Source organism: Rhabdobacter roseus (genome assembly GCF_014202275.1).
In the GTDB taxonomy this organism is placed as follows: domain Bacteria; phylum Bacteroidota; class Bacteroidia; order Cytophagales; family Spirosomataceae; genus Rhabdobacter; species Rhabdobacter roseus.
Map to the genome: position 1 here is coordinate 460038 of NZ_JACHGF010000002.1, position 57671 is coordinate 517708.

47 protein-coding genes (2 of these 47 cut by a window edge) are annotated in these 57671 nt (G+C 54.0%); 31 read left to right on the top strand and 16 right to left on the bottom strand.

Annotated elements, in window-relative coordinates:
• On the bottom strand, positions 1-344 hold the beginning of the coding sequence (locus HNQ92_RS06965; RefSeq protein ID WP_184172554.1) for a sodium-translocating pyrophosphatase. It extends 2284 nt beyond the left edge of the window; only the first 344 of its 2628 coding nucleotides appear in the window; its start codon is at positions 342-344; the stop codon falls past the left edge of the window.
• A 210-nt stretch (positions 345-554) separates the two neighbouring features.
• Here HNQ92_RS06965 and HNQ92_RS06970 point away from each other — a divergent pair, with 210 nt between their 5' ends.
• The 3 genes from HNQ92_RS06970 to HNQ92_RS06980 all read left to right on the top strand — a co-directional run bounded on the left by HNQ92_RS06970 (position 555) and on the right by HNQ92_RS06980 (position 8211).
• On the top strand, positions 555-3044 hold the full coding sequence (locus HNQ92_RS06970) for a PIG-L family deacetylase (RefSeq protein ID WP_184172556.1): 2490 nt from the start codon (positions 555-557) through the stop codon (positions 3042-3044).
• A gap of 97 nt (positions 3045-3141) precedes the next feature.
• Complete coding sequence (locus HNQ92_RS06975) at positions 3142-6915, top strand: hydantoinase B/oxoprolinase family protein (RefSeq protein WP_184172558.1); 3774 nt, start codon at positions 3142-3144, stop codon at positions 6913-6915.
• A gap of 111 nt (positions 6916-7026) precedes the next feature.
• The gene (locus tag HNQ92_RS06980; protein WP_184172560.1) at positions 7027-8211 is read left to right on the top strand and encodes an Nramp family divalent metal transporter; all 1185 of its coding nucleotides are present in this window, start codon (positions 7027-7029) and stop codon (positions 8209-8211) included.
• Positions 8212-8287: 76 nt separating this feature from the next.
• On the opposite strand, the gene HNQ92_RS06985 is transcribed toward HNQ92_RS06980, so the two are convergent.
• Together HNQ92_RS06985 and HNQ92_RS06990 are read right to left on the bottom strand one after the other, a co-directional pair.
• Entirely contained in the window at positions 8288-10297 is a 2010-nt protein-coding gene (locus HNQ92_RS06985; RefSeq protein ID WP_246439734.1) for a TonB-dependent receptor, read from the bottom strand.
• A gap of 628 nt (positions 10298-10925) precedes the next feature.
• A complete protein-coding gene (locus HNQ92_RS06990) occupies positions 10926-13196 on the bottom strand; it encodes an aconitate hydratase (RefSeq protein WP_184172564.1) in 2271 nt (756 codons plus the stop codon).
• 362 nt (positions 13197-13558) lie between these two features.
• Between HNQ92_RS06990 and topA the strand changes: the two genes are divergently transcribed.
• From topA to HNQ92_RS07030, 8 genes are all read left to right on the top strand, one after another.
• On the top strand, positions 13559-15907 hold the full coding sequence (gene topA / locus HNQ92_RS06995; protein WP_184172565.1) for a type I DNA topoisomerase: 2349 nt from the start codon (positions 13559-13561) through the stop codon (positions 15905-15907).
• Positions 15908-15967: 60 nt separating this feature from the next.
• Positions 15968-16654, top strand: coding sequence for an SIR2 family NAD-dependent protein deacylase (locus HNQ92_RS07000; protein WP_184173745.1), 687 nt, complete (start codon positions 15968-15970; stop codon positions 16652-16654).
• A complete protein-coding gene (locus tag HNQ92_RS07005; RefSeq protein WP_184172569.1) occupies positions 16651-17466 on the top strand; it encodes an aldo/keto reductase in 816 nt (271 codons plus the stop codon). Before HNQ92_RS07000 ends, HNQ92_RS07005 begins: the two co-directional genes overlap by 4 nt.
• A 70-nt stretch (positions 17467-17536) precedes the next feature.
• Positions 17537-18418, top strand: a complete 882-nt coding sequence (locus HNQ92_RS07010; protein ID WP_184172572.1) for a bifunctional 5,10-methylenetetrahydrofolate dehydrogenase/5,10-methenyltetrahydrofolate cyclohydrolase — start codon at positions 17537-17539, stop codon at positions 18416-18418.
• 320 nt (positions 18419-18738) lie between these two features.
• Entirely contained in the window at positions 18739-19746 is a 1008-nt protein-coding gene (locus tag HNQ92_RS07015) for a hypothetical protein (RefSeq protein ID WP_184172573.1), read from the top strand.
• Positions 19747-19812: 66 nt separating this feature from the next.
• Positions 19813-20193, top strand: coding sequence for a nuclear transport factor 2 family protein (locus HNQ92_RS07020; RefSeq protein WP_184172575.1), 381 nt, complete (start codon positions 19813-19815; stop codon positions 20191-20193).
• A 133-nt stretch (positions 20194-20326) separates the two neighbouring features.
• The gene (locus HNQ92_RS07025) at positions 20327-20680 is read left to right on the top strand and encodes a YciI family protein (RefSeq protein ID WP_184172577.1); all 354 of its coding nucleotides are present in this window, start codon (positions 20327-20329) and stop codon (positions 20678-20680) included.
• A gap of 44 nt (positions 20681-20724) precedes the next feature.
• On the top strand, positions 20725-21951 hold the full coding sequence (locus HNQ92_RS07030; protein WP_184172578.1) for an RNA polymerase sigma factor: 1227 nt from the start codon (positions 20725-20727) through the stop codon (positions 21949-21951).
• A gap of 14 nt (positions 21952-21965) precedes the next feature.
• On the opposite strand, the gene HNQ92_RS07035 is transcribed toward HNQ92_RS07030, so the two are convergent.
• The gene (locus HNQ92_RS07035; RefSeq protein ID WP_184172580.1) at positions 21966-23105 is read right to left on the bottom strand and encodes a BamA/TamA family outer membrane protein; all 1140 of its coding nucleotides are present in this window, start codon (positions 23103-23105) and stop codon (positions 21966-21968) included.
• A 156-nt stretch (positions 23106-23261) separates the two neighbouring features.
• On the opposite strand from HNQ92_RS07035, the gene HNQ92_RS07040 reads away from it, so the two are divergent.
• The 5 genes from HNQ92_RS07040 (at position 23262) to HNQ92_RS07060 (ending at position 27424) form a co-directional block, all read left to right on the top strand.
• Positions 23262-24314 (top strand): methyltransferase, encoded by a 1053-nt coding sequence (locus HNQ92_RS07040; RefSeq protein WP_184172585.1) that lies wholly within the window; start codon positions 23262-23264, stop codon positions 24312-24314.
• Between the two features lie 116 nt (positions 24315-24430).
• Positions 24431-25321, top strand: coding sequence for a sugar phosphate isomerase/epimerase family protein (locus HNQ92_RS07045; protein WP_184172587.1), 891 nt, complete (start codon positions 24431-24433; stop codon positions 25319-25321).
• Positions 25322-25517: 196 nt separating this feature from the next.
• On the top strand, positions 25518-25922 hold the full coding sequence (locus HNQ92_RS07050) for an acyl-CoA thioesterase (protein WP_246439735.1): 405 nt from the start codon (positions 25518-25520) through the stop codon (positions 25920-25922).
• A 109-nt stretch (positions 25923-26031) separates the two neighbouring features.
• Positions 26032-26913 carry a helix-turn-helix domain-containing protein gene (locus HNQ92_RS07055; protein WP_184172589.1) on the top strand — a complete coding sequence of 294 codons (882 nt, stop codon included), beginning with the start codon at positions 26032-26034 and terminating at the stop codon, positions 26911-26913.
• Between the two features lie 85 nt (positions 26914-26998).
• A complete protein-coding gene (locus HNQ92_RS07060) occupies positions 26999-27424 on the top strand; it encodes a DUF983 domain-containing protein (protein ID WP_184172591.1) in 426 nt (141 codons plus the stop codon).
• Between the two features lie 40 nt (positions 27425-27464).
• On the opposite strand, the gene HNQ92_RS07065 is transcribed toward HNQ92_RS07060, so the two are convergent.
• Positions 27465-28961, bottom strand: a complete 1497-nt coding sequence (locus tag HNQ92_RS07065) for an aldehyde dehydrogenase family protein (RefSeq protein WP_343062978.1) — start codon at positions 28959-28961, stop codon at positions 27465-27467.
• Between the two features lie 79 nt (positions 28962-29040).
• Here HNQ92_RS07065 and HNQ92_RS07070 point away from each other — a divergent pair, with 79 nt between their 5' ends.
• The gene (locus HNQ92_RS07070) at positions 29041-30039 is read left to right on the top strand and encodes a helix-turn-helix transcriptional regulator (RefSeq protein ID WP_184172596.1); all 999 of its coding nucleotides are present in this window, start codon (positions 29041-29043) and stop codon (positions 30037-30039) included.
• Between the two features lie 40 nt (positions 30040-30079).
• On the opposite strand, the gene HNQ92_RS07075 is transcribed toward HNQ92_RS07070, so the two are convergent.
• The 3 genes from HNQ92_RS07075 to HNQ92_RS07085 form a co-directional block, all read right to left on the bottom strand.
• Positions 30080-30844 (bottom strand): hypothetical protein, encoded by a 765-nt coding sequence (locus HNQ92_RS07075; RefSeq protein ID WP_184172598.1) that lies wholly within the window; start codon positions 30842-30844, stop codon positions 30080-30082.
• Positions 30845-30923: 79 nt separating this feature from the next.
• The gene (locus HNQ92_RS07080; RefSeq protein ID WP_184172600.1) at positions 30924-31700 is read right to left on the bottom strand and encodes a CPBP family glutamic-type intramembrane protease; all 777 of its coding nucleotides are present in this window, start codon (positions 31698-31700) and stop codon (positions 30924-30926) included.
• Positions 31701-31752: 52 nt separating this feature from the next.
• Positions 31753-32829, bottom strand: coding sequence for an AMP-binding protein (locus HNQ92_RS07085; RefSeq protein WP_184172602.1), 1077 nt, complete (start codon positions 32827-32829; stop codon positions 31753-31755).
• A 308-nt stretch (positions 32830-33137) separates the two neighbouring features.
• Between HNQ92_RS07085 and HNQ92_RS07090 the strand changes: the two genes are divergently transcribed.
• The 12 genes from HNQ92_RS07090 to HNQ92_RS07145 all read left to right on the top strand — a co-directional run bounded on the left by HNQ92_RS07090 (position 33138) and on the right by HNQ92_RS07145 (position 44729).
• Complete coding sequence (locus tag HNQ92_RS07090; protein WP_184172604.1) at positions 33138-33578, top strand: DUF2452 domain-containing protein; 441 nt, start codon at positions 33138-33140, stop codon at positions 33576-33578.
• A gap of 84 nt (positions 33579-33662) precedes the next feature.
• Positions 33663-34073, top strand: a complete 411-nt coding sequence (locus HNQ92_RS07095; RefSeq protein WP_184172606.1) for an EVE domain-containing protein — start codon at positions 33663-33665, stop codon at positions 34071-34073.
• Positions 34074-34101: 28 nt separating this feature from the next.
• Complete coding sequence (locus HNQ92_RS07100; RefSeq protein WP_246439736.1) at positions 34102-35658, top strand: hypothetical protein; 1557 nt, start codon at positions 34102-34104, stop codon at positions 35656-35658.
• A 5-nt stretch (positions 35659-35663) separates the two neighbouring features.
• On the top strand, positions 35664-36551 hold the full coding sequence (locus tag HNQ92_RS07105) for a class I SAM-dependent methyltransferase (RefSeq protein ID WP_184172611.1): 888 nt from the start codon (positions 35664-35666) through the stop codon (positions 36549-36551).
• Between the two features lie 209 nt (positions 36552-36760).
• Positions 36761-37849 (top strand): tetratricopeptide repeat protein, encoded by a 1089-nt coding sequence (locus HNQ92_RS07110; protein WP_184172613.1) that lies wholly within the window; start codon positions 36761-36763, stop codon positions 37847-37849.
• Between the two features lie 42 nt (positions 37850-37891).
• Positions 37892-39835: a threonine--tRNA ligase gene (gene thrS / locus HNQ92_RS07115; protein WP_184172615.1), complete on the top strand. Its 1944-nt coding sequence runs from the start codon at positions 37892-37894 to the stop codon at positions 39833-39835.
• A 115-nt stretch (positions 39836-39950) separates the two neighbouring features.
• Positions 39951-40505 carry a translation initiation factor IF-3 gene (infC, locus tag HNQ92_RS07120; RefSeq protein ID WP_184172617.1) on the top strand — a complete coding sequence of 185 codons (555 nt, stop codon included), beginning with the start codon at positions 39951-39953 and terminating at the stop codon, positions 40503-40505.
• A gap of 161 nt (positions 40506-40666) precedes the next feature.
• Positions 40667-40861 (top strand): 50S ribosomal protein L35, encoded by a 195-nt coding sequence (gene rpmI / locus HNQ92_RS07125; protein WP_184172619.1) that lies wholly within the window; start codon positions 40667-40669, stop codon positions 40859-40861.
• A gap of 107 nt (positions 40862-40968) precedes the next feature.
• A complete protein-coding gene (gene rplT / locus HNQ92_RS07130) occupies positions 40969-41313 on the top strand; it encodes a 50S ribosomal protein L20 (protein ID WP_184172621.1) in 345 nt (114 codons plus the stop codon).
• 315 nt (positions 41314-41628) lie between these two features.
• The gene (gene dnaK, locus HNQ92_RS07135; RefSeq protein WP_184172623.1) at positions 41629-43542 is read left to right on the top strand and encodes a molecular chaperone DnaK; all 1914 of its coding nucleotides are present in this window, start codon (positions 41629-41631) and stop codon (positions 43540-43542) included.
• 168 nt (positions 43543-43710) lie between these two features.
• Positions 43711-43926, top strand: a complete 216-nt coding sequence (locus tag HNQ92_RS07140) for a hypothetical protein (protein ID WP_184172625.1) — start codon at positions 43711-43713, stop codon at positions 43924-43926.
• Complete coding sequence (locus tag HNQ92_RS07145; RefSeq protein ID WP_184172627.1) at positions 43923-44729, top strand: glucose 1-dehydrogenase; 807 nt, start codon at positions 43923-43925, stop codon at positions 44727-44729. Before HNQ92_RS07140 ends, HNQ92_RS07145 begins: the two co-directional genes overlap by 4 nt.
• A gap of 168 nt (positions 44730-44897) precedes the next feature.
• On the opposite strand, the gene HNQ92_RS07150 is transcribed toward HNQ92_RS07145, so the two are convergent.
• Positions 44898-45590 (bottom strand): YiaD family glycine zipper/OmpA-like lipoprotein, encoded by a 693-nt coding sequence (locus HNQ92_RS07150; RefSeq protein ID WP_184172629.1) that lies wholly within the window; start codon positions 45588-45590, stop codon positions 44898-44900.
• A 78-nt stretch (positions 45591-45668) separates the two neighbouring features.
• A complete protein-coding gene (locus HNQ92_RS07155) occupies positions 45669-46346 on the bottom strand; it encodes a porin family protein (protein WP_184172631.1) in 678 nt (225 codons plus the stop codon).
• A 322-nt stretch (positions 46347-46668) separates the two neighbouring features.
• On the opposite strand from HNQ92_RS07155, the gene HNQ92_RS07160 reads away from it, so the two are divergent.
• Entirely contained in the window at positions 46669-47529 is an 861-nt protein-coding gene (locus HNQ92_RS07160; RefSeq protein WP_184172633.1) for a hypothetical protein, read from the top strand.
• 6 nt (positions 47530-47535) lie between these two features.
• Here HNQ92_RS07160 and HNQ92_RS07165 read toward each other — a convergent pair whose 3' ends face one another.
• The 6 genes from HNQ92_RS07165 to pgmB form a co-directional block, all read right to left on the bottom strand.
• Complete coding sequence (locus HNQ92_RS07165) at positions 47536-49707, bottom strand: tetratricopeptide repeat protein (protein WP_246439739.1); 2172 nt, start codon at positions 49705-49707, stop codon at positions 47536-47538.
• Between the two features lie 319 nt (positions 49708-50026).
• Positions 50027-50860 carry a serine/threonine-protein kinase gene (locus HNQ92_RS07170; RefSeq protein ID WP_184172637.1) on the bottom strand — a complete coding sequence of 278 codons (834 nt, stop codon included), beginning with the start codon at positions 50858-50860 and terminating at the stop codon, positions 50027-50029.
• A gap of 67 nt (positions 50861-50927) precedes the next feature.
• On the bottom strand, positions 50928-52691 hold the full coding sequence (locus tag HNQ92_RS07175) for an ABC transporter ATP-binding protein (RefSeq protein WP_246439772.1): 1764 nt from the start codon (positions 52689-52691) through the stop codon (positions 50928-50930).
• 29 nt (positions 52692-52720) lie between these two features.
• Positions 52721-54058, bottom strand: a complete 1338-nt coding sequence (locus tag HNQ92_RS07180) for a hypothetical protein (RefSeq protein WP_184172641.1) — start codon at positions 54056-54058, stop codon at positions 52721-52723.
• Positions 54059-54242: 184 nt separating this feature from the next.
• Complete coding sequence (locus tag HNQ92_RS07185) at positions 54243-56567, bottom strand: family 65 glycosyl hydrolase domain-containing protein (RefSeq protein ID WP_184172643.1); 2325 nt, start codon at positions 56565-56567, stop codon at positions 54243-54245.
• Positions 56568-56591: 24 nt separating this feature from the next.
• A complete protein-coding gene (pgmB, locus tag HNQ92_RS07190) occupies positions 56592-57251 on the bottom strand; it encodes a beta-phosphoglucomutase (RefSeq protein WP_184172645.1) in 660 nt (219 codons plus the stop codon).
• 266 nt (positions 57252-57517) lie between these two features.
• Between pgmB and HNQ92_RS07195 the strand changes: the two genes are divergently transcribed.
• A protein-coding gene (locus HNQ92_RS07195; protein WP_184172647.1) for an alpha-amylase family protein crosses the window boundary here: on the top strand, positions 57518-57671 show its start. It continues 1592 nt past the right edge of the window; only the first 154 of its 1746 coding nucleotides appear in the window; the start codon lies at positions 57518-57520; its stop codon lies off the right edge, out of view.

Below are 57671 nucleotides of genomic sequence, written 5' to 3' on the forward strand. Positions count from 1 at the left end.
GCCTGCGTCGTCCGGACGTTGGACTTGGTGGCGATGTTCATGCCAATGTAGCCCGCAAAGGCCGATATGAAGGCCCCGATCAGAAAGGCAACGCCAATGAACCAGCTCGAATTCTCGACCAGGGTGCCGGAAAAGCCCAGCAGTATACTTACGATGATACCAAATACTATCAGGACGCGCCATTCGGCTTTCAGAAAGGCCAGTGCTCCTTCCGCAATGGCATTGGCGATTTCCTGCATACCGGGGTCACCGGCGTCCTGCTTCACTACCCAGCCGCGTTTAAAAAACATGACCAGCAGGCCGACAAGCCCCAAAACTGGTACCAAATACGTAATAGTACTCATGCGCAAAATGATTTGGTTAATGGTTCTGAAAAAATCGTGTAAATATAGAAGTTGGCCCCCCATAAAAAAAATGAACCCGGCTCTCAGATTGGTTATTTTATATAGTTTTTAGGAAAATATCGAGAAATAAAGGGGGCCGTATTGCAACTTTACCCGCTATATCAGTAGTTTAGACCTTGATACGTACCAACCCACTCGCTTCCCTTCCTTATGCGTCCTACGTTTACCTATATACTTTTCCTGATCCTCCTTGGAGGCGGGCCTCACTCAGGAGTCCGGGCGCAAACGCCTTCCCCGAGTTCCAGTGCTATTTTCCAGCAGTTTAAAAAGCTGGATGTGCTGGGCTCGGTACTTTACCTGGCCGCCCACCCCGACGACGAGAACACCCTGATGCTCGCCTACCTGGCGCAAGACCGCCTGGCCCGCACGGCCTACCTTTCGCTGACCCGCGGCGACGGAGGGCAAAACCTCATCGGCTCCGAGCAGGGCTACAAAATTGGGCTGATTCGTACCCAGGAGCTACTGGCCGCCCGTCGCATCGACGGCGCTCAGCAGTTTTTTTCCCGTGCCTACGACTTTGGTTTTTCCAAAACCCGCGACGAAACGCTGGATTTCTGGGGGAAAGAGAAAGTACTCGGTGACGTAGTTTGGCTGATTCGCAAGTACCAACCCGACGTGATGATCACCCGTTTCCCGCCCGACGAACGCGCCGGCCACGGGCACCATCAGGCCTCGGCCTACTTGGCCGAAGAGGCTTTTCGGCTGGCCGCTGACCCCAGCGCCTACCCGGAGCAGTTGAAGGAGGTAAAAACGTGGAAAACAAAACGGGTGGTGTGGAACGGCTACTCGCGCGGATTTGCCAACCAGCCGCCCGACGAAGAAGGCAAGCCTTATATCTCCGTGCAGATCGGTGGCTACAATCCGCTGCTGGGCCAGTCATATACCGAAATAGCGGCCCGGAGCCGCAGTCAGCACAAAAGCCAGGGTTTTGGGGCTTCGCCCATCCGGGATCTGCGCACCGACTACCTCATCCATAAAGACGGCGAACCCGCCCAAAAAGACCTTTTCGACGGCGTGGATGTGAGCTGGAACCGCGTCAAGGGTAGTCAGGAAGTAGCCCGGCTCGTGAAGCAGGCCATTCAGGGGTTTTCGGTGGAAAATCCGGCCGCTTCGGTACCTACGCTGGTGAAAATACACCAGGCCCTGGCCAAGCTCGACCAGGGAAATACGTACGTCCAGGCCAAAAAGGAAGAAGTGCAGCAACTCATTCAGCAGTGCCTGGGGTTGTGGTTTGAATCCAATCCGGCGGATTTCGCCGTGGTACCGGGCGAACGGATTATGCTAAGTACCAATGTCGTCAACCGCGCTAAGTACCCCGTGAAGCTCGTGAGCATGAAGTGGACCGGCCGGACCTCCGATAGTACCTTGAACCTGACGCTGGAACCCTTCAAAGGCTACAACTACCTCACCACGGTACCTGTACCTGCCCAGCTGGACAACAGCCAACCGTACTGGCTCAAAAAGCCCTTGGATAAAGGGATATTCCAGATTGACAACCAGCGGGACGTAGGCTACCCCGAAAACCGCCCGCCTACCTTTACCGAATTCACTTTTGAGGTCGACGGTCAGCGCTTTACGTATTCCAAACCCTGGATCTATAAATTTTCGGACCCGGTGGAGGGAGAAATGTATCAGCCTTTTGAACTAAGACCACCCGTAACGACCACCCTCAACGAGCCGGTTTATATCTTCACCGGTCCGGAGCCCCAAAGCGTAGAAGTACTGGTGCAAGCCCACAAAAGTAACGTAAAAGGTACTTTGCGGCTGGAGGTACCCCCTTCCTGGAAAGTCACGCCCGCCAGCATTGAGTTCAACGTGGATGAAAAGTACCTGGAGCCCAGTTTTACCTTTACGGTACAACCACCCGCCCAGGCCGGGGAAGGTACCTTACGCGCCGTGGTTGACGTAAACGGCCAGGCCTATACGCAGTCGCTCCGCAGCATCAAGTACCCCCACATTCCGGTACAATCCGTTTTTCCCGCTTCGGAAGCGAAGGTAGCCCGGCTGGACGTAAAAAATAAGGCGCAACGGGTGGGGTACATTGCCGGAGCGGGTGACGAAGTACCTGCCGCGCTCCGCCAGATGGGCAGCCAGGTCACGTTCCTGAACGAAGCGCAGCTCAGTGGCGACTTGAGCCACTACGACGCCATCGTGGTGGGTGTACGCGCCTACAATACCGAAGATCGCCTGGCGGTATACCAGCAAAAGCTGCTGAGCTACGTGGAAAAAGGGGGTACTTTGGTGGTTCAGTACGCCACCGCTTCTGGCCTGAAAGTACCCCAGATCGGTCCTTACCCGCTGTCGATCGGCCGCGATCGGGTGACGGAAGAGGACGCCGACATGCAGTTTCTGAAGCCCGAACACCCGCTCCTCAACTACCCCAATAAAATTACCCGCCAGGATTTCGAAGGTTGGGTTCAGGAGCGTGGCTTGTACTTTGCCACCAAGTGGGATCCACGCTACCAAACCATCCTGGCCAGCCACGACCAGGGCGAGCCGCCGCTGGAGGGTAGTTTGTTGTATGCGTCTTACGGCAAAGGGCACTATATGTACACGGGGCTTTCGTTCTTTCGCGAACTACCCGCGGGCGTCACGGGAGCTTACCGGCTTTTTGCTAACCTGATTTCGGTAGGGAAGTAATCCGGGCTGCTTTTAAAGGTACTTTTCAAGTAGAAGTTGTTTATGTTTTTAATCAGCTTCGTAGTAATAAATTCCTCCTCCTTAAAGTAGCTACTGCGTGTCTGAAACCCCTCGCTGGAAAATATGGATCGATACGGGTGGTACCTTTACCGACTGTCTGGGCATTGACCCCCAGGGCCAAACGCACCGGGCCAAAGTACTGAGCTCGGGCTACCTGAAAGGACGTCTGGTGCGAAAAATCGATTCCTTTGTGTTCGAATTTGACGCGCCCTGGGCGTATCCGAGCCGTTTGCTGGAAGGGTACTGGCTGTTGGCCCCTGAATCGGGTCAAAGATCAAAATTGCTCTCTATCAATTATTTACAAAAAACATTAATCCTAGAAGATAATCTAACACCGTTAACTAACACCGATTTTGTCCTAACCCGTCACGAAGAAGCCCCCGTACTGGCCACCCGGCTGGTAACCCAAACGGCCCTGGGTGATCGCTTTCCCGAGCTAGACATGCGCCTGGGTACTACTAAGGGAACCAACGCCCTGCTGGAACGAAAAGGAGCCAAAACCTTGCTCGTGGCTACCAAAGGGTTTGGGGATGTGCTGCGCATCGGTACCCAGCAGCGGCCTCACCTTTTTCAGCTCGCTATCCCCGAGCCTACGCTGCTGTACGACTCCGTATTGGAAATAGACCAGCGGGTAGCCGCCGACGGCACCGTGCTCAAAGCCATTGGGGACGCGCAACTTCAGGAAGTACGGGCTTATTGTCAGAAACACGGTTTTGAATCGGTGGCCGTGTCGCTGCTCAACGCCTACCAAAACCCCGAGCCCGAACATCAAATCGCCAACTACCTGCGCCGGGCGGGCGTTAGGTACCTTTCACCCGCCACGCAGCTCTCAGCGAGTATTCACTACCTGCGCCGTACCCAGACGGCCGTCGTGAACGCCTACCTGGCCCCCGTGCTGGATTCGTACCTGACCAATATCCGATCGGTCCTGGGCGATGCTTCCATTCAAGTGATGACGAGCGCCGGTGGGTTGGTGGGCCTCGAGGCCTTTAACGCCAAAGACAGCCTACTGAGCGGCCCGGCGGGGGGACTGGTGGCCGCCACCCACCTGGCCAAACGCCTGGGGTATGAGCGGGTACTTACCTTCGACATGGGCGGTACCAGCACCGACGCCGCCCGCATTCAGGGACGGGCCGATCTAAGGTACCTGACCCAGATCGAAGGACTGGAAATCCACAATCCTACGCTGGACATCGAAACAGTAGCCGCCGGAGGTGGGTCCATCTGCTGGTTCGATGGCTTTGCCCTGCGCGTGGGTCCCGAAAGTGCCGGGGCTCAGCCGGGCCCGGCCTGTTACGGGGCGGGCGGCCCTCTTACCCTGACGGATGTGAATTTGCTCATGGGTAAGCTGGATACCGCCCGCTTTGGCATACCCATCCAGTATGCCGCCGCCGCGGAGGCGCTGGGGGTACTTAGGGAACAAATCCGCTCCCGGACGGGCCAGTCCCTGCCGGAACAAGAAATACTGACCGGCCTGGAACGGATCGCCAACGAAAAAATGGCCGAAGCGATTCGTCGTATTTCGGTGGCCCGGGGCGTAGACCCCAAAGAGTACGCCCTACTCACCTTCGGGGGCGCGGGCGGCCTGCACGGCTGCCAACTGGCCGACCTGCTCGGCATCACCACCGTGCTGGTCCCTTACGACGCCGGTCTGCTCAGCGCCTACGGCATGGGCCAGGCCCGGATCAGCCGGATCGTCTCCCGGCAGGTATTTAGGCGCTGGCCAGAAGTAGTAGACCAGGTACCTTTCTTCTTGGAAGAACTCCATCAAGAAGCGCTGGCAGCCCTCAGGCAAGAGGGTATTCAGGAAGTAGAGCCCGGCTTTTGCTCCTTGTTTATGCGCTACGCGGGGCAGGAAAGCAGCCTGGAGGTACCTTACGAAGCCGGGCAGAGCCTCGCTCGGTTTGAAGAACTATACCAGACGCAGTTTGGGTACCTTCCGGCGGGGCGGGTGGTAGAGCTGGAAAGTATCCGGCTTATGGTTCGGGAAAAAAGCCCAGCGGAAGTACCTCTTCCCACCGTTCAGACGAAAATCCCGGCCAGTCCCGTTCGGCAGCTGGTTTCGCCCTATTTTCCGGAAGAAAAAGTACACGTGTTTGATTGGGACCAACTCCCAGCGGGAAGTACCCTGGCGGGGCCCGCCAGCTTGCTCAATTCCACCTCGACCACCTACGTACCCGCGGGCTGGGCACTGACGATCCAGGAGGAGGGCCACGCCATCCTAACCCGCGCCCAGGCCCCACTTGCCCGTCCCGCGGCGCAGGCCGAGGAGATTGAACTGGAACTATTTACCAATCGCTTTGCGTCCATTGCCCTGGAAATGGGGGCGCAATTGCAACGAACGGCCTTCTCGGTGAACGTCAAGGAGCGGCTGGATTTTTCCTGCGCTTTGTTGGACGCCGAAGGGGAGCTGCTGGTGAACGCTCCCCACATTCCGGTGCATCTGGGTAGTTTGGGAATTTGCGCGCGGCTGGTGCGGGACTACATTCGGCTGGGGCCGGGTGATGTGGTCATTACCAATCACCCCAAGTACGGCGGCTCGCACCTGCCGGACGTCACGCTGCTGGCGGGGGTATTTACCCAAGCCAACGCGTGTGTAGGCTACGTGATCAACCGCGCCCACCACGCCGAAATAGGCGGCACCAAGCCCGGTTCCATGCCCCCCGACGCCCTACACCTGCACGAGGAAGGCGTTGTGATTTTGCCTCAATACCTGGTGAAAGCCGGAGAAGTACAATGGGAAACCCTGCGCGCGCTCTTCACCCAGGCACCCTACCCCACCCGTACCTACGCCGAAAACGAGGCCGACATCATTGCCGCGCTGTCTTCGCTGCGTAGCGGCCAGCGGCTCTTGCTCAAGCTCGTGGCAGAGCAGGGGGTCGAAAAAGTAGCCTTTTACATGCAACGCCTCAAGGAGAACGCTTACGAGCAATTGCGCCAGGCGCTGCTCCCTTACTTAGGCCCCAAACTACGCGCCGTAGAGTACCTCGACGACGGCCACCGCATTGCCCTACAGGTGACGGTGACTGAGCAAAAGCTCCATATTGATTTTCAGGGTACTTCGCACGTTCATCCCAAAAACCTGAACGCCAATATCTCCATTCTGTACAGCGCTTTGCTGTACGTACTTCGCTTGTTGGTCAATAAAGACATTCCGCTGAACGAAGGTCTCCTCCGCAACCTCGAGCTGAGCCTCCCGCCCGACTCGTTCCTGCACCCCCTGTTTGACGATGATCCCCAAAAATGCCCCGCCGTGGTGGGTGGCAATACGGAGGTGAGCCAGCGACTGGTGGACACGCTCCTCAAAGCCTTTGGACTGGCGGCCTGCAGCCAGGGTACCATGAATAACCTGCTGTTTGGCAACGCCCACTTTGGCTACTACGAAACCATCGGCGGCGGCGCGGGCGCGGGCCCCGGCTTCCACGGGCGGTCGGGAGTGCACCAGCACATGACCAACACCCGCATCACCGACCCGGAGGAGCTGGAACGCCGCTACCCGGTGCGTTTGGTGCGCTTCGGGATTCGGGCCAGTTCGGGTGGCGCGGGCAAGTGGCGGGGCGGCGATGGCATCGTGCGGGAACTGGAGTTCCTGGAAGAGCTCGAGATTACGTTTATTGGCCAACACAACAACTTTTCGCCCTACGGGCTGGCTTGTGGCGCACCGGGCCTCTCGTCTCAGGCCCTGATCATCCGTCGGGATGGCCGCAGCGAGCTTTGTCCGGGCATGTGTAGTAGTTGGGTCCAACCCGGCGACCGGCTACTCATCCAAACCCCCGGTGGAGGCGGTTACGGCGAACCGGAGAGCCAATAGCCGAGGGCGAAGTGGGTGGAAGGAATGAGGAAAGCCCACTTACTTCAATTTTTGTTCGAAAGTACCCATTGAGTTTATTTTTAAAGTACCCCTGAATTTTAAAAGTACCCTATGAAGTACCTTTCCTTCCGCCAGGGGCTCTCGGGCGTGCTGTTCTGGTCCATTATTTCGGCGGCCTTTATCGGGCCGGGCACGGTTACGACCTGCGGGCTGGCGGGAGCGACCTACGGTACTTCGCTCCTGTGGGCGTTGGTATTTTCCATTGGGGCCACGATGGTACTTCAGGAAGCCGCCGCGCGCCTCACCATCGCGACCGGTCAAAATCTGGGCGAAATCATTTCGCTCCGGCTGGGAGCCCGGGGTCGGGGCGTCAACCGTGCCCTGGCGGTGGGCGTGGTTCTGGGGTGCGCCGCCTACGAAGCCGGTAATATCCTGGGGGCGGTGGCGGGCATCCGGCTGCTGTTGGATCTGCCCGGCTGGGTACTTACGATCCTGATCAGTACGGCCGCTTATTTTTTTCTTTCCATTCAATCCGTCTCGGTACTTTCAAGGGTACTTGGAGTGGTCGTTTTTGGCATGGGAGCGGCCTTTATTTGGGTAGGTACCTCCGCCCTGGAGCCGGAGCGGTGGGGAGAGGTAGTTTGGCACAGCCTGGTACCCAGCTTCCCGGCCGGAGCCGCGGTGCTGATCACCGGACTAGTGGGTACTACGGTGGTGCCTTACAACTTATTTCTGGCGTCGGGCATTGGCAAAGGACAAAGCGTAGCCGAGATGCGGCAGGGCATTATCCTGGCCGTCCTGATCGGCGGGATTATTTCCGTGTGTATTTTGCTGGGGGGTACTTTGGTTCAGGGTACCTTCAGCTACCAGAATGCGGCCGAGGTACTTTCCGTCCGGCTGGGTACTTACGGACGAAGCCTGTACGCGATCGGTTTGCTGGGAGCGGGCTTCACTTCGGTAGTCACGGCCCCCTTTGCCGCCGCCCTGACCACCCGCTCGCTGCTGGGCTTTGACCAGGCGCAGTCCCGCCGGGTGTGGCAGGGGGTACTTTTAATGGGTTTTTTCTTCGGCTTGCTGGACACGCGCCCCATTCCCATCATCATTGCAGCCCAGGCCGCTAACGGCCTCCTGCTGCCGTTCATTACCTGGCAAATCATCCGTGCCACCAGCGATGCCAGGATTCTGCCGCTGCATCGCAACACCCGGCTTCAGAAGTTCCTGCTGGGACTTATCTTTCTGGTAACGGCCCTGCTCGGGGCCAGCAGCCTCCTCAGCGCCTTCAAGAGCCTGCTTTAAACCCTTGATGCCTCGGGGAAGGGAGTGTGTCTAAAGGGTACTTCCTCACAAAGTACCCTATGTACCAAGCTTGCTGCTAGTCTCCCCAACGCCAGCCTAACTTCACACCTACCCAGCCGTTAGACTTGGGGGCGGCGTTGTAGTAGCGGTTTCCGAACGCATTCAGGTCGAAGCCCAGGCTGTAAATATCCGCCCGGACCCACTCTTTGGACGCCGCTACTTCGGTGTAGAGGTGGTCGCCCCAGCCTTTTCTCCAGGTAGCTCTCAGGAAGAATTGGTGGTAAGGGGTACTTTCTACGCTATTGGCGTCATTGAGATAAAAGGAACCACCCTGTTGGTAGGTAGCAAAAACCGAGAGACCGTAACGCAGCAGGGCATCCACGCCGGTGGTGTGTATCAGGCGGGGAATCCCTGGCAGGTACTTCCCGTCCAGATTGGCATCGCCTTGCTGAAAATCTTGGTAGGTGTAGCGAGTATAAGTACCCGTGTGCCACAGCCGCAGCAGTGCTACGGGTCCGGTGCTTTTGAGCAAATCGTAGTCGGCCCGCCATTCGACGCCGTTCTGCTGGGTTTTACCGGCGTTAATGAAGTACTCTGCCCCGTTGTCCTGCGTACGCCGCACGATGGCCTGCCGCAGGCCGAAGTTATACAGGTTGACCTCGGCTGAAAAGCGGTTTCCAAATTTCCGTAGGCCCAGCTCGCGGTTAATTCCGCGCTCGGCGTTCAGGTCGCGCCGAAACCCACCCGCCGAAGGCCGTACTTCCTGCAAGGTAGGGGGCGAAAATCCGTCGCTCAGCGAGGCCGTCACGGCCCAGGTACTTCCCAGCCGTTGGTTAATCGCCACGCGCGGCATGAACAGCCCGTCGAAGCGGCTGCTCTCCTGTAGGTAGGGCGCCGGAATGAAGCCTTCGTAGCCGTAGCGCAACGTGTTGTAGCTTAGGCCCGCAGTGGCCGTCAGGCGGCTGGGTAGCGTCACTTCCCACTGGCTAAATACCGACAGGGAAGCGGTACGGATGTCCTCGGCCGTCTGCGGATCTCCCGGTACGCCCCGCAGGTTGTCGTAGTTGCGCTGGGCCGAACGCCCGTACTGCCACTCAAAGCCACTCGTCCAGAGGGACTCCACGCGTCCGAGCTGACTTTGGTACTGCCACACATTGCGCCCCCCGATGCCCTGCTCGTCGCGTTTTTCGTAGTTGCTGATAAACGGATTGGCAAAATCGTTGGTCGTGAGGTACAGCGAAACGGTTTGGTTCCAACGCGCCGACAGCGGCAGATCGTAGCTTCCGCCCAACAGCGCGTAGCGGGTGTAGATGCCCGCCCCCTGCTCGCCGCTGCCGGGTAGCGTGGCCGTAGGCTGGCGCGACAACCGCGGATTGGTTTGGTACTGGGCGAGCGTAATCCCACCCGGCGTTTGGTAGTGCAGGTCCGAGTACAGGCCCAGCAGCGAGAGGGTACCTTTTTCGCCGAGCTGGTGCGACGAGCTAAACATCAGGGCGTCGCGGCCCATGGCGCTGTGCTCGCGGTAGCCTGCTTGCTCCTGATGCCCGTACCGTACGGTAAAAGTACCTGCCTTGAGTTCTGTGTTCCAGCTTCGGAATCCGTACTGGCCCACGCCCACACTTTGTTCCAGCGCGTAGGCCGGTGCCGGTTGATCGGCCGGGCGATCGTACATCAGCACCACTCCACCAGTACCGGCACCGTAAAGGCTACTAGCCGGACCTTTGATGATTTCCATGCGTTGTACGGCCGCAAAGTCCAGTGAATTTAGCGGTGTGTTGCCGCTGGCGTCGGTGTAGGGAATGCCGTTCCAATAAAACTTTACGTTGCGCACACCAAAGGGAGACCGGATGAGGCTGCCGCGTACCGAGAAGCGATAGCTACCGGGCGAGCGCTCTTCCATCCGGACGCCCGGCACCGCGTTGACGGCATTCACAAAAGTACTGGGTGCGTAGCGTTCGAGTAGGCGGGGCGACACCAGCCCGACGGTGGCGGGGGTTTCCAGCAAGGTACGCCTGGATTCGAAGGCCCGAACCGTTACTTCTTCGAGCTGACGGGTACGCAGGCTGTCCAAATCCTGGGCAACCATTGGTAAAGAAATACCCACCCAAAGCAAAGAGGTGCGAGAAAAATCGTGGAAAAAAGCGAGCATAATGGTCAGGTCAGAAAACGGAAAATGGGGTTAGGACTTCAAAAAAGCACCTCCATTTCTCAAAAGACATACTTTTCCTATATAATACCAAATTGCTGGGCCACTACCTGCGGCTTAATGGAACAGCTTTTATACTTTTACACAATAAAATATTCCATAAAGTAAGTTAACGCTTTGAAATTCAAAATTTAGTGTTAACTTTATGGCCCGTTTCTGATTTTTTTAATTTTTTGTCAGAAACGGCACCCAAATTTCTTATCAAATGTGTCACCCCGGGCACAAAGGGTATAGGCGTATACCATACAATATTCTTATACCTACCTCTTATTACTTCACTCTCAGCACAGTTACCCCTTTTTTATTAAAGCGTTACTTCAATAGAAAAACCCTCTTTTTGGTGGGCGTTTTCCTTCTTGAAAGATGATAGCCGGGATACCACAAAAAAATATTATAATATATTTTAAAGCTATCCTGCAAGGGCCTTTTCGGGCCGGATATCGCTAACAAAAAATGGCTTCCCCGATTAAGGGAAGCCATTTTTTATGTTGAAATTATTAGAACTTTATTAGTTAGTCTCGATCGATCGGCGAATGATGTTTAGGGCCGATCCCGCCTTGAACCATTCGATCTGCTGCTCGTTGTAGGTATGGTTCACCTGAAACGAATCCGTAGTGCCATCGGCATGGTGCAGCACGATAGTCAACGGCTCACCGGGCGCAAACTGCTGCAGCCCCGTGATATCGATCGTATCGTCTTCATGAATCAGATCGTAGTCCGACGGGTTCATGAACGTCAAGGCGAGCATCCCCTGCTTTTTGAGGTTGGTTTCGTGAATCCGGGCAAAGGACTTAACCAGAATAGCCCGAACGCCCAGGAAGCGGGGTTCCATGGCTGCGTGCTCCCGCGAAGAGCCTTCGCCGTAGTTTTCGTCACCGACTACGATGGACCCGATGCCCTGGGCCTTGTAGACTCGCTGCGTGGCGGGTACTTCGCCGTACTCTCCGATGAGTTGGTTCTTGACCGTGTTGCTCTTATCGTTGAAGTAGTTGATGGCACCAATGAGCAGGTTGTTCGAAATGTTGTCCAGGTGTCCGCGGTATTTCAGCCAGGGGCCCGCCATCGAAATGTGGTCGGTGGTACATTTGCCTTTAGCCTTAATCAATAATTTAAGACCAGTGATGTCGGTACCTTCCCAGGCTTTAAAAGGTTCGAGTAGTTGCAGCCGATCCGAGTTGGGGTCCACCAGCACTTCCACCAGGCTGCCATCTTCGGCGGGTGCCTGATAACCGGCGTCCTCGACATCAAATCCCTGTGGCGGTAGCTCGATGCCCTGCGGTTCGTCCAGCATTACCTCCATACCTACTTCGTTGGTGATGGTATCGGTCACAGGGTTAAAGGTTAGATCACCCGCAATGGCAAAGGCAGTGACGATTTCGGGCGAAGCCACAAACGCGTGGGTACTTGAGTTGCCATCGTTCCGCTTGGCAAAGTTCCGGTTAAAGGACGTAATGATGGAGTTGGCCCGGCTGGGATCATCCATGTGACGCGCCCATTGCCCGATACACGGACCACAGGCGTTGGCCAACACGACACCACCGATCTCTTCAAAAGTAGCCAGGATTCCGTCGCGCTCGGCCGTGTACCGTACCAGCTCCGAACCCGGCGTGATGGTATACTCGGCTTTGGCTTTGATATTTTTCTTGGCGGCCTGGGCGGCTACGGAGGCAGCCCGCGTCATGTCTTCGTAGGACGAGTTGGTGCAGGAGCCGATCAGCCCTACTTCCAGGCGCGCTGGCCAATTGTTTTCGCGTACGGCCTGGGCAAATTTGGAAAGCGGCCAGGCCAAGTCAGGCGTGAAGGGTCCGTTGATGTGCGGCTCCAGCGTGGACAGGTCCAGCTCAATAAGCTGGTCGTAGTAACCCGCCGGATCGGCGTATACTTCTTCGTCCGAGCGTAGGTTGGCCCATACCGCCGAGGCGGCCTCGGCTACATCGGCCCGCTCGGTGGAGCGCAGGTAGTCGGCCATGCGTTCGTCGTAGGCAAAAATAGAGGTGGTGGCCCCAATCTCGGCTCCCATGTTACAGATGGTTCCTTTTCCTGTACACGACAGGCTCTCGGCACCTTCGCCAAAGTACTCCACAATGCAGCCGGTACCTCCTTTTACGGTGAGCTGTCCGGCTACCCAAAGAATGACGTCCTTGGCGGCCGCCCAACCACTGAGCTTCCCGGTGAGCTTCACTCCGATGAGCTTGGGCATTTTAAGTTCCCAGGCCAGGCCCGACATTACGTCGCTGGCGTCAGCCCCTCCTACCCCAATTGCAATCATACCCAGGCCACCGGCGTTGGGCGTGTGGGAGTCGGTCCCGATCATCAGGCCGCCAGGGAAGGCGTAGTTTTCCAGCACTACCTGGTGGATGATCCCCGCGCCGGGCTTCCAGAAACCGATGCCGTATTTATTGGATACCGAAGCTAGGAAATCGTACACTTCGCGGTTTCTGTCTTTGGCAGTTTGCAAGTCTTGTACGGCGCCTACCTCCGCCTGGATCAGGTGGTCGCAGTGTACCGTGGAAGGTACCGCCACCTGCGGGCGCCCCGCCTGCATAAACTGCAACAGGGCCATTTGGGCGGTAGCATCCTGCATGGCTACGCGGTCCGGGGCAAAGTCTACGTATGATTTACCACGCTCATATACTTGCGAAGGAGTACCTTCCCACAAGTGAGCGTAGAGGATTTTTTCGGTCAAAGTCAACGGACGACCTACCACCTGGCGGGCGGCATCAATTCGTTCACCCATGCGGGCGTATACGCCCTTGATCATATCTAAGTCAAATGCCATAGTAATTTATAAAATCAATTGTTTGATTAAAAAATGCGCCTAAAAGTACAAAATTCCTCGTTATTTTGCCGGCTGTACGGTCTATTTTGCAATAATTTTGCTCCACAGACCTGCTTGTTGCCTACTATCGAATGGGGCTCGGGTGCCTGGAAGCGGGGTACTTCCTAGCCTGGTGACCACGCCCGAAATCCCTGGCTCTATTTCGGTTAGCTCGGGGCGAAATGATTTTTTGGGGCCAAAATTCAAACCTTTTACCCGGCTCTGTAACAAACCTTTTGATCAGGCGGTTTATGAATTGTAAGTTCTGCCCTATCTTTGGAGCAGCCTAAGCACCATTACCCGGCTTATAACCCTACTATATTATGTCAAAAAATCTGGTGATCGTTGAGTCACCGGCTAAGGCCAAAACCATTGAAAACTATCTGGGAGCTGATTTTACGGTCAAGTCGAGTTTCGGCCACGTCCGGGATCTGCCCGAGCACGATATGGGTGTCGATGTAGAAAATAATTTCATGCCCATCTATGAAATTTCTGCCGATAAAGTAAAAGTTGTTAATGAATTACGAAAATTGGCGAAGGAAGCCGAGGAGGTATGGCTCGCCACGGACGACGACCGCGAAGGAGAAGCCATTTCCTGGCACTTGAAGGAAGCCCTTGGGCTGCCCGACAACACCAAACGGATCGTTTTCCGGGAAATCACCAAGACGGCCCTAAAAAACGCCATCGGCAAACCCCGCCTCATTGATATTGATCTGGTGAATGCGCAGCAGGCCCGCCGGATTCTCGACCGGCTGGTGGGCTACGAGCTGTCGCCGGTACTTTGGAAAAAAATACGCATCGGTAAGTCGTCGCTGTCGGCCGGCCGCGTACAATCCGTGGCCGTGCGCATCATTGTGGAGCGGGAGCGGGAGATCGACGCCTTTCAAAGCAAAAGCAGCTTCAAAGTAACGGCCCGCTTCGACCTGGGCCAGGGCAAGGTACTGAACGCCGAACTACCCAAAAACTTCGAAACCGAAGCGGACGCCCTGGCGTTTCTGGAGCGCTGCCTGGGAGCTACTTTTACCATCAAAAACCTGGAAACAAAGCCCGCCAAAAAAACCCCGGCTCCGCCTTTTACAACTTCTACGCTTCAGCAGGAAGCCTCCCGGAAGCTGAGTTTTTCGGTTTCCCAAACCATGACCGTGGCCCAGAAGCTGTACGAAGCCGGAAAAATATCCTACATGCGGACCGACTCCACCAACCTCTCCGAAGAGGCTATGGGGAAAGCCAAGGAACAGATTTCGAAGGAATACGGTACCCACTACCACCACCAGCGCGTTTTCAAAACCAAGTCGGAGTCGGCTCAGGAAGCGCACGAAGCCATTCGTCCCACCGATTTTTCTACTCAGGTAGCCAGTAAAGACCGCAACGAACAGCGTTTGTACGAACTCATCTGGAAGCGCGCTATCGCCTCCCAGATGGCCGACGCCCAGCTGGAACGTACCACGGCCACCGTGGGTATTTCAAGTACCCGCGAAGAACTCATCGCCCAGGGCGAAGTCATTAAGTTTGATGGCTTTCTGAAAGTGTACCTGGAATCCAGCGACGAAGAAGGCGACGAAGAGCAAAAAGGCATGCTACCGCCCCTGAATATCGGGCAGGTACTGGCGCTTTCGGACCTAAAAGCCACCGAACGTTTTACGCGCCACGCCCCCCGCTACACCGAAGCCAGCCTGGTGAAGAAGCTGGAAGAAATGGGCATTGGCCGCCCGTCTACCTACGCTCCTACCATCTCCACGATCCAGAAGCGAGGTTACGTGGTTAAAGAAGACCGCGAAGGGCAGCAGCGTACCTTCAAGGAGCTCACCTTGCAGGATAATCAGATTAAAAGCAAGGTCAGTAGCGAAAACTACGGTTCGGAGAAATCCAAACTCTTTCCTACCAGCACGGGCATGATCGTCAATGATTTTCTGGTCAGTAATTTCCAGGACATCATCGACTATTCATTCACAGCCAGCGTTGAGAAAGATTTTGACAACATTGCCGACGGGAAAATTCCCTGGCAAACGATGATCGAACGTTTTTATAAAGGTTTTCATGGTAAAGTAGCCGAAGCCCAGGAACAAAAAATTGACCGCAGCCTCACCTCCCGCGACCTGGGCGAAGACCCCGTCACGGGTAAAAAGGTATCGGTACGCGTAGGGAAGTACGGCCCCTACGTGCAGATCGGCGACGTGGAAGACGAGGAAAAACCCAAGTTTGCCAGCTTGCTCAAAGGCCAGCTCATGGAAACCATTACCTTCGAAGAGGCGATGGAGCTCTTCAAACTACCCCGCGAGGTAGGCTTCTTTGAGGATCAGGCCTTGGTGGTGAACATCGGAAAATACGGACCCTACGTAAAGCACGACGGTAAGTTTTATTCCCTCGCTACTACCGACGACCCCATGGCCGTGACGGAAGAGCGGTTGATTGACATTATTCAGGAAAAACGCCAGGCCGACAGCAGCCGAACCATCCGGGAATACGACGAAAACCCCAACGCCAAGGTACTGAATGGTAAGTACGGCCCGTACATTTCGTTCGGAAAGCGGAATATCAAGATTCCCAAAGGTACCGAACCCGCTTCGCTGACCTACGAGGATATTCTGAAGCTCGCCGAAGGTACCGAGGAAAAACCGGCCAAAGCGAAAGCTCCGGCCCGAAAGCCCGCAGCCAAGAAAACGAAAAAGTAAATGGGCAACCGATCGGGAGGTACCTGCCTCCCGATCTGGCTCTGCCAAACTACCCGAGGCATGAAGAAAAAACTGGTCGTTCTCTCCGGCGCCGGTATCAGCGCCGAAAGCGGAATAAGTACCTTTCGCGACAGCGGCGGGCTCTGGGAACAGCACCGCATCGAAGACGTAGCCACCCCCGAAGCCTGGCGCAAAGATCCGCACAAGGTACTTACGTTTTACAACCAACGCCGCCAGCAGGCCGCCACCGTACAGCCCAACGCCGCCCACTACATCCTGGCTGAGCTGGAGGCCGACTTCGACGTCACCATCATTACCCAGAACGTCGATAACCTGCACGAGCGGGCGGGCTCCACGCACGTGCTGCACCTGCACGGCGAGCTCAGCAAAGCCCGAAGTACCCAAAATCCCACGCTCATTTACGAAGTACCCACGGGAGAGATCAACTGGGGCGACTGCTGCGAACTGGGAAGTCAGCTGCGCCCGCACATCGTGTGGTTTGGCGAGGAAGTACCTATGATGGAGCAGGCCATCGATTACACCGAACAAGCTGACCTTTTTGTGGTCATAGGTACTTCGCTGGCGGTGTATCCCGCCGCGGGACTGGTACATTACGTGGCCCGTGGGGTACCTGTGTACGTCATCGACCCGGCCCTGCCCGACATTACCCTGGGGCAAAATATGACCTTCATTCAAGAAAAAGCCACCGTAGGAGCGGCCCTCCTCCGACAAAAATTACTGCCATGAATCAATGGGTAACACTCTCAAACGGCCTCGAAATGCCTCTGCTGGGGCTGGGTATCTACACGCCCCACGCCAAAAATGAAGCGCGCGAGGCCGTCGCAACGGCCCTCGACCTGGGCTACCGCTTACTTGATAATGCCAGCGCCTACCAGAACGAGGAGGAAGTAGGCCAGGGCCTGCAAGACAGTGGCCTGGCGCGGGCCGAGGTATTTATTACGTCCAAAGTAAATAATCCCGAGCAAGGCTACGACGCCACGCTCCGGGCCTTTGATAACAGCCTCCAACGCCTCCAGACCGACTACCTCGACCTGTACCTGATCCACTGGCCCGTGCGGGAGCACCGCCGCCAAACCTGGCAGGCCCTGGAAAAACTCTACGCCGACAAACGCGTGAAGGCCATCGGGGTATCGAACTACTACCAGCCGCACCTGGAGGAACTTTTTACCTACGCCGAGGTGGTGCCGATGGTGAACCAGTTTGAGTTTCACCCTTTTTTATACCTACCTGATTTGGTAAATTACTGCTTCGAGAAGGGCATCCAGCCCGAAGGGTACTCGCCGCTGGTACGGGGCGAAAAAGCGCAACACCCTACGCTGCAGGAAATAGCCGAGCGGCACGGCAAAAGTACCTACCAGGTACTGATCCGTTGGTCGATGCAGCACGGCGTGGTCACGATCCCGAAATCCACTAACCCCGAGCGCCTGCGAGCCAACTTCGACGTCTGGGATTTTGAGCTTTCCGACGATGACATAGCGGCTCTCAACCAGCTGCACGACGGTACCCGCATCGCCGAAGACCCGATGGATTACCTTTAAGGGGTACTTTGGACGTAGTAAGTAAAGACATCATTTTTTATACATCCTCTTTTTATCAGGATTACTCATCATGCAACTGCTCGACGGAAAGGTACTTTCCAGCCTCATCAAGGCCGAAATAAAAGTAGAAGTAGAAAACTGGATCGCCCAGGGCGGTAAGAAGCCGCATCTGGCGGCGATTCTGGTCGGGAACGACGGTGCCAGCGAAACCTACGTGGCCTCCAAGATCCGGAGCTGCGAGGAAATTGGCTTCACGTCCACGCTCGTCCGGCTCGACGCCGACAGCACCGAAGCCGAGGTACTTGCCGCGGTAGAAGCCCTCAACCAGGACCCCGACGTGGACGGCTTCATCGTGCAGCTACCCCTGCCGCCGCACATTTCCGAAAACACCGTCATGGAGGCCGTTGCGCCCGAAAAAGACGTGGACGGTTTTCATCCCATCAACGTGGGCCGCATGTGCAAGGGCCTGCCCGCCTACCTTTCGGCCACGCCCTTTGGCATTCTGGAGATGTTCCAGCGCGCGCAGATCGAAACCACCGGCAAGCACTGCGTGGTCATTGGCCGCAGCCAGATCGTGGGCCTGCCCATGAGCATCCTGATGCAGCGCAATACTACCCCCGGCAACTGTACCGTGACGATCTGCCACAGCAAAACCCGCAACCTGAAGGAAATCTGCCAGACGGCCGACATCCTGATCGTGGCCCTGGGACGGCCCGAGTTCGTCACCGCCGACTACGTCAAGGAAGGCGCCGTGGTGGTAGACGTGGGCATCAGCCGGGTACCGGACGCCAGCAAGAAGAGCGGCTTCGCCATCAAGGGCGACGTGAAATTTGACGAAGTAGCGCCCAAGAGCAGCTACATCACGCCCGTACCCGGCGGCGTGGGCCTCATGACCATCTGCGGCCTGCTCACCAACACCCTCAAAGCCGCCCGCAAGGAGATTTATCCGTAAGGGGTACTTTCAAGGTACTTTGCACATGTAAAAAGCACAATCGGAAACGGTTGTGCTTTTGTTTTTAAAATACTATCTTACAGCGAAATAGTCTCTTCTTTTCATTCTAATTCACAATATCAATTCTCTACAAAATCAAAAATGAGAATTGACATACATACGAAAATAGTTAGGGCTAAAAATCACTACGAGGGGCTTGTAGCTAGCTTTTTAGAGACAACATTAGTAATAAATGATCTTATTATTTTTACCGAAAATAAGAGTACTCAAGGAATTTAAACAAAATATTCCGGCGACACTATACCACCAATTTTATAAATATGCTACCGGCAAAAAAACATTCTATTTCAAAAAATATAGAAAAAATCAATTCTGGAAACTTCGACAATAATGATGTAAATGCGCTGCTGATGAGCCTCAGACATTACGCATCAGAAAATCGAACCTTTAAAGAGTTTGCAGATTTTGTAGCACATCCTATTAGGAATCAAGGAGAAATAAAAACCAGGTTAGATTATCTTCAGGACTGGTCAAAATTTGCCAATAAATATCTTTATGGGTCAGCTGAATTTAATTTCTCAAATCCTTTCCCAAAATATATCCTCAAAATATTAAAATATCTACATTCTAGATGTGATCCCAACATATTTTCCCATGCAAAAATATCTAAAACTAGTTTAAAATCTTTTTTGGAAAAATGCTTTGATAATATTGATGAAGAAACTATTACATTAAATAGATTAGTACTAGAAAATTATCCAAATAGGGTTGACATTCAGGAGCATATAAGCGCTTTGAATTATTTATTAGAACAGTCAATCTTTTTAAAGCCTCTTTTTCATCAAGAGGAAATTATTCAAGCAGTTATTGACGTGTTAACGTCAAATAAGATACATTTTAATGAATTGCTATTCAGGAAACAGTCAGATAAAATAATGCTTTATATATTAGCTGACTTACACTTATCAACTTATACATTACATGATAGATCAGAGTTAAATTGCCACATCGGAGGGATTGAATACAGGATAAAAGATATGGATAATAGAAAGGTCATACGCTCTAAATATCTATATTTAATAGCACGTTCTGAGGCAGCTAGGGTAGACATTAAAGGTGTAGAATTACCCTTACAGCATTCATGTATATTAATAAATACAACATTACCTGCTTACCGGTGGTGTAATCCATCTCTTTTCATTAATTTAGGATCAAGCTATGGAAGCTACAATGATCAGGATTTTTATGTAGATAACAATTATAAGCTTGCCTCAATAAGCCCTTACCAAGGAGAAGGCATAGTAGATATTACATTTCACATAGACTAATGAAGTGATGTTATAAAATAGCATTTTCAACCATTGATTTAAAAAATCTTGATTTATTTAAAATCGATGAACCATACCCACAAAACCATCATTGAAAAGTACCTCCAGGCGTACAACGGGTTTGACGTACCGGGCATGGTTGAGAACCTGCACGAGGAGGTTGTTTTTGAAAACAGCACGAACGGGGTCATTGACCTAACCACGATCGGCATCGACGCCTTCCGGCAGCAAGCCGAAGCGGCCCAGGGGTACTTTACGCAGCGCGAGCAAAAGGCTACGTTCTGGCAGTTTGAGGAAAACGTGGTGACGGTCCAGATCGAGTACGCAGGCGTGCTGGCCGTGGAACTACCCAACGGCCTGAAGCCCGGCGATACGCTGCGGCTGGAAGGTAAATCCATTTTTGAATTCCAAGACGGGCGAATTATCAAAATCCAGGATGTAAGCTAAGCGCCCAGGTACCTGGCGGAGGTACTTTAGTGCGCCTATTGAAAAAAATCCGGATTCGTGTCCTATTTCGGTTGGCTCGGGTGTCATAAGGATGTAGTTCAAAACATTCTTAAAAAACTTAACAGCGAAAAAAATGGAAGAATTCATGTTGATTTTCCGGCACGAAGACGGACAAAAGCAGGCCTCGCCCGAGCAGATGCAGCTCTGGATGAAGCAAACCATGGACTGGATCGGTGGGATCGCCGCCCAAAACAAGTACAGCGGCGGCAACGGCCTGCCCTTTGACGACGCGCGGGTACTTTGGTCCAACCAGCTCGTGACCAACGGTCCGTTTGGCGACATCAAGGAAACCATCGGCGGGTACATCATCGTCAAGGCCGAGTCGGCTGAAGAGGCCGTGGAGCTGGCCAGAGGCTGCCCGGTGCTGCAAGGCGAGGGCAACAGCGTCGAAATCCGGAAGATAGCCCGTGGCGACGAAAAACCCTAACCCTCAGGAGCCTCCGCGTCCAGGCGGGGGCTCCCAAAGTACCCATGCCGCGCGCCGAGCTACTTCCGCATTTGTTCCGGACCGAATTCAGGAAGATCGTTTCCGTGCTAGGCCGACGCCTGGGACTGGACCACCTTCAAGCCGCCGAAGACATCGCCAGCGATACGTTTTTGCTGGCCTACGAAAGCTGGCCGTACCAGGGCCTGCCCGAAAACCCCACCGCCTGGCTGTACGCCGTAGCGCAAAACAAGGCCAAAAACTACCTCCGGCGGCAGCAGCTATTCAACCAGAAAATGGCCCCGCACCTAGCACAAAGTACCCCCGAAGCACAGGAGCCCGAGCTGGATCTATCCGAAAAAAATATCCGCGATAGCCAGCTTCGGATGCTCTTTGCACTTTGCCACCCGAGCCTACCCGCCGAGGCGCAGGTAGGCCTGGCGCTGCGTATCCTGTGCGGATTTGGGATCGAAGAAATCGCCGATGCTTTTTTAACCCATAAGGAAACCATTAACAAGCGCCTTTACCGGGCCAGGGAAAAGCTTCGTCAGCAGCATTTTACGCCTGAAGTACCTTCCGAAACAGAAATGAGCCAACGACTGGCTTCGGTACTGACAACCCTCTACCTGCTTTTTAGCGAAGGCTACTACTCCGAAAGTCACAACCTGGTGCTGCGGGAAGATCTGTGCCTGGAGGCCATGCGGCTCACTTACCTTTTGATCGAGCATGAACCTACCAACCGCCCGCCCGTGCAGGCCCTGCTGGCGCTGATGTGCTTCCACGCCTCGCGTTTTGCCGCCCGAAAGAACGGAATCGGCGACCTGATTTTATACCAGGATCAGGACGAAACGCGATGGAATCAGGAACTGATCGCCAAAGGTACCTACTACCTCCACCAGGCCGCGCGCGGAAGTACCCTCAGCAAGTACCACCTGGAAGCCACCATTGCCTACTGGCACACGATCAAGGTCGACACGCCCGAGAAATGGGAGGCGATCTTGCAGCTGTATAACCAGTTACTGATCCTGGAGTACTCGCCCGTGGCGGCCCTCAACCGTACTTTCGCGCTGGCCAAAGTGCACGGAAACGAAAAAGCCATCCCCGAAGCCGAGAAGCTGCACCTAATTGATAATCAGTACTACTATGTACTTTTGGGGGAACTTTACCAAAAAATGGATGTAGAACAATCGCGAAGGTACTTTCAAAAGGCGCTCGCGCTGGCGAAGACGCCGCACGACCAGCACACCATCAAGCACAGGTTGGCGGCCCTGTAACTACCCAAAGTACCCTAAAAAGCTTCGCCAATGAACAAGTAAAAGCCCGGCCCTTCGCGGGTGAAGGCGGCGTCGAAGCGGGTGAAAATATCTTTTTTGGGAAAGAGTAAAAAACGCAGCCCGGCCCCACCAGACCACACCCACTTGCGGGTAGAGAAGCTGTTGAAATCCCGAAAGACGGTACCCGTTCCGGCAAAAACGGCAGCACCGAGGCGCTTGGAAAACTCCAAGGGAAGGAGGCGGTATTCCACTTGCGTGGCGATCATGTTGTTGTCGCGGTAGCGGCCCAGGTAGTAGCCCCGCATGATGTTTTCGCCCCCCAGCAGCGCCATCTGGTTGAAGGGCGTATCCCCAAAGCTAAATTGACCCAAGAGCTGGGCTGCGATCACATCGCGGGAGTTGGGCAAGGGTCGGAAAATCCGGTTATCCGAAATAACGGTGGTAAACGCATAATCACTCCCCCAGGCTTTAGCGTAGCGCAGCAGGGCCAGTTCCGAAAAGATACCCCGACGTACGTTGAGCACGTTATGGCGGTTGTCGTACACGACGCCTAGGCCAAACCCCAGGTTGGATGATCCCTCACTACCATTTGGTCGCTCAACGACGGTGGCTCCCTCGGCCGGCACAAACCGCACCGAGCTCATGCGCTGGAAATCTACCTGCACACCAAGGTACAAGCTTCCCGCAACTTTGCGCAGCGCTCGCTCCCGAATCAGCAACTGGTTGGCGTCTACCCGGGCCTGGTGCTCACGCGGTGAGTCGGGCCCCAGGCCGTGGTACAGCAACGGAAAGCTTTGAAAGCGGAAGCGCCCCAGAAAAAACCATTTGCTCTCATCGGTGTAGAGCGCGTGGTCAAACCAGATGCCGTACTGATTTTCCAGCGTAAAAAAAGTAAAACCGTTGATTTCGCTGAGGCGGTTGGCGGTGTCGCCCTTGGCGTAGTAGACGTATAAAGTACTCAGTCCAAACTCCCAGCTCGTTTCGGGCGCATAGGCCAGCGTAGGGTAAATCAGAAATTGCGGCCGGGAAGACTCAGTGGTGTCGTTTACCAGCCGGTTCCAGTAGTAGGAAATAATGCCGGATTTTTGGGCGTGCGCCTCGTACACGGCGTGGTATCCAAGCAATAGAAAGAGGAGCAGTAGTCGAATTTTCATGCAACAGCGTATAAAATGTCTGGGAGTAGCGGGCGGCTCTGGTAGGCAATCATTTGTATAACAAAGGTAGTTTTAAGCCTTTTTGTTCAAATAGCGCTCATTATCTTTACGCCCAGGTACCTTCCAGTGACGCAACGATATTTTTCCAAAGAGAACATGATAAAAACCCTGCCAGATCCCGCACCCATTACCCGTTTTCTGCGGGCTAAAGCCAGCTCCCATCTGCTGGTAGTAGCCGTGCATCATTTTGGACTCTTTGAGGTACTTCATAGAAGCCCTATGACGCGGTCGGAACTTGCGGAAATCCTGCAACTGACCGAGCGCCCCGCAATGGTACTTTTCCCGGCCCTTTGTGCCATGGGAATGCTACACGTCGATGCGGAAGAAAAACTACACCTCACCGAGCTAGGTACTTTGCTCACCGCCACGCATCCCCATAACCTGCTCGGCTACGTGGGCCTGGAAAAAGAAGATCCCGGCGTGCTGGAGCTCACGCAGTGGCTCCGCCACGACGGCCCACCCGAGGCCGCTACGGGCCTTTCCTACGTCATGGATGCCGACGCCCCCTCCCCCATGGATGATCCGGCCGCAGCCAGGTACTTTACCCTGGCCCTGGCCGGGCGGGCCAGGTACCTTGCGCCGCTCGTGGCCGGGCACCTGCCGCGTCATACGGGCCATTTGCTCGACGTAGCCGGTGGTACCGGCTTCTATACCTACGAATGGCTGCGCCTCAATCCCACGGCCCAGGCCACGCTTTTTGACCGGCCGGAGGTACTTCGGGTAGCTCAGGAGCTTCTGAGTGAATTCAGCAACAGCGGGCGCGACGGCGCAGCCAACGTGCGGGAACGGGTTACCTTTTTGGCGGGTGACATGCTCACCGACCCACTTCCGCCAACGGACCTCCTGCTGGCTGCCAGCCTCTTTCACGACTGGCCCACGGCCACTTGCCAGGCACTGGCTGCCAAATTTGCCCAGGTACTTCGGCCCGGCGGCGAGCTGTGGGTACACGATACGTTTCTGGACGATAGCCTGGATGGCCCGCTAGCCGCTACCGACTACTCGGCCATGCTCTTTATGGGTACCAAGGGGCGCCTGTACAGCCGGGCGGAGCACCGCGCTTGGTTGACGCAGGCCGGCCTCGTTACCAATCACGACACCCTCCCCACCGGCATGGACTACGGACTCCTCTACGCCCGCAAAGCCCGCTAGGTACTTGGCAGCGGCTCGGTGTGCGGGTAGAAACTAAGTACCCCGTTACTTTCCCTTTGACAGGGTACCTGACCTCTTTTGGCGTCCCTACCCAAAACCTATAACCGAACCTTGGCATGAAAAACATCTCCAGAAAAGAATTTCTACGAAACGCCTCACTTCTCGCGGGCGTTTCGATGCTTCCCGACTTCTCCTTCGCCACCCGCTCGGCTCCTTCCAAGATGAAGCTGGGCCTGGTAACTTACCAGTGGGGCAAAGACTGGGACGTACCCACGCTGATCAAGAACTGCGCGGCTTCCAAGATATTGGGGGTGGAGCTCCGCGTAGAACATGCCCACAAGGTCATGCCGGACTTGTCAGCCGCGCAACGCAAAGAGGTAAAAAAACGCTTTGCGGAAAGTCCGGTGAAAATTGTGGGCCTGGGTACCAATCAGCAATACGACTTTCCTGATCAGGCTAAGCTGCGTGAATCCATCGACATGACCAAGGAATTCATCAAGCTCAGCGCCGACGTGGGCGGCACGGGCGTGAAGGTGAAGCCCAACGGCTTTCATAAAGACGTGCCCCGCGAAAAAACCATCGAGCAGATTGGCCGTTCGCTCAACGAAATTGCCAAGTACGCCGCCGACTACGGCCAGCAGATCCGGCTGGAAGTACACGGCAACGTGACGCAGGAACTCCCCAACATCAAGGCCATTATGGATGTTTCCGATCATCCCAACTCTACCGTGTGTTGGAACTGCAATAAAGAGGACCTGATCGGGGAAGGATTGGTGCATAACTTCAACCTCGTGAAGGGCCGCTTCGGCGACACAGTACACGTGCGGGAACTTGACGACGCTGAGTATCCCTACCAGGAACTGATGAATCTTTTCGTGGGAATGAACTACGACGGCTGGATCTTGCTCGAATGCCGCACCGACCCGGCCGATAAAGTAAAGGCCCTCGTAGAGCAACGGCAAATTTTCCAGCAAATGGTCGCTAACGCCCAGAAGAAAGCCAAGTAGACTAGTTCGCGTTTGTTAAGCTAGTTCGCGTTTGCAACGCGAATCCCCGTGCCCAGCGTTTACAACGCGAAAAGAAGTAGCAGGAACCGTCCTGGTTCCTGCTACTTCTCAGACTTACGACCTTCCCTTACCCAGCGGGAACGGGAATTAAGGCGCAGCGTGTTCTTAAAGTACCTACCAACCAGACTTGCTTCGCATGGAGACGACAATGAATTTTCACACCCGCAAATGGGTAAAACCCGAAGATCTCAATCCCAACCAAAGCTTGTTTGGGGGCAGACTGCTGCAATGGATCGACGAGGAAGCCGCCCTGTATGCCATCATTCAGCTCGACAACCCGCACGTAGTCACCAAATTTATTTCGGAAATTAATTTCATATCCGCCCCCAAACAGGGCGACATCATCGAGATCGGCATCATGGCCACGGCTTTTGGTACTACTTCGCTGACAATGAAATGCGAGGTACGCAACAAGCTGAACCGCCAGAGTATCCTGACCATCGACAAGCTCGTTTTTGTAAACCTGGATCGTGACGGAAATCCGGTCCCGCACGGCAAGTCGGCCATTACCTACGTCAAGGACCGTTTTCCAGCCATGTAAATAAAGACCTAAGCTGGTACTTTACACATGTTCATACAAATGCTGGTACGCGTTTGCAACGCGTACCCATCCGAACAACGCGTTTAAAACGCGCCTTTAAAGTAGATCCATGCGTAAAACAACCGACCAAGTACCCAAGTACCCGCTGGAAGCTTTTTCACGGCACGAACCCGACCCGATCTTCTACGTTACGTCCCTGCAACAATTGGTGCTGGATTTTAAGGGCATCGACCGTCCTCACTCGCACACCTTCTACCTCGTGATGTGGATTCGGCGGGGCAGCGGTACCCACACCATCGACTTCAAAACCTACGACCTGGCCCCCAATCAACTTTACTTCCTCACTCCCGGCCAGGTGCACAGTTGGCAGCTTTCTGCCGACATGGAAGGCTATAACCTGTACTTTGACGCCCCCTTCTTTCGTAGCCGTTTTGGCGGCCGTTTGTTTCAATACCCTTTTTTTCATTCGCATCAGCACCAGCCACTCCTTGAAGTAGTAGAAAAACAGGCGGCTTTCTTCCAAGACATCATCCATGCTACCTACCTGGAATACCACCACCACCGCGCCACCAACCCCGAGCTCCTGGCCTCCTACGTACACATCTTGCTTGAAAACGCCACCCGGCTCTACAGCCAGCAGGTTGCCCCCACCGATACCCATTATTACGACCGGCTCCGCCAGTACGAAGAGCTGCTGGAGCAGCATTTTTTGTCAATACGTCAAGTAAAAGACTACGCCGCGCTCATGCACCTGAGCCCCAACCACCTCAACCATATCTGTCGGCAGCTCCTGAACAAAACGGCCAGTCAACTCTACCAGGAACGCCTGCTGGTGGAAGCGCAGCGCTTGCTCACGCATACGTCACAAACGGTGCAGGAAGTGGGGTACCTGCTGGGTTTTGAAGATCCCTCCTACTTTGTTCGGTTTTTCAAAAAACACACGGGTACTTCTCCGGCTCACTTCCGGCAGCAGCAAGTACCCCATCATTGATTTGTACCATAGGTACCCGTTTCTGTCCGCTCAAAATACGGGACCTAAGCGGTACTTTTGTATCAGTATCAAATCCAATGAAGCCATGATCCGTAACACCCGACTGTACAGTGTCTTGTTCAATAAATGTCCTCGCTGCCATACCGGTGCTTTCTTTGTGAGCAAAAGTGCTTATCGAAAAAACTTTGACGAAATGCACACCCACTGTCCGCACTGTGGCGAAAACTACGTTCCTGAGCCCGGTTTTTATTGGGGCTCCATGTACATGAGCTACGGGTTATACGTACTCTTTATGCTAGGTACTTTTCTGCTACTGGTGGTGGGGCTGGGCGTGGATGTAATGCATTACCTGCTTGGGCTTACGCCCGTGCTGGTGCTCCTGCTGCCATACTTTTTCCGCCTGGCCCGCCGGAGCTGGCTGGCCATTTTCATTGCCCCTGATCGTAGTGGACGGGGTACTGCCGCTACGGGGACGGAAGTTATGGATATTGAAAAGAACGCCGCCAGCTAAGTACCTCTTTCTCTAACTTTCTGGCCCGATCTCATGTACTTTAAAGGTACTTCACCAGCCAGCCAAGGATGCGCTGCTGGCGCTCGGTATAGGGCGGATACAGAAATCGCAGGGTACCAAACTTTCGCTTGACGACCCCTTTGGGATTGGAAAATTCCTGGAAACCATAAAAACCGTTGGACTTGCCAATCCCGCTGTTATTGACGCCTCCGAAGGGTAGCTCGTGGTGGCCAAATTGCGTAAGTACCTCGTTGACGAGCGCATTACCCGCGCTGATGTTCTTTAAGAAATAATCGGCGCGGGCAGCGCGGCGGCTATGAACGTACAAGGCCAGCGGTTTCGGCCTGGCATTTACATAATCCACCGCTTCTGTCGGTGTTTGGTAGGTTAACACCGGTAGAATAGGTCCAAAAATCTCCTCCTGCATCACTTTCATACGTTCGGTCACGTGGGTAAGTACCGTTGGCTGTAGGTACCTGTCAGCGGGGGTACTTTGCCCACCTACCGCCACCACCGCCCCCTGATTGAGGGCGTCGTCCAGGTACCTTTGCAGGCGTTCGAAGTGGTTCTGGTTCACAATGCGGGCGTAGTTCTCCGACGCCATCATTCCCCTTCCCTCCGGGTCGTACATGGCCCCGATCGCCCCCTTCAACTCGTCTACCAATTTGTCTTTTACCGAGTTGTGTACCAGCACGTAGTCGGGCGCAATGCAGGTTTGGCCGTTATTGAGGTACTTGCCCCAAGCCAGGGTTCGGGCCGTAGCGCGCAGGTCGGCGGTTTCGTCCACAATGGCGGGCGACTTCCCCCCCAGCTCCAGCGTCACGGAGGCCAAGTGCTCGGCGGCCGCTTTCATGACTATTTTCCCGATGGCCGGGCTTCCCGTAAAAAAGATATGATTGAAGGGTAGTTCCAGCAGCGCCTGTGCTACCGCGGCGTCGCCTTCTACCACCGCTACTTCTTCTTCCGCAAAGACGGCCTCAATCACTTTTCGCACAAAGGCCGACGAATGGGGCGTAAGCTCCGAGGGCTTCACCACGGCCACGCAGCCCGCCGCCACCGCCGACACGAGCGGCTTCAGCGCCAGGTTGATGGGGTAGTTCCAGGGTGCCATGATCAGGGCGTTGCCCTTGGCTTCGTACTGAACGTAGCCCGAAGTACCCAGCGCGCTCAGCGGCGTGGGTACCCGCTGCGGTTTCATCCAGCGCGGCAGGTGCTTGATGGTGTACTTGATCTCACTGGTCAGTACATAAATTTCGCCCAGTGTGGTTTCGGCGGCGGGTTTACGGAGGTCCGCATAGGTAGCCTGCCGGGCTTCTTCCTGATGCACCATGAGGTAGTCCAGCAGCTTTTTTAGCTTCTCGACGCGCTGCTCGGCGGTGGTTTGGGCCTGAGCGGCGGCCCGCAGGCGCTGCTTTTCAAAAAGTACCCTAAGCGCGGCAGGGGCGGCGAGTTCGGTCATGGGAGCATTCATAGAAGGTACTTTGGCTATAGTTCGGGGATAAAATGCAAAAAAAGCGCGAATGTTTACAAGAAAAATTCGGAATACTGTTGCATAAGTCCCATTTTACTAAAAATTTTGTCAAAACAAGCTACCTGGCTATCCGGCAAACGACACCATGAGTATTGTAAGCAACAATATAAAGTACCTGCGGCGGCTCAACGGCCTCACGCAGGAGCAATTTGCCCGCAAAATCGGCATTAAGCGCTCGTTGCTGGGCGCCTACGAGGAAGCCCGCGCCAACCCCAACCTCACCAACCTGAAGAACATGGCTTTGGCTTTTGGGATTTCGGTGGATAATTTGCTAAAAAATGACCTGCGCCGCGTGCGCGAAACGCCCAACCTGGGCTTACCGGCCAGCCCGACCAACCCGCTGCCGCCCCCGCCGCTCATGGCAGATCCGATGCCCCCGCAGCCTTTGTCGACCATCATTGATAAGTACCAGCGAGCCCGGCCTACGATCCGGCTGGTGTCGCGGCCGGTCATGCTTAAGCCGGTAGCGTACCAGGGTACTTCGCTGTCCCCCAATCCCCCGGCTCCTACCCGGAATGCCTACCAGCCTCCCCTTTTCAACAACCAGTACGAAGGCCAGCCAGCCAGCCGGGTAGCCACCACCTACGAAGAAAAAGCCCCCCCCCAACAAACCATCCAGTGGGTACGTGGTAGCCAGGCCGGAGAGTACCTGGCGCAGTACCAAAGTACGTCATTCCTCAATCGCCTACCCACGTTCCAGCTTCCTAACCTACCTTCGGGCCATTACCGGGCTTTCGAAGCGGGAAAGGATTTCTTGTTTCCGGGGGCGCTGTTAGTGGGGTCTTTTATCAAAAATTGGTACGACATTAAGGACGGCCGACAGTACGTGTTTGTGCTTCGCAACCACGGCATCGTGTACCGTAAGGCTTACAACCAGGTGAAGGTGAAGGGCCTGCTGCTGCTAAGCTCTGACATCGCTACCATCTCCAGCCTGGAAGTACCCATCGGCGAGGTACTGGAAGTGTGGGAGGTCAACGCTTTCGTGAGCCTGCAACTACCCGAACCCACGCCTTCGCTGGACCGGATCGGCCAGCTGGTGCAGGAGATGCAACGCGAGCTGGGCCAGCCGCGCGCTGGCTACTAAGCAGTTACGGGAGGTACTTTATGGAAAATACCGCCGTGAATTATGGCTGAGCCAAGCTACTAAACAACGCTTCGATCTTGGGAAGTACCTGGGTTTTGCGGCCCGGCTCCACCACGGATTGCCCCAGCATGTACCACAGGCCGTCGCCGGTGGTGAGGTAAGTACCGGGCCGGTGCGGTCGTTTTTCGGTGGCCTGGTCGGCCAGAAAGTCGGCCTCAAAAACGGTTTTCAGTACTTCCTGAAGCTCCGCCCAGGCTAGCTGTTTTGGCGGCTGGGTACCTACCTGCAGCCGAAAGGCCCGCTCCGCAAACGAAGCGTGCAGCGCCACCTCTACTTCCTCGTTTTGGATGCGCAGGTACTTCATTTCAAAGGGCAGCTCCCGGCCCGAAGCCTCAAACATAGCCTGGATAAATTCCTGTAAGAAGTACGCCCACACGTCGATGTTGGCCGGGTAGCGCACGGTTATTTTTTCCTCCGCCATCGTCGAAATCTCCACGAAAGCCTGGAGTTCGTCCTCGTCGGTCTCTTCCGAAAATTGACTGGACTTCACCAGCTTAGCCAACTCGGTGGCCCATACGGCGGGCAAAGTACCCTTCCAGACAAAATCATCGTTGAGCGTAAAGCCTTCGTCCAGAATTTCCTCCTCGTCCAGCTCTTCGCGGCCCAGGTACGTGAGCGTGTACTCAACGGACAGCCCGGCATTTGCTTTAGGGACAACTTGTAAGGTATAAAAATGCGCGTGTGGCGCGGGTACCACGGGGGCGGTTTGGTACTTTATGGTAATTTCGTCGTAGGGAAATGTCATGGATACGGGGCCAAAAGGCGATGGATGCCCCGCAAAGGTAACGTAAATGCCCTTAATTCGGAACGCCACGGCGGTACCTTTACGGGCTGCGCCGCAGGGAGGCCCGGCGCGCTAGTACTTCGTTCGTGATCATCCAGAGAATGGTGACGAAAAGAAACGTGTACAGGTAGTAGGTGCTCAGAAAAGGAGAGCGGACCAAGTACAGCGGATTGTTGGAAAAAGCGTGCACCAGCGTGACGAAGTAAATATTGCGAGTGGCCATGTACACAAACAAAAAAGCCAGCCCGTACAGAAAAGGCCCGCGCAGTGCCTGAGTGAGGGAAGAAAGCTCCGTGTGGTCGCGAAAAAGGTAGGCCGAGACGTGCGCAATACTAAATAGAAACGTCACCGCTACCCCCAAAAGCAGGATTTGCTGCGTCGAAAACCCGCGGATTTGCCCGTAACGCACGGGTACGTGCCGGTACACAAATTCTTCCAGCAGCGCATTAGGTACCGAATTGAAGAGAAAAATAAGCCCGAACTTCAGGACGCGGTCCGCCGTAGGGTACTTGAGGCTAGTGCCGGTACCCAACGTAGTGCACGCCTGGGTGAGCCCCCACACCACCAGCCCCACACCCAGCGCCACCAGCAGCTTAGAGCCCGTAAAGGTACTGGCCAGCCGCAGCTGTGGGCGGTACGGCTGAATGAGCCGCGCAATCAGCAGCGTTTGGAGCACCAAAATAAGTACCCCCAGCAGCAGCGCCTGCCGCCAATCCTGCCAGAGGTGCTGCCCCCAGCTGGTCAAAAAGATCAGATTGACAGCGTTGGCAAACAGCCCGTTGATGATCAAAATTCGCAACAGATCTTTTAATGTCATGGGTACTTACGGGGTACTTTTCATATACTGTGAGCCAAACGCGGGCTGGTACTTATTCTTTTCTGCTTGCCCAGAACGCCGCGGCTGTTTTGGGTTTATCCACTTTACCGGTTGGGGTTCTGATCAGTTCCGGCACGCTATACATTTTTTTGGGTACTTCGTAAGCCGAAAGTACCTCCCGCAGCCGGGAAAGTACCTCGGCTTCGGGAAAAGGTACCTGGAGGTATTCTACAAAAAGTACCAGCTTTTGCCCCAGTACTTCATCGGGCTCGTGCCAACAAAAAAACGCCTCGGCCCTGCCCAGCTCATAAAGTACCTTTTCTACGCCCCGATCTACCTTTTCGAGCTGAATTTTAACGCCGCCGGAGTTGATAATGTTGTCGGCCCGGCCCAGCCAGCGGAAGGTACCTTCCGGGCCAAGCGCCACGCGGTCGTTGGTTTGTACCACTTCGCCGCGCGTTACCGCGCCTGCCACGTACAGGCAGCCTCGCGCGTCGGTACCGTACGTAAGGCCTTCCAGCAGGCGGTACGCCTCGCTGGCCGTGGGGCCGTTCAGAGCCCGCAACGCCACGTGCGACACCGTTTCGGTCATGCCGTAGCTCTGGTACACAGGTACATTTAGCCGTTTTATTTCTTCTGCCAATGACGCGGAAACGGGCGCGCCGCCCAGTAGTATTTTCCCCAACCGCCCGACGGCCTCTTGGGTACTTGGGTTAGCCAGGATGGCGCCGAGCTGCAGGGGGACCAAGGGTGTAAAGTCAAACGACATTTCCCCGGGCAGATCCAGTAAGGGATTGGCTACGGGCTCCCGTAGGGTCAGCTCCCAGTCCAGCACCAGCGCCCGCACCAGCATCATGAGGCCACCAATGTACCCTACGTGCAGGCTGGCCAGCGCCTGGGTACCTGGCCCCAGGTGCAGGGCCGCTCCCGTCTGACGAGCGCTGCTCTCGAGCTGGACGCGGCTCAGCCGGATGGCCTTGGGCGTACCCGTGGAGCCGGAGGTATGCACCACAAACTCATCCTGCCCCGCCAGCCAGCTTTGGGCAAAGGCGTAGGCTCTTTGAAAGTAGGGGTGCTCGGGCGGCGGGTACCCGGCGGCCAGCTGCGCGCGGCTTGTACTCCAGATCATCCCCACGCGTTCAGGATATTGATGAATAATTCAATCGCCGCTTGTTTCATTTTTTAATTTTAACTCTTTGTATACCAATAAAAACAAATTGAAGCCCCCTGTACTCAATGCAAACTACCCCGGAAAGGCACCTCCCCACTCCTTTTTTTAAAGCCGTTGCTGCTGGCCCCCTTTCAAGTACCCTTTGCTAATTTACCTTCCTGCCCAATGCCCCTTGCCCGCTGCCAAGTACACGGGCAAGATAAACAAATGTTTTTGACGGAAATCCAAACAATCCGTACTTTCGGCGGTCTATTTAGAAAAAAGACATGTTAGAGTTCGAGTCAGACGACGAAAAAATAGCCCAGAACCCCGGCCTGATGGAATACGCCCACACGGCGGGTGGCGCGGTGATCCGCCCCGAAGACCAGGGCAAGGTGAAGGGGCGAGCGGTGCTAGCAATGCGGCAGCAAACAGACATGCAGATGGCTCAGCTGTACCAGCAAATGCAGCTCCTGGCCGAGCAAGCCAAGGCCATTCGGCAACGGGTGGACGTGTCGGAGCGGATTTACTCGGCCCAGATGAGCTTCGAGCCGTTGATTGGGAATACTTACTACCTGTACGAGCGCACCGACGGCACCGACGTACTTTCGCTTATCGGGCCCGGCGAATGGGGCCGGTCCCGGCCGTTTAAGCAATTTGTGGCGACGGTGCGTCTGCTGGCCGACCACACCTGGGACGTAAGCTATACCGACGGGTCGGCAGCGTAAATCCAAAGTACCTGGCCGGGTACCTATATCCACCATTATTTAAGGAAAGTTTGGCAAATACTACCCTCTATAAAAGTACCCTCAATGAACTACTGGATTGTAAAATCAGAGCCCTTCAAATATTCCTGGGAGCATTTCGTTAGTCAAAAGCGCGCCGTCTGGGATGGAGTTCGTAACTACCAGGCCCGGAACAACCTGATGGCCATGCGTGAAAACGACCTGGTACTTTTCTACCACAGCAACGAAGGCAAAGAAGTAGTAGGGCTGGCCAAGGTAGTACGAGAGCACTACCCCGACCCTACCACCGACGACACCCGCTGGGTAGTGGTAGACCTGGAGCCCGTGGAACGCCTTCCCAAGCCCGTTGGCCTGGCCCAGCTCAAGGCCGACGAACGGCTGCGGGACATGGCCCTCATTCGTCAGTCGAGGTTATCGGTACTTCCCCTACGGCATGAAGAATTTGATTTAATTGTTGGTTTAGCTCATGAGCACTAGCAGGTTTTTAACCCAGGCAGCATCAGCGATGCTGCTCCTCTTTTTATTTTTGCCAGGTACTTCCCCGGCTCAGGGCGTAAAGCGCATCGAGCTGCCCCTCAACGGCGATCACGATGCGTACCAAACCATTCCGCTGGGGAACAAAGGGGTACTTTTGGTCTCGCAACCGTCCAAACATACGTACAACGTTCAGAAATTTGACACGAATCTCGAACGGGAATGGTCCATCGACGGCTCCATCAAGCAGAACCTCGACTACGTAGCCTCTACCTACGACGGTCAGGCGGTTTTTTTATTATTCAGCCGCTTTCGTAGCTCCATCTACCAGATCGTGAAAGTAAACATTGGGCCGGGCTTCGTCGAAACCTTCACGATCAACACCCTGGACCGTTTCCAGATTACCGATTTTAAAACGCTGGGGTACTCGCTATTCATGGCGGGCATGGTACGCAACGAGCCGGTGCTGGTTTATACCGATTTGAATACCCTAAAAACCAAAGTACTACCCTCGGCTATTAAAGGGTCCAGCGCCATTCAGGCCATCGAGATCGATACCACACACCGGCTGGTGAACGTCAGCTTTGCGGTTAAGAAAGGCCGCCAAACCAAGATCGTGGCGCACGCCTACGACGAAACGGGCCAGCTCTACACCCAGGTGTCGGTAGATCCCGAGGATGATTACTCCCTGCTGAGTGGCCGCCTACAGGTCATGAACGATTCGGTTCGGTACGTGATAGGTACCTACGGCTACCGCAACATGCAAACGGCCCAGGCCGCGGCTTCGCAGGGACTGTATATCAGCAAGATCGTGAGCGATCGAGTTGCTTTCACCCAGTACCACAGCTTTACCGACTTCCGGAATTTCTTTAAATTCATGAACGAGCGCCAGCAAGAAAAAATGGAGCGCCGGATCGTCAAAAAGAAGGAAGCCGGTGGTGATGTGAAGCTAAACTACCGCCTGCTGGTGCACGACATCATCCCCAAAGACAACCAATTCATCCTGGTGTCGGAAGTCTTTTACCCCGAGTACCGCTATCAGAATCCTTCGATGATGGGCATGGGTACCTACTACGGCAATCCCTGGATGTTTGGGTCGCCGCTGGGAGGAGGACTCTACAATCCGTGGATGTGGAATCCGCTCTATGGAAACCGCGGCGCATACAGCCAGCAGGTATTTGATGGCTTTGTGTATACCCACGCCGTGGTAGCGGGTTTTGACCAAAACGGACGACTAATCTGGGACAACAGCATCAATTTTAATAACATCAAGAACATGGAGCTGCGCGAGAAAATCAACGTGCAAAGTACCGACAACGGACGCACGCAGCTCGTGTACAGCCAGAATGGGGCTATTCTTAGCAAAATAATCCAGGGTGAATCGGTGGTAGACACCGACCGTAAAGTACCCCTGGAGACCAGCCTGGAAGGCGACAAAGTCCGGAAAACAACCACCGACGACGTAGACCACTGGTTCGACAACTACTACCTGGCCTGGGGCGAACAACGGATCACCAATGCCTCCGCGGGAGACGCCCAAAGCCGCGGCCGCCGCACCGTATTTTATCTCAACAAAATATCCTTTTAATCCTTGTGCTGCTCTTAACCCCTACCCTACATACCGACTACGAACTGATCGACACCGGCGGTTTCGAAAAGCTGGAGCGCTTCGGCGAATACGTACTCACTCGCCCCGAGCCGCAGGCCGTTTGGGACAAATCGTTGCCGGAGGCCGACTGGGAAAAACGCTCGCATGCCCTCTTCAAACGGGATAAAAGCTCTCCGGAAAAAGGGCAGTGGATCACCAAGCCCGGAATGCCTGACCGCTGGGTGATGCAGTACCGTACGCCCCGCCTGCACTTACGCACCCGCCTCGCGCTTTCGTCGTTCAAGCATGTAGGTATTTTTCCCGAGCAAGCTACCAACTGGGACTACATTGCCGACAAGCTGGCACTGGTGCCCGACGCCAGCCCGACGGTACTTAACCTATTTGCGTATACCGGGGCGGCTTCCCTGGCCGCCAAAGCCGCCGGAGCCGACGTTACGCACGTCGACGCGGTGAAGCAGGTGATCAGCTGGTCTAGGGATAATATGGAGCTGAGTGGGTTGGACAACATCCGGTGGGTCGTCGAGGACGCCATGAAGTTTGTGAAGCGGGAGGTGCGGCGCGGGCGCAAGTACCACGGCCTCATCCTGGACCCGCCCGCCTACGGCCGGGGCCCCGAAGGAGAAAAGTGGCTGCTGGAAGAACAAATCAACGAAATGCTGCGGCTTTGCGCCCAGCTACTACACAAAGAGAATTACTTTTTTATCATCAATCTTTACTCACTGGGTTTTTCGGCCCTGATTTTAGAAAACCTGGTGAAAGCCCATTTTGGCCATCCGGCGCAGCACGAACTGGGTGAGCTGTACCTGCTCGATTCGTTCGACAAAAAATTACCGCTCGGAGTTTTTTCCCGTTTTTCGGATCTGACTGTGTAAAATACGTCGTAATTCCGCAATTTTGCATTTAGCTCGAAAAAGCCCCGTCCGGTTTTTCTTTTTCGAATTCGGCGTTAGCGATGAATGAATGTCCTCTGTTAGTAAAGGCCTGGGTAGTCCTGTCCCTCTGGATAGGCACCAGCTGCTTGGTATCGTGCCAAACCGATGCCCGAAACGCTACGCGTATACCTCCTCCCGCTACCAAAAAAATGAAATCCAACTGGCAGAAGGACGCTATTTTGGCGTTGTCTAATGCCATTGACCGGCGCATCGACCTGGACGCTAACTTGTACAAAAGAAGTAGGATTTACTTGGATAACGAAGAGTACAACCAGGCCTTGACGGACATTAACCAGGCGATTGGTAGCCGGGATAACGTGGGCGAATACTACCTCTTGCGGGCTAAAATTAACCGTGAACTCAATGCCATTGACCAGGCCCTGGAAGATGTACAGCGCGCCGAAGCGCTGCAGCAGTCGAGCCCGGAGCTCTACGTACTCATGGCCGACATTTTGCAGGAAAGAAAAAGCTACCGGGAAGCCCAGCGCTACCTGAACCGTGCCGTGCAAATGGCTCCATACGAAGGCAGCGCCTACTATGTAAAAGGCATGATGCAAAGCCGCTTGGGTGACACCCTCTCGGGTTTGGCCAGCCTGGCTCGTGCCATCAATTACAATCCACGATTGCTCCGGGCCTACCAGCAGAGTACCGTTATCTATACCCGGCTGGGTGACCTGACCAACGCAATTCGCTACAACGACCTGGCCCTTAAGCGATTCCCCAAAGATCCCGAGTTATACTTTGAAAAAGCGGAGATCTATCGTTCTGCTCACCAGCTCGACAGCGCCCTGTTTAGCTATAAGAAAGCCGTGGCGCTGGACCCGGCTCTGCCCCATGCCTACTACCACATGGCTTCCATTTATTTTAAGTGGAAAGTGTACGCTCCCGCTCTTCGCGCCTACGAGGAGGTACTTAAGCTCAATAAGGATTTTCCGCAGGCTCACTACCTGATCGGGCTGTGCTACGAGCGGCTGGGAAACTACGATAAAGCCAAGGAATTCTACACCCTGGAAAACGAACGGGATGCCGATGAACCCCTGGCCCGGGCGGGCCTCTGGCGAATCCAACGCTACGAATCCATGCGTTATGCACCGGCCTCCGACTTGATCGAGGATGAATCCGATCCCCGCTTGGTCCCTCGGGTACTTGACACTACCCGCATCAAGATCAACACGATTCAACCCCGTCGTACCCTCGATATGGGCACGGATACCAGTCGGACGATCCGAATTAAATAAGATCAGAATTACTACAATACGAATCAAATACAGTTCCCCTGAATGAAAGATCAATCCAATATTAAAATTACCCTTCCCGACGGTAGTACCCGCGAATACCCCCAAGGTATATCGGGGCTGGAAATTGCCCAGAGCATCAGCGAAGGGCTGGCCCGTAATGTGTTGGCCGCTCAGGTAAATGGTGAAGTGTGGGATGCCACCCGTGCCATTGATACCGACGCCGACGTAAAGTTACTCACCTGGAACGACCCCGAAGGGCAAGCCACCTTCTGGCATTCATCCGCTCACTTACTGGCCGAGGCCCTGGAGGCGCTTTACCCCGGCGTGAAGTTCGGGACGGGACCTTCCCTTGAAAAGGGCTTTTACTACGACGTAGACTTGGGGGAGCACTCTATCTCGCAGGAAGATTTTCCGAAGATTGAGGCTAAAATGCTGGAACTGGCCCGCCAAAAAAATGCTTACGTACGCCAACCTATTAGCAAGGCCGAGGCCATTGCCTTTTTTACCGAGAAAGGCGACGAGTACAAGCTAGAGTTGATTGATGGCCTGGAAGATGGCTCCATTACCCTCTACACCCAGGGAGGCTTTACGGATCTCTGCCGGGGCCCGCACGTGCCGGGGACCGGTTTCATCAAAGCGGCCAAACTAACCAACGTAGCCGGAGCCTACTGGCGCAATAAGCAGGAAAACAAAATGCTGACCCGCATCTACGGCATTACGTTCCCGAAACAAAAAGAGCTGGATGACTACCTGACGCTAATCGAAGAAGCCAAAAGACGCGATCACCGTAAGCTGGGTAAAGAGCTGGAATTGTTTACGTTTTCAGAAAAAGTAGGACAAGGACTGCCGCTATGGCTGCCCAAGGGTGCCATGCTGCGCGAGCGACTGGAAAGCTTTCTGCGCAAGGCACAGCTCCGGGCGGGGTACCTTCCGGTGGTAACGCCCCACATTGGAAGCAAGGAACTCTACGTTACCTCGGGGCACTGGGACAAGTACGGGAAAGATTCCTTTCAGCCCATCAAAACCCCTAACGTGGGCGAAGAGTACCTACTGAAGCCAATGAATTGTCCGCACCACTGCGAGATTTACAAGTCGTCGCCCCGCTCGTACCGGGACCTACCCCTGCGCCTGGCGGAGTTTGGAACCGTGTACCGCTACGAGCAGAGCGGTGAGCTGCACGGCCTGACCCGCGTACGCGGTTTTACCCAGGACGACGCCCACATTTTCTGCCGTCCCGAGCAAGTGAAGGAAGAGTTCGTCCGGGTGATCGACCTGGTCCTTTACGTATTCCGTACGCTGGGCTTCAACGAGTACAGCGCCCAGATTTCCCTTCGTGACCCTGACGATAAACAAAAGTACATTGGCAAAGACGAAGATTGGGAAAAGGCCGAAAGTGCCATCATTGAAGCGGCGCAAGAGCGCGGTCTCAACACCATAACCGAACTGGGCGAAGCCGCTTTTTACGGCCCCAAGCTTGATTTTATGGTACGCGATGCGCTGGGGCGCAAATGGCAGCTGGGTACCATCCAGGTGGACTACCAGCTTCCCCAGCGCTTCGAACTGGAGTACGTAGGCTCGGACAATCAGAAGTACCGGCCCGTAATGATCCACCGGGCCCCCTTCGGCTCCATGGAGCGCTTCATTGCCATCCTGATCGAGAATACCGCCGGGCAATTCCCGCTCTGGCTCTCACCCGACCAGATTGCCATTTTACCCATTTCGGACAAGTACTCCGACTACGCCGATGAGGTTTTCTTTGCCCTGCAAGACAGCGACATCCGGGGATTTGTGGATCACCGTGACGAAAAAATTGGCCGGAAAATCCGGGATGCAGAAGTATCCAAGGTACCTTTCATGCTTATAGTGGGAGAAAAGGAGCAGGCCGAAGGCAAGGTTTCCATCCGTCGCAAGGGAGAAGGTGATTTAGGAACCATGCTGATCGCCGAATTTGCCGCGTTTTTCCAAAAAGAAGTCAAAATAGCTTGACAACTTTATTTTTTTTGTCTATTATTCCCGGAGCAGGCACTACTTTTGTGAAGTGTCTGTTTTAACTCGTATATTATTCACCACAAAACCCAGTTTATTCACTCAAATCCAACATATGGCATTAAGAAGACCCCCACGCGTCAGGTCCCGAGTTCCCGAAGAGCCCTATCGTATCAACGAACGCATAACGGCCAAAGAAGTCCGTTTAGTCGGAGATAACATCGAGATAGGTATTTATGAAACAAGTAAAGCCCGAGCCATTGCCGAATCTCAAAGTCTTGATTTGGTTGAAATCGCTCCTACCGCGGTTCCGCCCGTCTGTAAGGTAGTTGATTACTCTAAATTCAAATACGAGCAAAAAAAGAAACAGAAGGAGATTAAGGCCAAGGCGCAGAAAGTTGTGATCAAGGAAATTCGGTTTGGTCCTAATACTGACGACCATGACTTTGAATTTAAAGTAAAACACGCAACTAATTTTCTAAAAGAAGGCTCCAAGGTAAAGGCTTACGTTCACTTCGTGGGTAGGACTATCGTGTTCAAAGAGCGGGGTGTTAATCTACTGAATCGTTTTTCTGAGGCGCTGACTGACTTCGGAAAGCTGGAAATGGAACCGAAGCTGGAGGGCAAACGAATGACCATCATTCTGGCTCCTCTGCCGCCCAAAAAGTAAGGCCGGTTTTTATTTTTATATCGCTCTATATCTTTTAGCTAATAGATTCATCGTAGGTAGTTTGTGTCTTATCACAAGCGACCTACGATTTTTTTTTTAAATGAATCTTCGTAGATTTGCAGGCTGTTTCAAATTACTTCAACAATTAATACCGATTTGTCATGCCAAAAATGAAATCAAACTCCGGAGCTAAGAAGCGTTTTGCGCTGACAGGCACCGGGAAAATCAAGCGCAAGCACGCTTTTCACAGCCACATCCTCACCAAAAAGTCAACCAAGCGTAAGCGTCGCTTAGTGAAGACTACCCTGGTGGATGACACCGAAAAGCACCGCGTCATGCGTCTCCTGGCACTTTAAGTGCTACCTACCTACTTTGTTTAGTTGGTTTTTACTTGTTAAACCCGGCTGCTGGTAATAAGCCTCTTTTTTAGAAGAGCGCCAACCGCCAAAAAACATTCGAATTTATGCCACGTTCAGTAAATCACGTTGCGTCGCGTGCAAGACGTAAGAAAATCTTAAAGATGGCCAAAGGGTACTTTGGTCGTCGGAAAAACGTTTGGACCGTTGCCAAGAATGCCGTTGAGCGCGCTTTGCAATATGCCTACAAAGGTCGTAAGCAGAAAAAGCGCAACTTCCGCGCGCTGTGGATTCAGCGTATCAACGCTGGTGCCCGTCAAAACGGGCTATCCTACTCGGCCTTCATTGGTAAATTACACGACTCGGGTATTGAGCTCAACCGGAAGGTACTGGCTGACTTAGCCATGAACCATCCGGAGGCTTTTAAAGCCATCGTTGAAAAAGTAAAATGAAACAGCCTATCCCCGCTCCGGCGGGGATTTTTTTTGCCCATTCTGCTCAAAGTACCTGCTTCCCGTTTCTTCCCTGCGCACCACTATATCCCTATCCGTGCGAATCACAAGTACCTGCGCTGACACGCCTACTGCCATTGTACTTTCCCATACTGCCAGTAAATGGCACTTTTCGACATTCAGCATTGAGGGTGATGTACCGGTAGAATATAATCTGTCAATTTGTCACAGTAGCTTCCTGAGCTAATCACTGGTATACCCTTTTTGCTTTTTTGATCCAGACAAAAAGAACTTCAATAAAACAGTTTTGATACAATGGGAAAAATTATCGGCATTGACTTAGGAACAACCAACTCCTGCGTAGCTGTCATGGAAGGTAATGAGCCAGTAGTGATCGCTAACAGCGAAGGGGCTCGTACAACTCCTTCGATGGTCGCTTTTATGGACAATGGAAATGGCGAACGTAAAGTAGGTGCTCCGGCTAAACGTCAGGCCATTACCAATCCTAAGCACACCATCAGTTCCATCAAGCGTTTCATGGGCAAACGCTACGATGAAGTATCCAGTGAAATGAAAACAGTGGCCTACGATGTAGAAAAAGGCCCTAACAATACGCCACGGGTGCGCATCGGAGAGCGTCAGTACACGCCGCAGGAAATCTCGGCTTTCATTTTGGTAAAAATGAAGCAAACCGCCGAAGACTACCTGGGCCAGGAAGTAAAAGAGGCCGTTATTACGGTACCTGCTTACTTCAACGACGCTGAACGCCAGGCTACCAAAGAAGCCGGTCAGATTGCGGGCCTGGATGTAAAACGCATCATCAACGAGCCTACCGCTGCGGCGCTGGCCTACGGCCTGGATAAGCAAAACCAGGATATGAAAATCGCCGTTTTTGACCTGGGTGGCGGTACTTTTGATATTTCAATTCTTGAACTTGGTGACGGGGTCTTTGAAGTAAAATCTACGGATGGAGATACCCACTTAGGTGGTGACGATTTCGATCAGGTGATTATCAACTGGCTGGCCGACGAATTCAAAAAAGACGAAGGGTTGGATCTTCTGCAAGATCCTATGGCGCTGCAACGGTTGAAAGAAGCCGCCGAGAAAGCCAAGGTAGAGCTTTCAAGCTCTACGCAGACGGAAATTAACCTACCGTATATCTTCCCGGTAAACGGCATTCCTAAGCACTTGGTACGTTCGCTCTCGCGGGCTAAGTTTGAGCAACTGGCCGATCAGCTATTCCAGCGGATGATGGAACCCTGCCGCCGGGCCATGAAAAACTCCGGCATTAACACCAAAGATATTGACGAAGTGATTTTGGTAGGAGGCTCGACCCGGATTCCTCGCGTGCAGGAGGAAGTGGAGAAGTTTTTCGGACGGAAACCATCTAAAAGTGTAAACCCTGACGAAGCGGTAGCCATTGGGGCGGCCATTCAGGGCGGGGTACTTACGGGTGAGGTTAAGGATGTACTGCTTCTGGACGTTATCCCTCTGTCGCTGGGTATCGAAACCCTGGGTGGGGTATCGACCAAGCTGATTGAGGCCAACACGACGATTCCTTCCAAAAAAACCGAGACATTCTCTACGGCCGCTGACAACCAGCCTTCGGTAGAAATCCACGTCTTACAGGGAGAACGGCCCCTGGCCAACCAAAACCGCACGCTCGGCAGATTCCACTTGTCGGACATTCCTCCGGCACCGCGCGGAGTTCCCCAAATCGAAGTGACCTTTGACGTGGATGCTAACGGTATTCTTAACGTGTCGGCACGCGATAAAGGAACCGGCAAGGAGCAAAAAATTCGCATCGAAGCTTCCAGCGGTTTAACGGATGCTGAAATCAACCGTATGCGGGAAGAAGCCAAAGCCAACGAGGCTTCCGATAAAGCCGAACGGGAAAAAATCGAGAAGCTCAATGCGGCCGATACCATGCTTTTCTCTACCGAGAAACAGCTGAAAGAATACGGCGATAAACTGTCGGCTGGCAATAAGTCGGCCATTGAAGGCGCGCTAGGCGAACTTCGCACGGCTTATCAGGGACAGGATTTGTCGGGCATCGACGCGGCTATGGAGAAGCTCAATGCCGCCTGGCAGGCTGCTTCTCAGGAAATTTACGCGGCCGGACCACAGGATGGTGCCACCGCTGGTGCACCGGATGGCGACGGATCTGCTCAAAGCAAGGCTACGAGCGATGACAACGTCACGGATGTAAACTTTGAAGAAGTAAAATAGGGCTGATATTGCCCCACTAATCCCCACCGGACTTTTTTGGTGGGGATTTTTTTTACCCCGCACCATTGACAAAAATAAAATAGCCTGCTTCATTGGGTAATGGATTTACCTAAAGGAATTGGTATCGTTTTTTTAAAGCAAGCATTGTTCAACAAACGATAAACAGATATGAACTTCAACATCCATTCTCCTGAATTAGCTTATTTATCGCCTACAACGCGTGAAAGAGCGATAGTGATCGCTCAACAAATGATTTTACATCAACGGGTATCGCCTAAGGAGGCAATTCGTGAGGCCATTAACGTAGCTAAGAACTGGGCCGTGAAGAGTGTAAATCGGCAAGTATGGAAACGACTTAAAAAAGCAGATCGGGAAGCCATATGAGTCAGGGAAAATTTGAAAATCAGACTGTTATTGTAACGGGAGCCAGCTCTGGGCTCGGCAAAGCCTGCGCCATTCATATGGCAGGCCAGGGAGCCAACGTCGTGATCAACTACCACAGCGGTAAAGACAAAGCGGAAGAAGTGTTGGAAGAGGTGGAAAAGAAGGGCGGTAAGGGGATCATAGTAAAAGCAGATGTGAGCAAAGAAGACGCTGTACTGAAACTTTACGAAGCTACCCTTAAAGAATACGGAAAGCTGGATGTTCTGGTCAGTAACGCGGGTATGCAGGTAGATGCCCCCTTTCTGGATATGACGCTGGATCAGTGGCAAAAGGTAATTGACATCAACCTTACGGGCCAGTTTCTCTGTACCCGGGAGGCCGCCCGCCAGTTCATGAAGCAGGCCAAGGGCAAGAAGTCCTCGACGGCTATCGGCAAGATGGTCATGATGAGTTCGGTGCATGACATCATTCCCTGGGCGGGCCACATCAATTACGCGGCATCGAAGGGTGGTATTCTCATGTTGATGCGCTCTATTGCTCAGGAATTGGCCCCACACAAAATACGGGTCAACGCGGTAAGTCCGGGTGCCATCAAAACGGCTATTAACAAAGACGTGTGGGAAGATGAAGAAAAGGCAAAAGAACTACTCAAACTCATCCCCTACCAACGGATTGGAGTAGCAGAAGACGTCGCCAAGGCCGTAGCCTGGCTGGCTTCGGACGAGTCGGACTACGTAAACGGAGAAACCATCTACATCGACGGCGGTATGACCCTTTATCCTGAGTTCTCGGACAACGGCTAAGGCAATTAATACTAAGTCTGGTACCTTGTAAGTAGCAATGTACATTATTTTTAACACAACGAGACAAACGCTCTTGGGCAAAAGAAATAATCAAAAAAACTCCCACAGGTACCTGTGGGAGTTTTTTTGATAGGCGCTAACTAATCTATAGCTGTTAAATCACCTGGTTTATTTTTTCAAAACGGCCGCTTCTTTACCTTGAGCGGCGTCCTTTTTAAGCTTTTCATTGGCCACAATAACCACTTCAACCCGCCGATTTTGCTGACGACCCGCCTCGGTATCGTTGGAGGCAATAGGCTGCATTTTACCGTAGCCAACGGTATCGAGCCGTTTACGAGCCACCTTATCCGAGCGCAGGTACTGGGCTACGGCGGCGGCTCTACGCTCCGACAGCTTCTGGTTGTAAGCCTCGGTACCTTGTCCGTCGGTATGGCCTTCAATCAATATTTCGGTGTCTTCATACTTTTGAAGTACCTCCGCCAGGTTATCCAGGTTCTTTTTGGTAGCGCTCGTAAGCTCTGCGGAATCAAACCCGAACAGCAAGCCCGAATCAAAAGTCATCCGGATTCCCTCTCCTACGCGTTCCACTTTAGCACCCTCCACGCTCTTTTCAAGCTCTTTGGCCTGCTTATCCATGTAGATGCCAATTACTGCTCCGGCTGAGCCCCCCACGGCGGCACCAATGATGGCCCCCACGGCGGTATTGCCCGCGGCTTTTCCAATGGCTGCTCCGGCTGCTCCACCGGCTCCCACGCCAATAAGCGCGCCCTTTTCCTGCCTTGATAACTTGCTATTTTTACAACTACTTAGGCTGGATGCCGCTAAGGTGAGCGCAACGAGCCCTATGGTTACTGCTTTCATAGATCAATATAATTAGTGAGTACAAGAATAACTCCTCCTCGTCGTGGGGTACTTACGACATGACTTCTCTTTCATTAATTAGAAGATGGCAAAGCCTACAGTCGCCTGCCATAGATTGCCCTTGCGCTGAAGCTGAGAATTAAGGTTCGAGTTGTTGGTATTGACGTCCACGATATTCGTGACATTTCCTTCGTAGCGAAGATCCAGACTTAGATTCCCAATGTCAAACCCAACTCCCGCCTGGTAACCCAGGGCGGCGCGGTTGAAGTTGTCGCGTACGGATACGGCCCCAACTTCGTTAAGAGCCTCGCGCAAGCCGCCGTTTTGGGCTAGCTGCAAAGAGGCTACCGGGCCGGCATTGAGCCGAAGTACCTGACCGATCCGGATCCCCACCATGACGGGTACATCCAGGTTGGTAAAGCGTACGTCTACTTCATTACGATCATTAGTGAGTCCATCACGGTATACGTTAAACGTACCCCCTTTTTGGGAAAGCAACAGCTCGGGCTGGAGATAGAGTGAATTCCCAAAACGGGCAAAGACCCCACCCACAAATCCGGTAAGCCGGGTGGTGTTTTCACCAATGCGGATGGAAGGATTGGCACTGCTGGCAGCAAACACATCATTTCCTTTAAGTAAAGAAAGGTTTGCGCCTCCTTTTACACCAAACCGAAAAGAGCGTTGGGCCGTGGCTACCTGCGAGGTTGCAATAAGGATTGCAACGAAGAAGAGTATTCTGGTTTTAGTAAGTTTCATAGTCAAAATGGTTTTTTAGTACTATACCCTTTTGTGAAACTTTTATTCCCTGTTCCTACTAAAAGTACCTCTTTGGATTTCAAGTACCTACCCTCGATTGGTCATCCGTCACAGAATGAAGCAAATAGTACAAAAAAAGGGAGGCGAATTAAAACCTAAACACTTTCCTCCGAACGAAGGTACCTAGGTAAGAAAATGGAAATTTACCCAAAATCGGGGAATTAAATACCCATGCTTCTAATCATTTTCTTATTGTTCCATCTGGTACACCTTTGGAACTACGAATGGGTAGTAAAAGCTTTTACCTTTTTCACGACGCGCTATGGAAACCAAAACCACTCTCTACGATTTGCCCACGGCAAGAACCCGTACCTGGCAGGTACTTAATCTGCTGGGCTTCTTGCTCATGGTAGGGCTTAATTTCCTGGCCAATTGGCTCCCTATCAATGGCAATACCACCGGGGCCTTATCGGATAAATACACAAACCTAATCGTCCCGGCCGGAAGTACCTTCTCCATATGGGGGCTCATCTATTTACTGGTGGGCGTTTTTACGCTTTACCAACTAAAAGGCCTCTTCCGGACTGAACGCAGTGTAGTCAATACCCTGGTACACAATATTAAAGGGTGGTTTTTTGCTTCTTCGCTATTGAACGCCTGCTGGATTGTAGCCTGGCATTACGAGCTGTTACCCGTTTCCGTAGCCATTATGCTGGTACTTCTCGCCTCACTGATCCGGATCAACCTGGGATTGTATAACTTGCAGCCCTACCTCAGTACGGGTGAACGTTTCCTTACGCAAGCGTCGTTTGGCCTCTATTTAGGATGGATTTGCATCGCCACTATTCTGAATATTACTACCTGGCTGGTGGCTATCAACTGGACCGGAGGCCTGGAAAATGACTCCTGGGCGGTCATCATGGTGGTAGTAGGAGGACTCGTGGTACTTTATACTTCACTGAAATTAATAAATCCCTACGTAGCCCTGGCGGCCATTTGGGCTTTCCTGGGCATCATCTGGAAGCGGAATGAAAGTGAGCTAACGTACTACTCGATCATCTACACGGCGGCCGGAATGATCTTCTTGCTTGCGCTCGCGGCCCTGTATGGCTTCTTTTCCGGCAAAAAGCACAAAGTACCCCTGCAGCATCCGTCCCTACGCGAAAGCGAACTGTACCGTTGAGGTCGGCTAGAACAAATCGGGACACTGGGTACCAACCCGGCGGCTCCTTCCCGGCATGGTGATTTTCTGCTGCTTGTAAGTACCCCGCTTCTTTTTAGGAGTGGGGCCTTTTTTGGCCTCGTAGGGTAACAACTGAAAGTCGTATTCGGGAATAAAATAATCTTCGCCGTACTCCTCAACGGGTAGTGGCAGGTAGTGCCGCCCCGGAAATTGCAGGGTATCATACTCGTAGTCGTATAAATAGATAGTCACGAAACCATCCCGACTGTATTTAATTCCAATGTCCGAAAAGGGCCCGTCGTCGCGCGCCGAGGCCACCGCCCGAGCCAATTCCTTGTGTTTATCCTTCACCAGGAGGTTCATATTAAACTGAAAAACCCGGTGCGTTGAGTCGATCTGTAGAGCGACGCCCAGGTAGTACTTGGCGTCTTTTATCCTTTCCTGGCCTGCGTACATCACGGCCGTATTATTGATGGCACTTTTGTCCTGGTAGGCCTGGTAGCTCATCCGGGCGTCATCGTACTTTTCCCAATACCGATATACATTCCCTTGATTGACGTTGTAAAACCGGCGCGCCGGAGCCGCGGCCATGCCCGCCTTAAAATCGTTAAAAGCGGCTTCGTACCGGCTACTGGCCTCCTGGTACTGCTGGCGCTGTTCGTGGCGGTTGCCGTGGTAGGCCTGCACAATGCCGCGGTTATTCAGCAGGTAAGGAATCGTAGGATTGGCCTGGACCAAACTATCAAATAGGCTTAGCGAACGATCCAGCTGATCGCTTTCCAGCAACACAACTCCCCAGCCATTTTGCGCCTTGATGTTGGCGGGATTGAGCAACCTGGCCCGCCGAAAGGATTCATAGGCTTTTTTATACATATCAAAGTGGAGCTGTAGGTTGCCGTAATTGCTCCACATCCGGTCGTAGTTTTTCTCATAATTGAGCGCTTTGGCCAGGTACTGGCCCGCCTCGGGGTACTTCTTCTGGTCAATCAGAATGCCACTCATACCTGCCAGCGCCTCGTAGCGGCCAGCGTCCAGCCGAATGGCGCGTTGAAAGTCGGCTTGGGCGGCGGATGTCTTTTTTAAGTAGTATTCTGCGTACCCTTTGCAGACAAACACATCCGCCAGGGAGTGCTTATTTTCGTCAAGCAGGCGCTCGGCTTTTGAAAAATCGGCCAGGGTTTCGGGGTACTTCTGCTGGCCATAGTAGGCTACAGCTCGGCCCAGGTAGGCGGGCAGGTAGGTAGGATAGTCACGCAAGATTCGGTCGAAAAGTACCTTTGCCGCCCGGTAGTCGCGCTTGGTAAGCAGTACGTTGCCCTGGCCACAAAGCGCCACGGGATCGCCCTTACGAAAGGTAGCCGCAATGCGGTAGTAGCGCTGGGCTTCACTAAGCTGCCGCAGTCCGTACAGCGCGTGGCCAATGCCCAGGTACGCATCTCCCCGAAAGGCGCGGTCACCGGTTTCGAGGTACTGGTCAAAAACGTAGCGGGCGGCGGCGAATCGTTCCAGCGAAAGCAGCGCGAAGGCGTAGCGAATTTGGGCTTTGGGATGGCGGCGGGCTACCTTCTCAAAATCGTCCACGGCCTTTTTATCCTTTCCGAGCTTCATCAGGAGGTCGCCCCGCTGCAAGCGGTAGGCGATCAACTCATCCTTTTGCCGTATGGCCGCCGCCAGCTCATTGACGGCCTCTTCCGGCTGCCCGAGCGCTTTGTAGAGCAGGGCTGTGTTGTAGTTCCATTTGCCGGCCGTAGCACCGTGCGGGGTAGTAGCCGCGTAGGTAAGGCCGTCGCTGGTCCGGCCTTCACGGCCGTAGGCTACGAGGGTATTCAGGGTGGCGTATTTGCTTTCTTTATTGTCCTGAAAATCCAGCCGGGCAGCCGGATAATGCTTGGTGAGTAAACGAATAAGTCCCCGATGGTATCGGAAGCGGTTTTCGTCGGTACCCAAATTCAGCGATTCCATCAGGCGGTAGGACTTAGTAAAATCCCCCGATAGGGCCTGAATAACGGCCTCGTTGTTTACAAACTGGAGGGAATCGGCGGAAGTATATAGTTGGCGATGGTACGTTTCGTAGCGTTTTTTAAGGTCAAGGAGGTCACGCCGGTACTGAGGGCTGTGCAGCAGAGCGGGATTATTATCCTGAAAAGACTGGTTAAAAACGGGGATAAGACGTTCCATAACCTGCTGGCACTCGCGGAAATCCTGGGCTATAGCGCCAGAGCCACTACCCGCTATCCACACCAAACCCAGGCCGACAAGTTTACGACTTACACGTTTCCAAACCATGTACGTAAGTGATGGCATTTACCCGAACCTACAAGAATCTTGACAAAATTGCAAAAATCGGGCAAGGATGGGCCTGTTTATTTAGTAACGGGTCAATTTTTATAAAAAAAAGACTATTTCAAATGCTTGTTGTCCCAATGGGTGATCCCGTCTTTCTTTCCTTTTTGAACACAAAAAAATGAATCACTCCGGTTGTATCTTCGCCAGACGTCTATTTTTTAAAGAGATTTTTCAGGCCTGCCAGCCACTTTATTTTTGCGGCACCTCCCAGCGTAATCATGTCAAGTACCTGATTGGCGCTAAGCCGTTTGGCGGGCTGGGTCTGTAACAATCCCTGGATCAGGTTCTGGCTTTGCTTGGAGACGGCGGGGTTGAGCAGGGACGGACTCAGGTACTCTCCCTTGGCAATTTTGCGCTGCCATTCGGTTTCTTTTTTGGCCGTAAAGGGCAGGTACCCCGTTAGCATTTCGTACAGAATCACCCCCAAAGCCCAGCAGTCGGAGCGGGAATCTTGCATTCCGTTTAGCTGCTCGGGGGCCATGTACCCGGAAGTACCCACCACGTGCCCCTCGCGGGTGAAGCGTGGGGTATAGCTGGCCTTCGCAATCCCGAAATCAAGTAGCTTGGCTTCGGAGCGGGAGGTGATTTTGACGTTGTCCGTCTTTAAGTCACGATGAATAATCCCTGCCTCGTGCAAGTACGCTACGGCCGAAACTACCTGGCCGAAAAGCGGTAGCGCTTCCACTTCGCTGAGGTACTTGCGCTGGCGGATGTAGTGATGAAGCGTAACCCCATCGACGTACTCCATCACCAGGTAGGTGCGTTTTAATTCCACGCAAAAATCGTATACTTTGGCAATGTGCTGATGCTCTACCGACGCCTGGATGCGGGCTTCGTTCTGAAAGCGCTGGCCCTGCTTGGCGTCGTGAAGAAACTTTATAGCCACCTGGCGGTCCGTAGCCGGGTGGTAAGCAAGGTATACCTCCCCCGCTCCGCCCGTCCCGAGCCAGCGCCTGAGTTCGTATCCTTTGAGCGGTGGGTGCATGGTTGTCAGTAATAGAGGTACTTAGCTACTTTTTTTAATAATCTCGAGGTACCTGAGGCAGAGGCAACTACCCCAGTACCGTAGCCGCCAGCCGCCCCAGGTTGAGCGTACGGGCGTTGGATTCGATGATCTCGCGGTAGAGCCCGCCCGACTGGTACAACGACTCGTGCGTACCCTCGCCGATCAGGTGGCCGTCTTTAAGGACATAGATCTGGTCGGCGTCCATGATCTGGCTGATGGCGTGGGAAATAATTAGGACCGTACGTCCTTTTTTAATGGCGTCGAGGCTGTCTTTGATCTGCTCGGACGTGATGGCGTCCAGGCTGGCGGTGGGCTCGTCCAGAAACAATATGGGGGGATTTTTAAGAAACAAACGGGCAATGGCAATGCGCTGCTGCTGCCCGCCCGAGAGCGCCCGCGCTTCGGAAGCGTAGCCCTCGGGGAGCTGCATGATTTGCTCGTGCAGGCTGGCTTTACGGGCCGCTTCTTCTACCTCCGCCGCCGTAGCATCCAGCTTCCCGTAGCGGATATTTTCTTCGATAGTACCCCCAAAAATATGGTTCTTCTGCATCACGAGCCCTACGTTTTGCCGCACAAAATCGCTGTCGTAGGCCGCAATGGGCTGGCCGTCTAGCAGTACCTGGCCGCGGGTAGGCTCGAAAAAGCCAGCCAGCAGATTCATGGCCGAGCTTTTGCCCGCGCCCGAGAGCCCCACCAGCGCGGTGGTTTTGCCGGGAGCCAGCCGCAGGTTAACCTGGCTCAGGGCTTGCTTGCCGTTGGGGTACACAAAATCTACGTCTTTCATCACAAACTCACCCCGCAGATCCGGGGCCGTGAGGGTACCTTGCGAGGGGAGGTAGGTGTCGTTTTCGATCATGTCAAAGAAGCCTTCGGCGTAGGTGAGTGCCTCGGTGTACTCGTCGTAGATTCGGTGCAGGTGCCGAACGGGGGCCGAGACGTTGTTGAACAACATGAGGTGGAGAAGTATGGCCCCGATGGTCATTTGCTGCTGGAGTACGAAGTAGATTGTCACCACAAACACCAGCACCACGCCCAGCTGCTCGGCAATGCTCTTGAGGCCATCAAAAAGGTAGTTGGTGCGGTGGTGGCGGATCTCGTTTTCGCAGAGGTTGAGGTTAAGTACCTGCTGCCGACCCGACTCGTACTTTTCGCGCACAAACGATTTCACCACAAAAATAGACTCCAGCAGGCCAAAGAGCGCCTGGGCTTTTTCTTCGCGGACGGTTTGGATACCCCGCCGGATCTGCTTCTGGCGGTGCGACTGCTCCCGACTGATGTAGGCGTAGAGCGGCAAAATGAGCGTAGCCACAATCCCGACCCAGTAGTTTTTGTTGTAAATAATCAACAAGGCCAGAGCGGCGTTAGCCAGCATCGGGATGATGTCCACAAAAAGATTCTTGACGGTTTTGGTCAGGCTCTCGATGCCCTTGTCGATTCGCTTTTCCAGGCGGCCGGTTTGGTTTTGGGAAAGCGAAAAGAAAAACAAATGGTACGACACCACCCGCCGGATGCTGTGGTCATAGAGGTCGGCCCCGAGCCGGAACCGGAGGCGGTCGCTCACAAACTTTTGTCCCAGCTGTACGCCCAGGCTAAGGCACTCTTTCCCCAGCAAGATAGCCACCAAACCGCCTACGATAGTCCACACTTGCCGCGCAGGTACCGGATGGTTGAGCATTTCCTGCACCCGATTGACCGAGTACTCCATCACCAGGGGCGTTACCTGCGCCAGCAAGGCCCCCGCCATCGTGAACAGCAACGCCAGGCCCAGGCTGGTCCGGTAGGTTTTGACCCACGGCCAGAGTTTTTTCATAAAATGAAAGGTATTCATGGGAGGCGGGGCTACGAGATGGGACGGATAAACTCCTTGGTGTTGTACTTGGCGTCGGTTTCGTAGTCGTAGAAAAGCTCCGTCATCGACGCCACGATGTGCGGATCTTCGGTCAGGAAAGCCGTGAGCTTGGAGGACCGCCCGCTGGCCGTGGAGCCACTCCCCAAAATACACACGCACAGTCCCCGGTGAATCCCCGGCTTGGTTTCGATGGGTGCGCTGATGTATAGCTGCACGGGCAGGGTTTTGTTAATTTTCGTAACCTCAATGCCCAGTTCCGCCATTTCACGAATGGTTTGGGAGTGGTCGTTGTAGAGCTGCGTGATCAGGGAGGTGTGCGGATCAGAGGCTTCGGGCGAGTGGTTGGGCTGAGGTACCATGAAGCGGTTGTGGTGCGGGATGAGCTCGTTTTGCTGGAGCAGGGCCGTACTGCCGCTGCGGTAGGTATCTACCGATACCTGCTCGTTGATGACCTTCCCCAGGTACTTCAGGAAAGCGTGGTTGGCCCCGTCGTTCTGATCGTTCAGCGTCACCACCTGTACCTGGGCGTCGCTACCCATTTTCTGGAGGTAGATGGCCGCTTCTTTGAGCTTATTATTCACGTCGGTGCAATCGCGCTGCAGGGCATCTACCTTCAGGGCGTAGTCAAACTGCGTGGCGGTACGGAGCTCGTGGGGCTTAAGGCCCGCGTGCCGGGCCACGTAATCCATCCGGAAGGGCGAAATGGCCTCCACACGGGCAGTATTGGACAAGATCAGCAGGTTGTTCCCCTGCGATTTGGCCGACTCGATGACCTTCGTGACGCCCTCAAGTACCTCACCCGCGCCTTCCATCAAAAGTACCTTTTCGTTCACCTTCCCGCTCACATCTACCATGAGGGTGTTGAGGGACTGCGTCGCCTCCACCAGCAGGGACGTTTGTACCTTAATACTCTCCATATTTTGGAGATTGAGGCGCTCTTTCTGCCGGTTGATTTTCTCGGTAGTAATGGCCACAAACAAGCCCACGAAAATCCCGACGATGCCCCCCATCAAACCCGCAATGTCCAGGTCACGGATGTAGCGGTCGATGCCGGGACTGAAGTAAACCTGGGTGTCGGTCCACTTGCCGGTAGCGGGGTCTACTTCGTACTCGCTAAGGTAGTGGGCGGTGTCATCGAACACATAGTGCCATTTGAAGCCCATCGAAATAACCAGGGCCAGGAAAGGAATCAGGAAGAAAAACGTGAACAGGAAAGGGTGCTTGCGGATGATGTCAAAAAGCACGTTAAAGAAGCCTTCGTCCTCCTGGTTAAAAGATTGAAGTTCGGGGAGTTCAGGTGCCGGAACCGGGGTCGTGTTTGTGTACATACGGGTTAAGGGAGAAATAGTACCTGACAAAGGTCACCATTCCTCCCCCCCGGCAAAATCCCTAAAGACCTGGATTTTAGGTATAGGAAAACCTGTATATCGCTCTGCTCTGGCCGCACAAGTACCCTACAAGTACCTTTCAACACCCATTGGCACGTACAGGTACCCTTCTCAAAGTACCTTGCTAGCCGAGGCTTTTACTCGCCTCCGACTGTGCCTCTACCCGCAGGCTTTCTCCAAGTACCTGCACGGCTATATCTTGGTCGGATAAGTTATGAATCAGCACTTTATCTTTGAGTACGTCGACCTGGATCCAGGTACCTCTAAAGCCCAGTCGAAACGTGTAGGACGCCCACTGCTCCGGCAGGTAGGGATTGAGCACCAGCTGTCCGTCGCGCACCCGCATACCGGCAAAGCCCTTCACGACGCTCATCCAGGTACCGGCCATGGAGGTGATGTGCAGGCCGTCTTCGGTATCGTGGTTATAGTCGTCGAGGTCCAGACGGGCCGTGCGCAGGTACATCTCGTAGGCCTTCTCCTGGAGCCCCAGCCGCGCCGCCAGGATGGCGTGCACGCAGGGCGACAGCGACGACTCGTGCACGGTCATGGGTTCGTAGAAGGCAAAGTTCCGCCGCAGGTCTTCTTCGTCAAAGTCTTCTTCGAAGAAGTACATCCCTTGAAGTACATCGGCCTGCTTGATGAAACACGAGCGCAGGATGCGGTCCCACGACCAGCGCTGGTTGATGGGCCGCTGGTCGGCGATGGCATCCACGGTAAGGAGCTCTTTGTCCAGAAATTCCTGCTGCTGCAGGTACACCCGCCGCTCGGGGTCGTAGGGGAAGTACATGTGCTGGATGATGTGCTCCCAGGCGGGTACTTCTTCGGCCGCGTTGAACTGCGTGCGGGCCTCGATGTCGGCCCAGCGCTCAGGCTCTTGCGCCTGCACTTGGCCGTATACCTGGGCCGTATAACGAAGCGTCCAAACAGCGATGTAGTTGGTGTACCAGTTGTTGTTGACGTTGTTTTCGTACTCATTAGGGCCCGTTACGCCCAGCATCACGTACTGCTGCTTGGCGGCCGACCAGTTGACTCGCTGCCGCCAAAACCGCGAAATCCCGATCAGTACCTCCAGGCCGTACTCGGCCAGGTACCCTTCGTCGCCGGTGTAACGTACGTAGTCGTGGATGGCGTAGGCAATGGCCCCGTTGCGGTGAATTTCCTCAAAGGTAATTTCCCACTCGTTATGGCACTCCTCGCCATTCATGGTCACCATAGGATAGAGCGCCGCCCCAAAGCTGAAGCCCAGCTTCTCGGCGTTTTCGATGGCCTTGGGCAGGTGCTTGTAGCGGTACACGAGCAGATTACGCGCCACCTGCTGCTCCGAGGTAGCCAGGTAAAACGGCAGGCAGTAGGCCTCCGTGTCCCAGTAGGTACTTCCGCCGTACTTTTCGCCCGTAAAACCCTTGGGGCCGATATTCAGCCGCTCGTCTTTGCCGGTGTAGGTTTGCTGCAAATGAAAAATATTAAAGCGAATGCCCTGCTGTGCTGCCAGATCACCCTCGATGGTAATGTCGTTTTTCTCCCATTTTTCGGCCCAGGCCCGCACCTGTTCCTCGTACAGCACATCGAAGCCCTTCTCGGCCACGCGCCGCAGGTACTTGTATGCCTCCTCCATCAGCAGGTGGTTGGGGTAGTTCATCGACGACAAGTTAACGCCGTACTTGTACACCGTCAGCTCCTGGCCTTCTTTCAAAGGTACCTCCACGACACCCGCCACGTACTTCTCGTCCCGCACGGGCTGCGATTTAAAATCAACACGCTCGCCGTCGAGCGCCAGGTCAAAGCACATGCTGGTGGCTACCTCAAACCGCTCGACCCCGTACGGGTTGGCTTTGGTTTCGAGCAGCAGACAGCCTTCGGCAAAGCCCGTTTCTTTACGCAGTTCGTTCCAGAAGGTTTCGTCGTAGTTGGCGTCGCGGTTGCGTATATTGCCGTCCAGGTAGGGCGTAATGGTGAACGTATCTTCAAAATTGAGCGGTGTGAGCCGGTACCGGATTGCCCCGGCCTCGTCGTCGACGAGGCTGCAAAAGCGGGTCGATTCTATCTTCAACTCCCGACCCCGCGACAATACCACCACCGCCGTGCGTCGAAGTACCCCTTCACGCATGTTGAGCTCCCGCCGAAACGTCCGGACTTCGCAGGTACTTAGGTCCAGTACCTCCTCCCCCACCTGCACATCGATCCCCACCCAGTTGCAGGCGTTAAGTACCTTGGCAAAGTACCTCGGGTAGCCGTTTTTCCACCAGCCTACGCGCGTCTTGTCGGGAAAATAAACACCCGCCACGTAGTTGCCCAGCAGCGACTTGCCCGAGTATCGCTCTTCAAAATTGCCGCGGTGGCCCATGCGGCCGTTGCCCAGGCTCATCAGGCTTTCGGTGATTTCGTTATGTTCGGGATAAAAACCATCTTCGACGATACACCAGGCGTCGTGGGTTATGTAATTTTTCATGAACAGGGGGAGGGTTACGTACTACTATTTCTGGAAAAGGGTCATTAAATCATGCAGCGAAAAATCCTTAAACCCTGGAATCACGCGGTCGGCGGCGGCAAGTACCTCCGGATCGCCCACGCCCACGGCTTTCATGCCCGCAGCCCGGGCGGCTTCTACGCCCGCCACGGCATCCTCAAACACCACGCAGGCCGCGGCAGGTACCCGGAGGTCGGCGGCCCCCAGGGCAAATGTCTGCGGATCGGGCTTGCCCCGGCTGATGAGGGTGCCGTCCACGATGGTATCAAAGTAGGGCAGCATGTCGAGGTGCTGCAAGATCAGGCGGGCGTTTTTACTGGCCGAGCCCAAGCCAATTTTGATCCCGGCCCGACGCACTTCGTTCATAAAGTCCAGCACGCCGGGCAGTACCTCCTGGGGCGTTATCTGGGCGCAAAGCTCCAGGTAGTGCTGGTTTTTTTCGGAGGCGAGTTGTTCTTTGGTGTCTTGGTCAAGTACCACGCCGCCCAGGCGCAGGATGATGTCCAGCGACTCCATGCGGCTGATGCCTTTCAGCTGTTCGTTTTGGGTTTCGGAAAGATCAAAACCCAGCTGCTGGGCCATGTGCCGCCAGGCCAGGTAATGGTACTTGGCCGTGTCAACAATGACGCCGTCCAGATCAAAAAGGCAGGCTTGTAAAGAGGACATGCAAAAAAAAGCAAGGTGAATGTGCCCCCAATAAACAATTTATCGGCCGATCTTACAACTTTCGGGTTTGGGAAAAGTACCTGTAAAGTACCTCCGCGGGTTGGTAAAGCCCACCTTGGGAATTTTAAGCCCTTCCGTAGTGGGCCCGAACGGGGGTACTTTGTGAGAATATGGTTAAAAAATGGGGCAATTGATGGTACTTTGGCCGCTGGCTGCTTTCTTTGAAGCTATCTTACTTAAAGTACCCGTATCAACGTCCTTAACCCATGATTCAGCCTGACAACCGTGCGCATAAACTGATTATTTACCAAATCTTCACCCGCCTTTTTGGTAACCAAACTACCACGAACAAGTTCTACGGAAGTCGAGACGAGAACGGCGTAGGGAAGTTCAACGACATCAATGACGTGGCGCTGCGCG

What these genes read in the sequence shown, in the direction of transcription:
- HNQ92_RS07025 (WP_184172577.1), top strand. Translation starts at nt 20,327, where the DNA reads ATGGAAGAATTCATGTTGATTTTCCGGCACGAAGACGGACAAAAGCAG.
- HNQ92_RS07045 (WP_184172587.1), top strand. Translation starts at nt 24,431, where the DNA reads ATGAAAAACATCTCCAGAAAAGAATTTCTACGAAACGCCTCACTTCTC.
- HNQ92_RS07075 (WP_184172598.1), bottom strand. Translation starts at nt 30,844, where the DNA reads ATGACATTTCCCTACGACGAAATTACCATAAAGTACCAAACCGCCCCC.
- thrS (WP_184172615.1), top strand. Translation starts at nt 37,892, where the DNA reads ATGAAAGATCAATCCAATATTAAAATTACCCTTCCCGACGGTAGTACC.
- HNQ92_RS07040 (WP_184172585.1), top strand. Translation starts at nt 23,262, where the DNA reads ATGATAAAAACCCTGCCAGATCCCGCACCCATTACCCGTTTTCTGCGG.
- HNQ92_RS07070 (WP_184172596.1), top strand. Translation starts at nt 29,041, where the DNA reads ATGAGTATTGTAAGCAACAATATAAAGTACCTGCGGCGGCTCAACGGC.
- HNQ92_RS07180 (WP_184172641.1), bottom strand. Translation starts at nt 54,058, where the DNA reads ATGTACACAAACACGACCCCGGTTCCGGCACCTGAACTCCCCGAACTT.
- HNQ92_RS07050 (WP_246439735.1), top strand. Translation starts at nt 25,518, where the DNA reads ATGGAGACGACAATGAATTTTCACACCCGCAAATGGGTAAAACCCGAA.
- HNQ92_RS07095 (WP_184172606.1), top strand. Translation starts at nt 33,663, where the DNA reads ATGAACTACTGGATTGTAAAATCAGAGCCCTTCAAATATTCCTGGGAG.
- HNQ92_RS07030 (WP_184172578.1), top strand. Translation starts at nt 20,725, where the DNA reads ATGCCGCGCGCCGAGCTACTTCCGCATTTGTTCCGGACCGAATTCAGG.
- HNQ92_RS07175 (WP_246439772.1), bottom strand. Translation starts at nt 52,691, where the DNA reads ATGAAAAAACTCTGGCCGTGGGTCAAAACCTACCGGACCAGCCTGGGC.
- HNQ92_RS07010 (WP_184172572.1), top strand. Translation starts at nt 17,537, where the DNA reads ATGCAACTGCTCGACGGAAAGGTACTTTCCAGCCTCATCAAGGCCGAA.
- HNQ92_RS07140 (WP_184172625.1), top strand. Translation starts at nt 43,711, where the DNA reads ATGAACTTCAACATCCATTCTCCTGAATTAGCTTATTTATCGCCTACA.
- HNQ92_RS07005 (WP_184172569.1), top strand. Translation starts at nt 16,651, where the DNA reads ATGAATCAATGGGTAACACTCTCAAACGGCCTCGAAATGCCTCTGCTG.
- HNQ92_RS06970 (WP_184172556.1), top strand. Translation starts at nt 555, where the DNA reads ATGCGTCCTACGTTTACCTATATACTTTTCCTGATCCTCCTTGGAGGC.
- topA (WP_184172565.1), top strand. Translation starts at nt 13,559, where the DNA reads ATGTCAAAAAATCTGGTGATCGTTGAGTCACCGGCTAAGGCCAAAACC.
- HNQ92_RS07015 (WP_184172573.1), top strand. Translation starts at nt 18,739, where the DNA reads ATGCTACCGGCAAAAAAACATTCTATTTCAAAAAATATAGAAAAAATC.
- dnaK (WP_184172623.1), top strand. Translation starts at nt 41,629, where the DNA reads ATGGGAAAAATTATCGGCATTGACTTAGGAACAACCAACTCCTGCGTA.
- HNQ92_RS07055 (WP_184172589.1), top strand. Translation starts at nt 26,032, where the DNA reads ATGCGTAAAACAACCGACCAAGTACCCAAGTACCCGCTGGAAGCTTTT.
- HNQ92_RS07000 (WP_184173745.1), top strand. Translation starts at nt 15,968, where the DNA reads ATGAAGAAAAAACTGGTCGTTCTCTCCGGCGCCGGTATCAGCGCCGAA.
- HNQ92_RS07165 (WP_246439739.1), bottom strand. Translation starts at nt 49,707, where the DNA reads ATGGAACGTCTTATCCCCGTTTTTAACCAGTCTTTTCAGGATAATAAT.
- rplT (WP_184172621.1), top strand. Translation starts at nt 40,969, where the DNA reads ATGCCACGTTCAGTAAATCACGTTGCGTCGCGTGCAAGACGTAAGAAA.
- HNQ92_RS06990 (WP_184172564.1), bottom strand. Translation starts at nt 13,196, where the DNA reads ATGGCATTTGACTTAGATATGATCAAGGGCGTATACGCCCGCATGGGT.
- HNQ92_RS07100 (WP_246439736.1), top strand. Translation starts at nt 34,102, where the DNA reads ATGCTGCTCCTCTTTTTATTTTTGCCAGGTACTTCCCCGGCTCAGGGC.
- HNQ92_RS07020 (WP_184172575.1), top strand. Translation starts at nt 19,813, where the DNA reads ATGAACCATACCCACAAAACCATCATTGAAAAGTACCTCCAGGCGTAC.
- rpmI (WP_184172619.1), top strand. Translation starts at nt 40,667, where the DNA reads ATGCCAAAAATGAAATCAAACTCCGGAGCTAAGAAGCGTTTTGCGCTG.
- HNQ92_RS07085 (WP_184172602.1), bottom strand. Translation starts at nt 32,829, where the DNA reads ATGATCTGGAGTACAAGCCGCGCGCAGCTGGCCGCCGGGTACCCGCCG.
- HNQ92_RS07090 (WP_184172604.1), top strand. Translation starts at nt 33,138, where the DNA reads ATGTTAGAGTTCGAGTCAGACGACGAAAAAATAGCCCAGAACCCCGGC.
- HNQ92_RS06980 (WP_184172560.1), top strand. Translation starts at nt 7,027, where the DNA reads ATGAAGTACCTTTCCTTCCGCCAGGGGCTCTCGGGCGTGCTGTTCTGG.
- HNQ92_RS07110 (WP_184172613.1), top strand. Translation starts at nt 36,761, where the DNA reads ATGAAATCCAACTGGCAGAAGGACGCTATTTTGGCGTTGTCTAATGCC.
- HNQ92_RS07150 (WP_184172629.1), bottom strand. Translation starts at nt 45,590, where the DNA reads ATGAAAGCAGTAACCATAGGGCTCGTTGCGCTCACCTTAGCGGCATCC.
- HNQ92_RS07080 (WP_184172600.1), bottom strand. Translation starts at nt 31,700, where the DNA reads ATGACATTAAAAGATCTGTTGCGAATTTTGATCATCAACGGGCTGTTT.
- HNQ92_RS07160 (WP_184172633.1), top strand. Translation starts at nt 46,669, where the DNA reads ATGGAAACCAAAACCACTCTCTACGATTTGCCCACGGCAAGAACCCGT.
- HNQ92_RS07060 (WP_184172591.1), top strand. Translation starts at nt 26,999, where the DNA reads ATGATCCGTAACACCCGACTGTACAGTGTCTTGTTCAATAAATGTCCT.
- HNQ92_RS07185 (WP_184172643.1), bottom strand. Translation starts at nt 56,567, where the DNA reads ATGAAAAATTACATAACCCACGACGCCTGGTGTATCGTCGAAGATGGT.
- HNQ92_RS07145 (WP_184172627.1), top strand. Translation starts at nt 43,923, where the DNA reads ATGAGTCAGGGAAAATTTGAAAATCAGACTGTTATTGTAACGGGAGCC.
- HNQ92_RS07155 (WP_184172631.1), bottom strand. Translation starts at nt 46,346, where the DNA reads ATGAAACTTACTAAAACCAGAATACTCTTCTTCGTTGCAATCCTTATT.
- pgmB (WP_184172645.1), bottom strand. Translation starts at nt 57,251, where the DNA reads ATGTCCTCTTTACAAGCCTGCCTTTTTGATCTGGACGGCGTCATTGTT.
- HNQ92_RS07170 (WP_184172637.1), bottom strand. Translation starts at nt 50,860, where the DNA reads ATGCACCCACCGCTCAAAGGATACGAACTCAGGCGCTGGCTCGGGACG.
- HNQ92_RS07035 (WP_184172580.1), bottom strand. Translation starts at nt 23,105, where the DNA reads ATGAAAATTCGACTACTGCTCCTCTTTCTATTGCTTGGATACCACGCC.
- infC (WP_184172617.1), top strand. Translation starts at nt 39,951, where the DNA reads ATGGCATTAAGAAGACCCCCACGCGTCAGGTCCCGAGTTCCCGAAGAG.
- HNQ92_RS06985 (WP_246439734.1), bottom strand. Translation starts at nt 10,297, where the DNA reads ATGGTTGCCCAGGATTTGGACAGCCTGCGTACCCGTCAGCTCGAAGAA.